The 55,302-nt window shown below is 49.7% G+C and carries 63 protein-coding genes and 2 tRNA genes (1 of these 65 only partly in view); 28 read left to right on the forward strand and 37 right to left on the reverse strand.

The features are described 5' to 3' along the window. Window positions 1–23: 23 nt before the first annotated feature. The 8 genes from GACE_RS11185 to GACE_RS03845 all read right to left on the reverse strand — a co-directional run bounded on the left by GACE_RS11185 (window position 24) and on the right by GACE_RS03845 (window position 6,212). Window positions 24–995 (reverse strand): methyltransferase domain-containing protein, encoded by a 972-nt coding sequence (locus GACE_RS11185; protein ID WP_052400212.1) that lies wholly within the window; start codon window positions 993–995, stop codon window positions 24–26. 1 nt (window position 996) lies between these two features. Beyond that, entirely contained in the window at window positions 997–1,482 is a 486-nt protein-coding gene (locus GACE_RS03820; RefSeq protein WP_048091329.1) for a 4Fe-4S dicluster domain-containing protein, read from the reverse strand. After that, window positions 1,483–3,384, reverse strand: a complete 1,902-nt coding sequence (locus GACE_RS03825; RefSeq protein WP_048091331.1) for an aldehyde ferredoxin oxidoreductase family protein — start codon at window positions 3,382–3,384, stop codon at window positions 1,483–1,485. It lies immediately after the preceding gene. A 9-nt stretch (window positions 3,385–3,393) separates the two neighbouring features. After that, on the reverse strand, window positions 3,394–3,543 hold the full coding sequence (locus GACE_RS11625) for a hypothetical protein (RefSeq protein ID WP_158413798.1): 150 nt from the start codon (window positions 3,541–3,543) through the stop codon (window positions 3,394–3,396). Window positions 3,544–3,590: 47 nt separating this feature from the next. Beyond that, a complete protein-coding gene (locus GACE_RS03830) occupies window positions 3,591–4,346 on the reverse strand; it encodes an SDR family NAD(P)-dependent oxidoreductase (protein WP_048091334.1) in 756 nt (251 codons plus the stop codon). 68 nt (window positions 4,347–4,414) lie between these two features. Beyond that, window positions 4,415–4,831, reverse strand: coding sequence for a CBS domain-containing protein (locus GACE_RS03835; RefSeq protein WP_048091336.1), 417 nt, complete (start codon window positions 4,829–4,831; stop codon window positions 4,415–4,417). 9 nt (window positions 4,832–4,840) lie between these two features. Beyond that, window positions 4,841–5,530, reverse strand: a complete 690-nt coding sequence (locus GACE_RS03840; RefSeq protein WP_202962747.1) for an ATP-binding cassette domain-containing protein — start codon at window positions 5,528–5,530, stop codon at window positions 4,841–4,843. Continuing rightward, a complete protein-coding gene (locus GACE_RS03845) occupies window positions 5,517–6,212 on the reverse strand; it encodes an ATP-binding cassette domain-containing protein (RefSeq protein ID WP_048091340.1) in 696 nt (231 codons plus the stop codon). Before GACE_RS03845 ends, GACE_RS03840 begins: the two co-directional genes overlap by 14 nt. 56 nt (window positions 6,213–6,268) lie before the next feature. Between GACE_RS03845 and GACE_RS03850 the strand changes: the two genes are divergently transcribed. From GACE_RS03850 to GACE_RS03885, 8 genes are all read left to right on the forward strand, one after another. After that, window positions 6,269–7,591: an ABC transporter substrate-binding protein gene (locus GACE_RS03850; protein ID WP_048091341.1), complete on the forward strand. Its 1,323-nt coding sequence runs from the start codon at window positions 6,269–6,271 to the stop codon at window positions 7,589–7,591. Window positions 7,592–7,663: 72 nt separating this feature from the next. Beyond that, window positions 7,664–8,521 (forward strand): branched-chain amino acid ABC transporter permease, encoded by an 858-nt coding sequence (locus GACE_RS03855; RefSeq protein WP_052400213.1) that lies wholly within the window; start codon window positions 7,664–7,666, stop codon window positions 8,519–8,521. After that, on the forward strand, window positions 8,518–9,543 hold the full coding sequence (locus tag GACE_RS03860; RefSeq protein WP_318249289.1) for a branched-chain amino acid ABC transporter permease: 1,026 nt from the start codon (window positions 8,518–8,520) through the stop codon (window positions 9,541–9,543). Before GACE_RS03855 ends, GACE_RS03860 begins: the two co-directional genes overlap by 4 nt. Before the next feature lie 228 nt (window positions 9,544–9,771). After that, complete coding sequence (locus tag GACE_RS03865; protein ID WP_048091343.1) at window positions 9,772–11,436, forward strand: long-chain-fatty-acid--CoA ligase; 1,665 nt, start codon at window positions 9,772–9,774, stop codon at window positions 11,434–11,436. Window positions 11,437–11,440: 4 nt separating this feature from the next. Next, window positions 11,441–12,571 carry a 2-hydroxyacyl-CoA dehydratase gene (locus tag GACE_RS03870; RefSeq protein ID WP_148305913.1) on the forward strand — a complete coding sequence of 377 codons (1,131 nt, stop codon included), beginning with the start codon at window positions 11,441–11,443 and terminating at the stop codon, window positions 12,569–12,571. Between the two features lie 5 nt (window positions 12,572–12,576). Next, window positions 12,577–13,803 carry a 2-hydroxyacyl-CoA dehydratase subunit D gene (locus GACE_RS03875; protein ID WP_048091347.1) on the forward strand — a complete coding sequence of 409 codons (1,227 nt, stop codon included), beginning with the start codon at window positions 12,577–12,579 and terminating at the stop codon, window positions 13,801–13,803. 11 nt (window positions 13,804–13,814) lie between these two features. Beyond that, complete coding sequence (locus GACE_RS03880; RefSeq protein ID WP_048091349.1) at window positions 13,815–14,615, forward strand: acyl-CoA dehydratase activase; 801 nt, start codon at window positions 13,815–13,817, stop codon at window positions 14,613–14,615. Between the two features lie 141 nt (window positions 14,616–14,756). Then, on the forward strand, window positions 14,757–15,689 hold the full coding sequence (locus tag GACE_RS03885; protein WP_052400214.1) for an enoyl-CoA hydratase-related protein: 933 nt from the start codon (window positions 14,757–14,759) through the stop codon (window positions 15,687–15,689). Window positions 15,690–15,709: 20 nt separating this feature from the next. Here the strand turns inward: GACE_RS03885 and GACE_RS03890 are convergent, their stop codons facing one another. The 14 genes from GACE_RS03890 to GACE_RS03955 all read right to left on the reverse strand — a co-directional run bounded on the left by GACE_RS03890 (window position 15,710) and on the right by GACE_RS03955 (window position 26,738). Next, a complete protein-coding gene (locus tag GACE_RS03890) occupies window positions 15,710–16,153 on the reverse strand; it encodes a MaoC family dehydratase (RefSeq protein WP_048093625.1) in 444 nt (147 codons plus the stop codon). Between the two features lie 20 nt (window positions 16,154–16,173). Next, window positions 16,174–17,094, reverse strand: coding sequence for a 3-hydroxyacyl-CoA dehydrogenase family protein (locus tag GACE_RS03895; protein ID WP_048091351.1), 921 nt, complete (start codon window positions 17,092–17,094; stop codon window positions 16,174–16,176). A gap of 1 nt (window position 17,095) precedes the next feature. Then, window positions 17,096–17,878 carry an enoyl-CoA hydratase/isomerase family protein gene (locus GACE_RS03900; RefSeq protein WP_048093627.1) on the reverse strand — a complete coding sequence of 261 codons (783 nt, stop codon included), beginning with the start codon at window positions 17,876–17,878 and terminating at the stop codon, window positions 17,096–17,098. A 5-nt stretch (window positions 17,879–17,883) separates the two neighbouring features. Beyond that, window positions 17,884–18,312 (reverse strand): Zn-ribbon domain-containing OB-fold protein, encoded by a 429-nt coding sequence (locus tag GACE_RS03905; protein WP_048091353.1) that lies wholly within the window; start codon window positions 18,310–18,312, stop codon window positions 17,884–17,886. A 2-nt stretch (window positions 18,313–18,314) separates the two neighbouring features. Next, complete coding sequence (locus GACE_RS03910; RefSeq protein ID WP_048091355.1) at window positions 18,315–19,490, reverse strand: thiolase domain-containing protein; 1,176 nt, start codon at window positions 19,488–19,490, stop codon at window positions 18,315–18,317. 18 nt (window positions 19,491–19,508) lie between these two features. Continuing rightward, window positions 19,509–20,600, reverse strand: a complete 1,092-nt coding sequence (locus GACE_RS03915) for a 2Fe-2S iron-sulfur cluster-binding protein (RefSeq protein WP_048091357.1) — start codon at window positions 20,598–20,600, stop codon at window positions 19,509–19,511. Between the two features lie 19 nt (window positions 20,601–20,619). Next, a complete protein-coding gene (bzdQ, locus tag GACE_RS03920) occupies window positions 20,620–21,501 on the reverse strand; it encodes a benzoyl-CoA reductase, bzd-type, subunit Q (protein WP_048091359.1) in 882 nt (293 codons plus the stop codon). Then, window positions 21,502–22,284, reverse strand: coding sequence for an acyl-CoA dehydratase activase (locus GACE_RS03925; RefSeq protein ID WP_048091361.1), 783 nt, complete (start codon window positions 22,282–22,284; stop codon window positions 21,502–21,504). It abuts the gene before it with no gap. Window positions 22,285–22,307: 23 nt separating this feature from the next. Further along, a complete protein-coding gene (bzdO, locus tag GACE_RS03930; RefSeq protein ID WP_048091363.1) occupies window positions 22,308–23,639 on the reverse strand; it encodes a benzoyl-CoA reductase, bzd-type, subunit O in 1,332 nt (443 codons plus the stop codon). An 11-nt stretch (window positions 23,640–23,650) separates the two neighbouring features. After that, entirely contained in the window at window positions 23,651–24,832 is a 1,182-nt protein-coding gene (locus GACE_RS03935) for a 2-hydroxyacyl-CoA dehydratase (protein WP_048091365.1), read from the reverse strand. Window positions 24,833–24,938: 106 nt separating this feature from the next. Further along, window positions 24,939–25,469 carry a hypothetical protein gene (locus GACE_RS03940; RefSeq protein WP_048091367.1) on the reverse strand — a complete coding sequence of 177 codons (531 nt, stop codon included), beginning with the start codon at window positions 25,467–25,469 and terminating at the stop codon, window positions 24,939–24,941. A gap of 126 nt (window positions 25,470–25,595) precedes the next feature. Then, window positions 25,596–25,802, reverse strand: a complete 207-nt coding sequence (locus tag GACE_RS03945) for a hypothetical protein (protein WP_048091369.1) — start codon at window positions 25,800–25,802, stop codon at window positions 25,596–25,598. Between the two features lie 6 nt (window positions 25,803–25,808). Continuing rightward, entirely contained in the window at window positions 25,809–26,117 is a 309-nt protein-coding gene (locus tag GACE_RS03950) for a hypothetical protein (RefSeq protein ID WP_048091372.1), read from the reverse strand. A 159-nt stretch (window positions 26,118–26,276) separates the two neighbouring features. Beyond that, window positions 26,277–26,738 (reverse strand): GNAT family N-acetyltransferase, encoded by a 462-nt coding sequence (locus GACE_RS03955; protein WP_048093629.1) that lies wholly within the window; start codon window positions 26,736–26,738, stop codon window positions 26,277–26,279. Window positions 26,739–26,916: 178 nt separating this feature from the next. On the opposite strand from GACE_RS03955, the gene GACE_RS03960 reads away from it, so the two are divergent. The 4 genes from GACE_RS03960 to GACE_RS03975 are packed head-to-tail and all read left to right on the forward strand — an operon-like array spanning window position 26,917 to window position 31,230. Next, window positions 26,917–27,678 (forward strand): enoyl-CoA hydratase/isomerase family protein, encoded by a 762-nt coding sequence (locus tag GACE_RS03960; protein ID WP_048091374.1) that lies wholly within the window; start codon window positions 26,917–26,919, stop codon window positions 27,676–27,678. 45 nt (window positions 27,679–27,723) lie between these two features. Next, entirely contained in the window at window positions 27,724–29,358 is a 1,635-nt protein-coding gene (locus GACE_RS03965) for a P-loop NTPase family protein (protein ID WP_048091376.1), read from the forward strand. Between the two features lie 28 nt (window positions 29,359–29,386). Next, window positions 29,387–30,340 (forward strand): hypothetical protein, encoded by a 954-nt coding sequence (locus GACE_RS03970; protein ID WP_048091379.1) that lies wholly within the window; start codon window positions 29,387–29,389, stop codon window positions 30,338–30,340. After that, window positions 30,337–31,230 carry a carbohydrate kinase family protein gene (locus GACE_RS03975; protein WP_048091380.1) on the forward strand — a complete coding sequence of 298 codons (894 nt, stop codon included), beginning with the start codon at window positions 30,337–30,339 and terminating at the stop codon, window positions 31,228–31,230. The genes GACE_RS03970 and GACE_RS03975 overlap by 4 nt, the downstream gene beginning before the upstream one ends. Here GACE_RS03975 and GACE_RS03980 read toward each other — a convergent pair. From GACE_RS03980 to GACE_RS03990, 3 genes are all read right to left on the reverse strand, one after another. Beyond that, window positions 31,169–32,365 (reverse strand): Nre family DNA repair protein, encoded by a 1,197-nt coding sequence (locus tag GACE_RS03980; RefSeq protein WP_052400216.1) that lies wholly within the window; start codon window positions 32,363–32,365, stop codon window positions 31,169–31,171. The genes GACE_RS03975 and GACE_RS03980 overlap by 62 nt on opposite strands. 24 nt (window positions 32,366–32,389) lie before the next feature. Further along, window positions 32,390–33,589, reverse strand: coding sequence for a methionine adenosyltransferase (locus GACE_RS03985; RefSeq protein WP_048091382.1), 1,200 nt, complete (start codon window positions 33,587–33,589; stop codon window positions 32,390–32,392). A gap of 64 nt (window positions 33,590–33,653) precedes the next feature. Then, window positions 33,654–34,595, reverse strand: coding sequence for a phosphate signaling complex PhoU family protein (locus GACE_RS03990; protein WP_048091384.1), 942 nt, complete (start codon window positions 34,593–34,595; stop codon window positions 33,654–33,656). Window positions 34,596–34,735: 140 nt separating this feature from the next. On the opposite strand from GACE_RS03990, the gene GACE_RS03995 reads away from it, so the two are divergent. The 6 genes from GACE_RS03995 to GACE_RS04020 are packed head-to-tail and all read left to right on the forward strand — an operon-like array spanning window position 34,736 to window position 39,262. Continuing rightward, entirely contained in the window at window positions 34,736–35,719 is a 984-nt protein-coding gene (locus GACE_RS03995) for a PstS family phosphate ABC transporter substrate-binding protein (RefSeq protein ID WP_048091386.1), read from the forward strand. A 42-nt stretch (window positions 35,720–35,761) separates the two neighbouring features. Further along, window positions 35,762–36,664 (forward strand): phosphate ABC transporter permease subunit PstC, encoded by a 903-nt coding sequence (gene pstC / locus GACE_RS04000; protein WP_048091388.1) that lies wholly within the window; start codon window positions 35,762–35,764, stop codon window positions 36,662–36,664. Then, entirely contained in the window at window positions 36,661–37,515 is an 855-nt protein-coding gene (gene pstA, locus GACE_RS04005; RefSeq protein ID WP_048091390.1) for a phosphate ABC transporter permease PstA, read from the forward strand. Before pstC ends, pstA begins: the two co-directional genes overlap by 4 nt. 4 nt (window positions 37,516–37,519) lie before the next feature. Further along, window positions 37,520–38,275: a phosphate ABC transporter ATP-binding protein PstB gene (pstB, locus tag GACE_RS04010; protein WP_048091392.1), complete on the forward strand. Its 756-nt coding sequence runs from the start codon at window positions 37,520–37,522 to the stop codon at window positions 38,273–38,275. Beyond that, window positions 38,272–38,667 (forward strand): arsenate-mycothiol transferase ArsC, encoded by a 396-nt coding sequence (locus GACE_RS04015; RefSeq protein ID WP_048091394.1) that lies wholly within the window; start codon window positions 38,272–38,274, stop codon window positions 38,665–38,667. The genes pstB and GACE_RS04015 overlap by 4 nt, the downstream gene beginning before the upstream one ends. After that, complete coding sequence (locus GACE_RS04020; protein ID WP_048091396.1) at window positions 38,654–39,262, forward strand: phosphate signaling complex PhoU family protein; 609 nt, start codon at window positions 38,654–38,656, stop codon at window positions 39,260–39,262. Before GACE_RS04015 ends, GACE_RS04020 begins: the two co-directional genes overlap by 14 nt. A gap of 23 nt (window positions 39,263–39,285) precedes the next feature. Here the strand turns inward: GACE_RS04020 and pyrF are convergent, their stop codons facing one another. Beyond that, on the reverse strand, window positions 39,286–39,924 hold the full coding sequence (pyrF, locus tag GACE_RS04025; RefSeq protein WP_048091398.1) for an orotidine-5'-phosphate decarboxylase: 639 nt from the start codon (window positions 39,922–39,924) through the stop codon (window positions 39,286–39,288). Between the two features lie 95 nt (window positions 39,925–40,019). Here pyrF and hxlB point away from each other — a divergent pair, with 95 nt between their 5' ends. From hxlB to GACE_RS04060, 7 genes are all read left to right on the forward strand, one after another. Continuing rightward, window positions 40,020–40,589, forward strand: a complete 570-nt coding sequence (gene hxlB, locus GACE_RS04030) for a 6-phospho-3-hexuloisomerase (protein ID WP_084063755.1) — start codon at window positions 40,020–40,022, stop codon at window positions 40,587–40,589. Window positions 40,590–40,599: 10 nt separating this feature from the next. Then, on the forward strand, window positions 40,600–41,652 hold the full coding sequence (locus tag GACE_RS04035; RefSeq protein ID WP_048093632.1) for a M42 family metallopeptidase: 1,053 nt from the start codon (window positions 40,600–40,602) through the stop codon (window positions 41,650–41,652). A gap of 338 nt (window positions 41,653–41,990) precedes the next feature. Then, on the forward strand, window positions 41,991–44,297 hold the full coding sequence (locus GACE_RS04040; protein WP_048091400.1) for a tRNA(Met) cytidine acetyltransferase TmcA: 2,307 nt from the start codon (window positions 41,991–41,993) through the stop codon (window positions 44,295–44,297). Then, a complete protein-coding gene (locus GACE_RS04045; RefSeq protein WP_048091401.1) occupies window positions 44,278–44,595 on the forward strand; it encodes an ASCH domain-containing protein in 318 nt (105 codons plus the stop codon). The genes GACE_RS04040 and GACE_RS04045 overlap by 20 nt, the downstream gene beginning before the upstream one ends. A 66-nt stretch (window positions 44,596–44,661) precedes the next feature. After that, a tRNA-Ser gene (locus GACE_RS04050) sits at window positions 44,662–44,742 on the forward strand. Window positions 44,743–44,909: 167 nt separating this feature from the next. Continuing rightward, window positions 44,910–45,878 carry a geranylgeranyl reductase family protein gene (locus GACE_RS04055; protein ID WP_048091403.1) on the forward strand — a complete coding sequence of 323 codons (969 nt, stop codon included), beginning with the start codon at window positions 44,910–44,912 and terminating at the stop codon, window positions 45,876–45,878. A 129-nt stretch (window positions 45,879–46,007) separates the two neighbouring features. After that, a complete protein-coding gene (locus GACE_RS04060) occupies window positions 46,008–46,364 on the forward strand; it encodes a response regulator (RefSeq protein WP_048093633.1) in 357 nt (118 codons plus the stop codon). 33 nt (window positions 46,365–46,397) lie between these two features. Here the strand turns inward: GACE_RS04060 and GACE_RS04065 are convergent, their stop codons facing one another. Further along, entirely contained in the window at window positions 46,398–47,834 is a 1,437-nt protein-coding gene (locus tag GACE_RS04065) for a PAS domain S-box protein (RefSeq protein ID WP_048091405.1), read from the reverse strand. A 141-nt stretch (window positions 47,835–47,975) separates the two neighbouring features. Between GACE_RS04065 and GACE_RS04070 the strand changes: the two genes are divergently transcribed. The 3 genes from GACE_RS04070 to GACE_RS04080 all read left to right on the forward strand — a co-directional run bounded on the left by GACE_RS04070 (window position 47,976) and on the right by GACE_RS04080 (window position 49,738). Next, window positions 47,976–48,632 carry a hypothetical protein gene (locus GACE_RS04070; protein ID WP_048091408.1) on the forward strand — a complete coding sequence of 219 codons (657 nt, stop codon included), beginning with the start codon at window positions 47,976–47,978 and terminating at the stop codon, window positions 48,630–48,632. Window positions 48,633–48,832: 200 nt separating this feature from the next. Beyond that, window positions 48,833–48,916, forward strand: a tRNA-Leu gene (locus GACE_RS04075). A gap of 93 nt (window positions 48,917–49,009) precedes the next feature. Then, the gene (locus tag GACE_RS04080; protein ID WP_318249291.1) at window positions 49,010–49,738 is read left to right on the forward strand and encodes a tyrosine-type recombinase/integrase; all 729 of its coding nucleotides are present in this window, start codon (window positions 49,010–49,012) and stop codon (window positions 49,736–49,738) included. On the opposite strand, the gene GACE_RS11630 is transcribed toward GACE_RS04080, so the two are convergent. From GACE_RS11630 to GACE_RS04125, 10 genes are all read right to left on the reverse strand, one after another. Continuing rightward, window positions 49,722–49,892, reverse strand: a complete 171-nt coding sequence (locus GACE_RS11630) for a hypothetical protein (RefSeq protein WP_158413799.1) — start codon at window positions 49,890–49,892, stop codon at window positions 49,722–49,724. The two genes, GACE_RS04080 and GACE_RS11630, sit on opposite strands and share 17 nt — an antisense overlap. Continuing rightward, complete coding sequence (locus GACE_RS04085) at window positions 49,889–50,272, reverse strand: hypothetical protein (RefSeq protein ID WP_048091410.1); 384 nt, start codon at window positions 50,270–50,272, stop codon at window positions 49,889–49,891. The genes GACE_RS11630 and GACE_RS04085 overlap by 4 nt, the downstream gene beginning before the upstream one ends. 10 nt (window positions 50,273–50,282) lie before the next feature. Further along, complete coding sequence (locus GACE_RS04090) at window positions 50,283–51,215, reverse strand: hypothetical protein (RefSeq protein WP_048091412.1); 933 nt, start codon at window positions 51,213–51,215, stop codon at window positions 50,283–50,285. Continuing rightward, window positions 51,215–51,568: a hypothetical protein gene (locus GACE_RS11520; protein WP_148305915.1), complete on the reverse strand. Its 354-nt coding sequence runs from the start codon at window positions 51,566–51,568 to the stop codon at window positions 51,215–51,217. The genes GACE_RS04090 and GACE_RS11520 overlap by 1 nt, the downstream gene beginning before the upstream one ends. Window positions 51,569–51,801: 233 nt before the next feature. Further along, complete coding sequence (locus GACE_RS04100; protein ID WP_048091414.1) at window positions 51,802–52,398, reverse strand: hypothetical protein; 597 nt, start codon at window positions 52,396–52,398, stop codon at window positions 51,802–51,804. 1 nt (window position 52,399) lies between these two features. Further along, window positions 52,400–53,572 carry a baseplate J/gp47 family protein gene (locus tag GACE_RS11190; RefSeq protein ID WP_052400218.1) on the reverse strand — a complete coding sequence of 391 codons (1,173 nt, stop codon included), beginning with the start codon at window positions 53,570–53,572 and terminating at the stop codon, window positions 52,400–52,402. Then, window positions 53,569–53,925: a DUF2634 domain-containing protein gene (locus GACE_RS04110; RefSeq protein WP_158413800.1), complete on the reverse strand. Its 357-nt coding sequence runs from the start codon at window positions 53,923–53,925 to the stop codon at window positions 53,569–53,571. The genes GACE_RS11190 and GACE_RS04110 overlap by 4 nt, the downstream gene beginning before the upstream one ends. Further along, a complete protein-coding gene (locus tag GACE_RS04115; protein WP_048091418.1) occupies window positions 53,922–54,107 on the reverse strand; it encodes a hypothetical protein in 186 nt (61 codons plus the stop codon). Before GACE_RS04115 ends, GACE_RS04110 begins: the two co-directional genes overlap by 4 nt. A gap of 40 nt (window positions 54,108–54,147) precedes the next feature. Then, entirely contained in the window at window positions 54,148–54,627 is a 480-nt protein-coding gene (locus GACE_RS04120; RefSeq protein WP_048091420.1) for a Gp138 family membrane-puncturing spike protein, read from the reverse strand. Further along, window positions 54,624–55,302, reverse strand: partial view of a hypothetical protein gene (locus GACE_RS04125; protein WP_048091422.1) — the 3' portion only. Its footprint extends 188 nt past the window's final position; 679 of the gene's 867 nt are visible here — the last part of the coding sequence; its start codon lies beyond the right edge, outside the window; the stop codon is at window positions 54,624–54,626. The genes GACE_RS04120 and GACE_RS04125 overlap by 4 nt, the downstream gene beginning before the upstream one ends.

Genomic DNA, 55,302 nt, shown 5'->3' on the forward strand with positions numbered 1-55,302 from the left:
AGGCAAAAATTTTAATTCGTAAATTAATCCGGAATTCTGAAAAACGTCCACCTGAATTCGAGATCGTGTGGAAGATTTTTCAACCGCTCTTTCACCAGTTTTACCCTTTCCACATATTCAATTCCCGGAAAAAGTGCGTTTGACATCGCAGGGACTGAATAAAAATCGATTATCAGGTGTCTTCCAGCCCTGTAGTCCACCACGTCAATTTCCCCGCCAAGTTCACGAATCATGGACACTATTCGGTCTGATGGGTAAACCTCTCTGTGCATCAGGCCAAGCTCTGCAAGAGCATTATCTCCAGAGCGATAAATGCCCGAAAACAGACTGCCAGCAACTGTGCCACCGGTCCTTACAACCCGCAGAGCTTCTCTCAGCGCTTTTCCCGCATCGGGTATCAGAAAAATCGATGCATTGAATAAAACGGCGTCAAAGCTGCCATCCCTGAAAGGGAGATTTGCACCATCTCCCTGCACGAGATGAATCATGAATTCTCTGGCCTTCTCAAGCATTTTTCTCGAGATATCGAGCCCAACAACCTCACAGTCATCCAGAATCCGGGCAAGGACCCCGGTTCCGCAGCCAACATCAAGACACGATTCGAAAGTACCACCTGAAAACTCCACCAGATCAGAGGCGAGTCTGGTGAAAAATTCATGCTTTTCCTCAAAAATGTGATACGTTTCCCCGCTCAGGTCAAAGTTGCCCATCACAATCTTTTTTACCCTCTCCGCCCTATCACCCCCTGAGATCGCAGGAATCACTATGATCTCATCCTCATCCCGAACCATAATCGAATCAATTTCATCCTTCCTCACGAGTACGCCATTGAGGGAGAAGTTGTACGCCTCGACGTCATCAATCTCGCCTTTGAGTTCCGGATATTTCTCGGAGACGATTTTCAGTGCTTTTCCAAGGGTGATATCCCCGCCTACATGGATTTCGATAACCTCTCCATATTTTCGCTTAAGCGGTCCTACCAGCCTCACCCGCATATCACATCTCCCTTTCAATCAGAGCCTTAATGTAATTTCTCGAAGCAAGTCTTAACTCTTCCGAATTTATCTCTTCGGGGCTGAGGTATCTTATCGCACCAGTCGAGCAAAACTCTGCACACACCGGATCGCCACCGCAGAGGTCGCACTTGATGGGCTTTCCCGTTTCAGGATTCAGAAAATTCGCACCGAGGGGGCAGACAACTATGCATCTCCTGCACCCTATGCACCTCTCGTAATCAATTATCTTTGCACCCCTCTCGTCAACATATATCGCCTCAACCCTGCATGAATTCATGCACGGAGCGTCAATGCACTGCATGCAAACCACAGGAATCTCCATCCCTTCAAATACATCTCTTATTATCCTGATTCTCGACTTCTGGTAACCCACGACTCCATCGTGTTTCAGAGAACATGCGATCTCGCACTCCCTGCATCCGGTACAAAGCTCAGGGAACACCATGAGGTATCTCTCAGATGTCATTCACAGCACCTCCAGAATCGAATAATCAGGCTCAGATATCCCGAGCCGTTCGAGCGTTTCCCTCTTCGGAACCCCATTTTCATCCCAGCCGTGCTGCCTGTAGTATTCCTCGAGCATCATGTCGTACTTCTCTCTATCAAGCTTCCTGCCCTTCATGAACGGTAAACCCCTCTTGGTCTCCTCTCTGAAATACCTCTCGGGCGGGTAGTCGTCCTTTCTGCTGAATCCGTTCAAAACGTTGAACATTCTCTCGATGGTGTAATTCCTTTCACCAATCTCCATCAGATCCTCCTTTGTCATCCTGATTCCTGCTGCAAACTCTATCAGAGGCACGTAATCCTCAAATCTCGGAGAGTTTGCAGAGTTAAAAACGGTCTGGAACTTGCAGATCCCGAGACTGTCAACAACGTTGTAAAGCAGTTCATGCCACCACACCATTATTCCCTTTGTCTCGTAAGCCGTAAAATCGCTCACAATTCTGTGTCCGTATATCCTCTCAAGGGTTTCCTCAGGAAGCTGGAAGAGGTCAATTCCCGGTCTGCTCCTCAAATGGTCTGCCCCCCTCGTGGATGTGGCAATTCCAAGAGCGAAGCTTGGGATTCCTCTTTCGTCCGTCAGCAGGTTCGGATGTCCTTTTGTCTGGTTGGCATAGTAAAGCGAGTCCTTACCGAATTTTTCAGAGGCTTTCAGCATCCCGTCAGCAAGAACATTTCCAACATTCTTCCTTTCCACGATCATTTTCGCAAGCTCGAGAACTGCATTTTCATCGCCCCACTCAAGCCGCAAACCGCCTGTGTCATTCTCGGTTATATAGCCCCTCTGGAAAAGTTCAAACGCCCATGCGACAGTTGTTCCAAGAGATATCAGATCAATCCCCCATTTGTTTGCCATCTCATTGCATTTTATGACAAACTCCCAGTCGTAAACACCCACTCCGGTCCCAAATGCCCCTATGGCGGCATATTCCGGGCCCTCGGTCACAACCCCTCTGTATCTGCCCTCCCGGATCTTCACCCTGTGCCTGCAGTGAACACTGCATCCAATGCATGCCACCATTTTAACACTGTATTTCTCGAGATTCTCTGCTTCAAGCGGTTTTCCATCCTCTCCCGGAGTGTTGTACTGCCAGTTCAGCGTGCCAATAAATCCCGTGGTATATGACACATCATAAAGCAGAGGGGTGCCGAGACGTCCCAGAGTTTTTGCCCACTTGGTGTTTCTCGCCCGTCTGTCCACTTCAAGAGCGTAGTCAAGGAGTTTTTCTGGATCGTGAACCACCAGATCGATATCTCCGCTCGCCACGATCGCCTTGAGGTTCTTTGACCCCATAACAGCCCCGGTGCCGCTCCTCCCTCCGGCATTCTTTATTCCGTTCATCACGTTGGCGAAAGAGACGAGATTTTCTCCTGCCCTACCGATCACCATGCTCTCAGCCCTATCGTCTCCTGTCTCTTCTCTGAGCACTTTCTGTGCTGTGTGGGTATCGAGACCCCAGAGATGCTCAGCACTCCGGATTTCTATTCCACCATCTCTGACGAGAATGTAAGATGGTTTTTCAGCTCTGCCAACAATGAGGAGGTGATCAAAACCGGCAAGCCTGAGCTGTGGTCCAAATGCACCACCCATGTTGGAATCGCCAACACCGCCCGTCATGGGGTTTTTTGTAGAGATCTGCGTCCTTCCAGCACCGAGTGCTGGAAATCCCGTCAGCAAACCTGCACCGATGGCAAGGACGTTTTCAGGAGAATACGGATCAACATCGGGACGGATGGAATTGTAGAGATAGTACCAGTTAAGCCCTCTCCCTCCGAGGTGCTTTTTTCTCAGCTCAACAGGGATTTCTCTAACCAGAACCCTGTTCTTACCCAGATCAATGATTCCCAGCTTTCGGTTAAGAACCATACAAACACCTCATTCCGCCTTGCCCTGAACCTTGGGCTGTTCGGGATCCATCCAGCTTATTCTCCACCTTGTCCCGCAGTAGGGACATTCTGCAGTGTCCACACCTCTCTCAACCTCAAACCTGTGTCTGCAGTTCAGACATCTTGTCGAAGGCGCCATACTTTTTCCCTCGCTCAAAAATTTAGAAAACGCCTGATTGAGGCGCATTATCCAAGTGTGGTGTATCCTCCGCTTATGCTTATCACCTGGCCAGTTATGTACTCTGACTCGTCAAGAGCGAAAAAGATCACCCCATTGGCTATGTCTTCAGGCTTTCCGAGCCTCCCTCTGGGGTACGCTTTCACAAGCTTTTCCTCTCCGCCAACACTTTTCAGAAAGCCCTCGACCCCCGGTGTTTTTGTTACACCTGCGGCAACGCAGTTGACCGTGATATTGCGTCTGGCAACCTCCTTCGCAAGAGCCTTGCTGAACCCTATTACAGCAGCCTTCGCTCCGGAGTAGACCGCCAGATACGGCTCTCCAATTCTTCCCGCATCACTCACGATGTTTATTATCCTGCCGTATCTTTTCTCAAGCATGCCTCCCAGAAAGGCATGGGTGCAGTTCAGCGTACCGTAATAGCATATCCTGATGTCCTTTTCCCAGTCATCAGGGGTTGTGTCTATGAACTTCTTGATGGTCCAGAACCCCGCATTGTTCACCAGAATGTCAACCGTTCCGAGCTCTTTTTTAACGTACTCCGCCATCTCGGAAACCTCAGAATAGCTGGTAACGTCTGCTTTGTAGCCAAGAGTCTTGACGCCATATCTTTCGGCCAGTTCTTTAGCTGTTTTTTTCGCATCCTCTTCATTTATGTCATTGATCACAACATTCGCACCTTCTCTGGCAAATGCCTCAGCTATCGCCCTTCCTATACCCCTACCCGCTCCGGTTACCAGCACAACCCGATCCTTAAATCTCATCCTATCACCAGTATTACATTGTAAACACACTTTAAAAATTTAATGTTTAATTCGTAAAATAAAGCTGGTCAAATTGAGAGCAATGTAACAATGATCTCGGTCAGAGCCTTCAAAATCCTGTGTTCCGTAATGATTCCCACAATCTTCCCGTTATCCTCAACATAGAGCTGCTTGACATTATCCGAAACAAACTTGATCATCGCATCCCGTAAGCTCATGTCTGCCGGAATGGTTTTCAGCGGGGTTGACATTATCTCCCCAACCCTGACCTCTGCAGGGTCCTTCCGGTCCATCAGCACCTTTCTGACGACGGTGCCTTCAGTTATCAGGCCAATCTCCTTTCCGCTGTCATCGACCACAACCGCACATTTCACGCCCTTTTCAATCATTTTATTCATTGCCGAAAGCACATCCTCGTTTTTCTCAACCTTCGTTACATCCTCATTCATCACATCCCTAACTCTCAGCATCACCGGCAACTCCATCACCCCGTTTTACAGCTCAAAATAATGCTTCTCGAGGTCCACCATCTCCTCAGCCTTCCCTTCACTCACTATCTCACCCTTGACAAGTACGCTCACCCTGTCCGCAAGCTGAAGTGCAAGATGGACATTCTGCTCCACAAGAAGTATGGATATCTCAGTCTCCTCCCTTATTCTCTTCAGAGCTTCCATTATTTTCCCGAGAATTATAGGCGCAAGCCCCATCGATGGTTCATCAAGCAGAAGAAGTTCGGGATTTGACATCAGTGCCCTGCCGATTGCCACCATCTGCTGCTCTCCACCACTCATGTTTTTAACAACGTTATTTTTCAGCTCCTTTATTCTCGGGAAGAGGTCATAAACGAATTCAAGCTGTTCTTTGGCATTTCCGTTTCCCGCTCCAAGCAGGAGGTTGTCCTCAACCGTCATATCGGGAAAGAGTTTTCTCCCCTCCGGACACACCCCCATACCCAGCTTGATCCTTCTGTATGGTTTCAGAGAAGAGATTTCCCTATCCTTGAAGAGTATCTCACCCTCTGTTTTCACCATGCCACATATCGAATTGAGAAGGGTCGTTTTCCCAGCCCCATTGGGGCCGAGGACTGCAAGCGTCTCCCCCCTGTCAACATGCAGTGAGACGTCGTGAAGCACGTGTGCTTTCCCGTAATACGAGTTGAGGTTGCGGACCTCAAGCAACCGCATACCCATCACCGAGATATGCTTCAATAACCTTCACGTCGTTCACGACCTCGTCCGGTTTACCTTCACAGAGCAGAATGCCATAATTCAGCACCAGAACTCTCTCCACGTGGCTGAAAAGCTCCTTGAGCTTGTGTTCAATAATCACCATCGTTACACCTCGTTCCTTCAGGTGGTCTATCACCGAATGAAGCTCTGCGCACTCTTTCGGACTCAAGCCCGAAAAAGGTTCATCGAGAAGCAGAAGTTTGGGCTGCGTGGCCAGCGAAAGGCCTATATTCAGTTTCCTCAAATCCCCCTGCGAGAGATTCTTTGCAACCATGTTCCTCTTGCTCCACAGACCGAGTTCCTTCATTATGTCCTCATACTCTCCACCAACTGCCAGGAAATTCTCCTCCACAGTCATATTTCTGAACGCCCGTATAATCTGAAACGTCCTTACAAGTCCAAGTTTTACAAGCTCGCTTGGCCTCTTTCCAGTAATGTCCTTCCCGTCAAAAAACACTCGCCCTTCAGTAGGCCTCATATGGCCAGAAATAACATTGAAGAGCGTTGTTTTCCCCGCTCCATTGGGGCCTATTATACCCAGACACTCTCTGTCAAACACTTCAAAGGAAATATTTTCCAGTGCTACAAGTTCACCGAATTTTTTCTTAACATTTTCAACTTTGAGTACTGGTTTCATCGAATGTTGTATTTGCTCACGAAATATTTAAGTATTACCTTTTTCAATCACAATAAATGATGAAAAAACTGATATTAGTTCTGGTGTTGGTGGCAGCATTAGCACTCGGTTGTGCACAGGAGCAGAAGCCAGAAGCGACACCTACACCCACACCCCAGGCTACACCCACTCCACAGGCCACCGCAACCCCGACACCCAAATTTGAAGGGAAAACGGAGGTTGTGATTGGAGTCATAGGTCCCATGTCTCTGCCTGAAGGAACTGCCGAGAAAAATGCAGCCCAGCTCGCAGTTGATGAGATAAACGCACAGGGTGGAATTCTCGGCCTTCCAGTAAGACTTGTCGTGGGAGACACGAAACTCAACCCGGATGCCGCAACTGCCGAATTCAGAAGGCTCGCCACACAGGAAAATGCAGACATGATCACGGGAGGGTTCAGCAGCGGAGTCATGAGCGCAATGATGGAGGTCATGGCTGAAACAAAGACGATATTCCTCTCAGATGCTTCAAGTCCCGTACATCCGAAGATGGTTGCCGAAAACTACGACAAGTACAAGTACTGGTTCAGGGTGAGCCAGAACAACGGTTCAACTTTCGCACTGGATCTTGCAGCAATGATCGACTACCTGAGAAGCAAGGGTGTTGAGATCAACAAGGTGTATATCATAAGAGATGAGCATGTCTGGACCGATCCCGTTGTTGCCGGTCTGACTCCTCTGCTTGAGGAAAGAGGTATAGAAATTGTTGGAGACCAGAAGGTTCCGAGAGGATTTACCGAATATGAGCAGATCCTTCTTGACGCTCAGGACAAGGGTGCAGATTTGATAATGCCGATACTCGCCATTTCCGGTACGGGAGATGTTCTCGCAAAGCAGTGGGCTGAACTGCAAATACCTGCCATTCTCGGCGGGCATGATCTCGCTGCAATAGATGCCCAGTTCTATGAGAAGACCGGTGGGGCTGCCAATTATGAAATATTCCTCGTTGATGGCGGTGTGCTGATAACCTCGCCACCAACCGAAATGGCGGCCAAGTTCATCGAGAATTACAAGAAGAAGTACGGGCACTATCCTGAATCCCATCAGGCGTATGGAGCGTACGACGCAGTGTATCTCTACAAGATGGCGGTAGAAGCTGCATATAAGGCTGGAGAAAAGAATCCGTTTGATCCTGATGTTGTCGTCAAATACCTTGAGAAATACAAGCCCGGAAACCCTGCCAAGCTGACGAGGAACATTGCTTTCTACAGCAATCACGCCCTTGTCTGGGGCGATGAATATGTCAGAAACTTCATAGCCCAGTGGCAGGATGGAAAGCAGTACTATCTGTACCCATCGACCGTTGCGAACGGAGACCTTAAGTTACCACCGTGGATTTGAACTTAAAAAAGTTCCAGAATTTGTAAACTTTGACCGAAATTTTTTTATTTTTTTGTAAACACATTATCAACCATGATAGATATCCTGCTCAGGATTCTTGTCTATGGCGCTGTCGTAAGCGGAATATGGGCGCTCGTTGCTTCAGGTTTCTCACTCATTTTCGGTGTTTCGAGAATCCTGAATTTCGCTCACGGGACGTTTTTTGTTCTGTCGGCATACATTGGCATAAGCCTGTACAAATACGGGCTCGACCCATACATAGCATCGGTCGTGTCTGTATTCCTCGTGGGCATGATAGGGGTTGCGCTGTATTCGGGCATACTTGCCAGAATAAAGGAGCATGAGGTCATGATCATAATCGTAACTCTCGCGTTTGCCCTCCTTGTGGAGCAGATACTCATCCTCCTGTTCGGAGAACACGGTATTTCGTATCCCTCGCTTATCACCGGCGTTCTCAGGATAGGAAGCGTCCCCATCACCTACAAGAGGATTCTCGCGTTCTTCGTCGCAATCATCTGTCTTATCCTGCTCGAGGTGTTCATCAACAAGACAAGGACTGGAAAAAAGGTGTCAGCATCCTCACAGAATGTTGAGGGAGCGATGCTTGTGGGTATCAATGTGGACAGAATTTTCATGCTCACAATGTTCATATCCGCCGTGCTGGCGGGAATTGGTGGCATACTCTACACCCAGGTTTTCGCAGCCACACCAATGGTGGCCATGAAATCCCTGATCTACGCTTTTGCGATAGTCATCCTCGGCGGGCTTGGAAGTGTGAGGGGCAGCATAGTTGCGGCGTTCATTGTCGGTTATGTTATTACAATCGTGATAACCTTCTTCGGGGCAAGGTGGTCTGAGTTTGTGACGCTCCTCCTGATAATTGCCATCCTTATTTTCAGACCTACCGGACTTTTCGGGGTGGAAGAATGATGGTATCTAAGCTACCGGAAATGGATATGAGACAGATAATCGCATGGACGATATTCTTAATAGCGGGTCTTGCAATCCCGTTTGCTGTTTCAGAGGCGTTTCTGTACCTGCTGGGGCTCACCATGATTTTTCTGATCCTGACGATAAGCTGGGACATAATTGTGGGCTACACGGGTCAGGTCAATCTCGGCCACACGGTTTTTGTCGGTCTCGGGGCATACACCGCTGCTCTGCTGCAGGTCCCGTCCAGATTTTCCGGCTCGGTGGATTTTCTGGCAAACATGTCTCCCGTGCCGGTACCCGTATCGATCCTTATGGGAGGAATAGTTGCGGCACTTTTCGGACTTGGCATAGGCATCATTACGCTGAGGCTGAAAGGCTACTACTTCTCACTCGTTACCGCCATACTGCCCCTCGTGTTCATGCAGTCGGTGTATGTCTTCTCCAACATATTCGGCGGTGAGGAGGGATTTTCCATAGGCCTCGAGAGGAGCCTTTCAGAATCACCCCTGCTCAGATACTACTTCGCCTTCGCCGTGTTCATGATCTCCTTCATACTCATCTGGCTGCTTGTCAACAGCGAGATAGGCCTAAAATTCAGGGCAGTCAGAGATGACGAGGTACTCGCAGAGGCTCTTGGAATAAACGTTGTCAAATACAAGATTCTCGCATTCGTTACAAGCTCATTCTTCGCAGGAATAGGTGGTGCCACCCTCGTCCACTACAGAATAACGATCGGGCCCGATGTTTACGATATCCCGCTCATGCTGCTGATAATACTGTCGGCCGTTATAGGCGGGCTTGGAACACTCTACGGCCCCGTTTTTGGTGGGTTTGCGATATACCTCCTCAAGAACTGGTGGCTGAAAGGTGCTGTCCAGGCTTTTCCGGCATGGCTCCCTGTAAACGATGAGGTTCTGCTGTACATACTCCTGATAGTCGTGGCTGTGATTGCACCGGAAGGGTTATGGAGCAAGATAAAGAGGTTCACGGTAAAGAAAGAAGAAGCACTTCCGGAATGACTCCTTTCCGGATTTTTTATCATTGTTACATTGTTTGACAATTACTGTCATAATCTTAACTTTGGTTTATTGTTACCCTTCAATACTTTACAGATTAAACAGAATTACAGCAGAGTGAAACAGTAAAAAACATTTTAATCGCTCATTGAACGATAAAGATCAGCTTATGGCTCTGACACATGTAAACCGATAGAAAAAGTTATTAAGGAATTAATGTAAAAATAAATCATGAACGATCAGATCTGGAAAAAGTGGTATCCATACATAGGATGGCCGGAGGACATTGAAGAACCGGACACCACTCCTCCACATGCGCTTGAAAGCGTTTCAGAGGAATTCAGAGACAAGGATGCCATCATATATTACGGGAACAGGATCAAGTATGGTGAGTTTTTTGACCATGTCTGCAGGTTTGCAGGCGGATTGAGTGAGTATCTGGAACGAGGAGACAGAATTTCATTTTTCATGCCGAACTGTCCCCAGTTCAACATAGGGTACTTCGGTGCAATAAGCAACGGAATGATAGCTGTCCACACGAACGTGATGTACACTGAAAGAGAGCTTGAATACCAGCTCAATCACTCAGGAGCCAGAGCCATAGTAACCCTCGACATCCTTTACGATAGAGTCAGAGCTGTTCTCGACAGAACCGGGCTCGAGTACGTGATCCTGACAAGTCTGAGAGATTTCATATCTCCATCAGCAAGAAGGTTTATCCCGATGCTCCACGAACAGGAGATCAGGGAAAAGGAGAACGTTCTCTACTTCAACGATCTGCTCAAACACTCTCCAAAGAGGCCTGAAAAGGACCTAAAACCCGAGGATGTTGCCTCACTGACATACACGGGCGGGACAACCGGGAGAGCGAAGGGTGCAGTTTACACACACCGCAACCTGATGATCGATGCAAAGATATTCTCTGCCTGTTTGGACATAAGAAGGGGTGAAGACGTTTTTTCCGGACTGATGCCGATGTTTCACGGAAACGGGATATGGACATCCAACATGAACGTCTTCATGAATGGCGGCACCGTTGTTCTGTTCCCCTACTTCGACGCCGGAGAATTCATCAGTGCAATTGAAACCTACGGCATAACCCAGATTCACTGCGTGCCGACCCATCTTGTCGCCATTGTGAACCATCCATACTCGAAGACCGCAGACTTCTCGTCTGTAAGGGTTATAAGCGTTGGTTCTGCTCCCGTACCAGTTGAGCTTCTGAAGGAGGTCAAGGCGCTCATGCCAAACGCAACCGTGATAGAGCAGTGGGGGCTGACCGAGGCTGCAATAATAGGCACGAGCAACCCCGTTCACGGTGTAATAAAGGTGGGCAGTGCGGGACTGCCAGTTCCAACTGTCGAGATGAGAATAATGGACCCCGGCACTGACAACCCGCTCCCACCCGGTGAAGAAAACATTGGCGAGATTGTTCTCAGGAGCAAGAAAATAATCAGGGAGTACTGGAATGATCCCGAAAAAACGAGGGAGGCCATAAAGGACGGCTGGCTCTACACAGGCGATATGGGCTACATGGACGAGGACGGTTACATATACATAGTGGACAGGAAGAAGGACATGATAATCGCCGGAGGGTTCAACATCTATCCGTCAGAGGTTGAAGAGGTTCTCTACATGCACCCAAAGGTCAAGGAGTGTGCCGTTATCGGAGTGCCTGACAAGTACAGGGGTGAGACTGTAAAGGCATTCATTGTTCTCAAGGAAGGCGAAACCGCAACAGAGGAGGAAATCGTGGAATTTGCAAGAAAGCACCTGGCAAGCTACAAGGTTCCGAGAATCATAGAATTCAGAGACGAACTTCCAAAGTCTCCGGTGGGCAAGATCCTCAGGAGAATCCTGAGAGAGGAAGAGAGAAAGAAATTCGAGGGTAGCTGAACCGGTGATATCGTTGAGCGACAGCGTTGACGAACTGTTCGCCCGGATGAAAAACGCCGTCGATAACAGGGCGAAAATAAAGGAGTACAGAGAAAAGGGAATGAAGGTGATAGGAACGCTCTGCAATAATGTCCCGGAAGAAATAATCCACTCAGCCAAAGCCGTACCGGTGAGAGTATTCGGAAACTACGGAAGCACACCCAATGCCAGCTCCGTCATGCCCCAGTGGACGTGCTATTACGCAAGAAACGTTATGGAGGCTGGACTGAGGGGTGAAACTGACTATCTGGACGGGATTGCAAGCACAACTTCCGACGACACCAAAATACATCTTTTCTCGCTCTACCGTTTTTACTTAAAACCGGAGTTCTCCTACATGGTTCAGTATCCGTTCAGCAGAGATGAGAAATCGAGAAAATTCTTCATCAAAGAGCTTGAACGGTTTTCGAGTTTTCTTTCAAAGTTTACGGGTTCCGAGACAGATGCTGCAACACTGAAAAAGTCCATAGAGGTGTATAACGCCTTTAGAAAGATTTGCATGAAACTGGAGAGGTTGAGGAGCGAGGATGAAGTAAAGATAAGCGCTTCGGAGTGGATGCTGATCATGCTGTCATCCATGCACATGCTTAAGGAGGATTTCAACAGAATTGCAGAAGAGCTTTACAGACTTCTTTCTGAAAGAGAGGGAAACGGTGACTACATCCTGAGGGTTCACGTTTCCGGTACGGACTTTTACAGCTCCGAGCTTCTGGAAATTCTTGAAAACCACGGAATTGCCGTGGTCTCTGACGACTTCTGCACCTCCACGGGATACCACCACGGAATCATAAACAGAGCAAATCTTGAGGGGATTGCAGACAGATACCTCCAGTCAACTGCATGCGTGATGACCTCGGCATCCAACGAGCTTTCAGTGCATGAAAGGGCAAAATTCATCAGAGACAGGATAAAGGCCAGCAGGGCTGAAGCTGTAATCGTTTTCAAAGACAGGGGCTGTGAGGTTTGCGGACATCAGTGTCCGGCCATTATCGACGAGCTCGACCTGCCGGTTTTAACGATAGACCTTGACTTTCCGCTTTCGAAGGCCCAAATTGAGGGCAGGATTGAGGCGTTTGTTGAATCCCACGGGAGATGATGTTTATGGCATATTGGAATCCCATCGGTTATAAAACCCTTTACAGGGAGCTTTTCAGGAAGCATCTCGAAAGGCAGAGCAGGCTGGCAGAGAAGAACAGACCTGTGGGGTGGTTCTTCTCCTTCCATCCTTCAGAGCTCATATACGTTTTCGACGTAATTCCAGCATTCCCCGAACAGTACTCAGCATACTGTGCCGCCAGAGGCAGCTCATCAGACCTGATAGACTCGGCAATATCTCATGGATACAGCCACTTCATATGCGACTACTTCAAGACGACCCTCGGCATGATTCTCGAGCCGGAAAAGGCGACAAAACCCCTGATGCCGAGACCGGACTTCATTGTGGGGACAAGGGCTTTATGTGTAGCGCACCACGAGATGGCAGACGTTTTTGCAAGGTATTACGGCGTGCCGAGGTACGTGATCAACTACCCGTACTGGACGTCAGATTCCCTGAAAAACCTCGACGAGGTCACAAAGGAGGCAGAATGGGCCGAGGAACTTTACGTGGAATACACGATCGACAGGCTAAAGGATCTCATGAGCTTCATGGAGTCAGTTGCGGGCCCTTATGATGAGGACAAGTTCAGAGAGGTTTTTGCAATTTCGGAGAAAACATCCCAACTGCTCATCGATACACTGGACCTGATGATGTCCACACCCACTCCAGCGAGTCAGAGAGAGCTTGGAGACTTCGTTTTCATTGCGTTTTTCGTTCTCGGAAGCGATTATGCTTATGAGTTCATGAAGAAGGCTCACGAAATGATGAAAGAAAGGGTGAAAAAACGTGAAGGAGTCTCGGACGAGAAACACAGACTTTTAACTTTCGGAATAATGCCCTGGCACACACTCTCGCTGTACGAATACTGTGAGAGAAATGGCGCCAATTTCCCGGTAAACCTGTACGTGAACGCATCCGTCCACAGAGTCGATGCTTCAAAACCCCTTGAGAGCATGGTGAGAAGGTCGATGCACGTAACCAACTCGGGCTACGAGATGCTCGACAGCGTTGTGAGGACAGCTAAGAAAGCAGACATTGACGGTGCGCTCCTCCTGGAAAACACGGGATGCAGGATAACGTCCATGATCGTCAGACCTCTTGCAAAGGTTCTGCAGGAAGAACTCGGCATAAGCAGTCTCATCCTCGAGGCCCCCCAGTGCGATCCAAGGCTGATGCCACTCGAAAGGGCCAAAAACCTTATTGATGCCTATCTTGAGTCAATATCGTAGTCACACAGGTGATGGCTCTGTACTTTGCCGGAATAGACATTGGATCGCTGGCAATCAAGGTTTGCGTTGTCGATGGGGATGGAAATATTGCGGCATATCACATTGCAAAAACAGAGGCGAAGCTATCAGAAAGCGGCAAAAGAGCATACCTCGACTGTCTCAGAAAGGCGGGGCTTGATGAAGGAGACGTGCTGTTCAGGGTCGCTACAGGATACGGCAGGAACCTGGCATCCCAGCACTTTGCAGATGAAAAGGTTACGGAGATAACCTGCCACGCAACGGGTGCAAAAAAGATTTTCGACAGTGTGAGGACTGTAATCGACATAGGAGGTCAGGACAGCAAGGTAATCGGGCTGTCAGGAGAGGGAAAGGTCGTCAGGTTCACGATGAACGACAAGTGTGCTGCCGGGACAGGAAAGTTTCTCGAGGTGATGGCGGAAAGGCTGGGGGTGTCTCTGAACGAGATGAGCGAGATGCACTTCAGAAGCAGAAAAAAGATCACCATAACCAGCGTGTGCACGGTTTTTGCCGAAAGTGAGGTGATATCGCTGCTCGCACAGGGAGAAGAGGCCGAGGACATTGTGGCAGGACTTCATGAGTCCATAGCCAAGAGGATATACGGCCTCGTAAAGCAGGTTGGTATTGTCGAGGATGTTGTGATGACCGGTGGTGTGGCAAAGAACAGGGGTGTCGTGAGTGCAATAGAGCAGGAGCTGGGCGTGAGAGTACTCGTGCCAGAAGAACCCCAGGTAGTGGGAGCCTACGGGGCCGCACTGATTGCACGGGACAAATTCAAAAAGTTTAAAAAATAAAGAACTCATTAATAAAAATCGGTAAAAACGCCGCCGGTAACATTTTCAAGATTTTGAATCTGCTTTTATTACTTTGTAAACTTTTCTCAACTCAATATCGTAATTCGTAAAATTTATATTTAAGTAATACCAGTATTTATCATGACCGAATATAAGGAGATAATTTACGACAAGGAGTGGTATGACCACACAGCTCTGATAGCCATAAACCGCCCCCATGAGCACAACTCCTACACCCTCACAACACTGAGGGAAATGGTGTCGGCAATAGAGGATGCCATGTGGGATGACAATGTGCAGTTCATTGTCCTGTCGGGTGTCGGAGACAAGGCTTTCTGCACAGGAGGAAACGTCCACGAGTACGCTGAGGAGTACACCAAAAAATCGTCTGACTTCTGGAAGTGGGGCGAGATTTACGGCAGGGTTTTTGACATGATAATGCACTGCGGAAAACCCGTAATTGCAAGGGTGAACGGGATCACGGCAGGAGGTGGCTTCGAGTTCGTCGCTGCCTGCGACCTCGCCATAGCAAGTGAAAACGCCAGGTTCATCTCTCCCGGTCCACGAGTTGGCATGACCTCAATCGGTGGCCTATCCCAGTGGCTGCCTCTCCACATGGGTATCAAGAGAACGGCAGAGATAGTTATGCTGAGCAGCGAGATTGATGCCAAGACGGCATACGAGTGGGGAGTTGTCAACGAGGTCGTGCCGCTCGAAAAACTGGATGAGAAGGTCAAGGAATACATCGACAGGATGCTTGACCTCTCCGCCTCAAGTCTCTGGTACTTCAAGGTTCACCTGAACTGGTGGAGAGACCTGATCTGGAGGCTTACGTGGGAGCATGGCAAGGCCTGGTTCTCGCTGAACATAGGCAGTGTTGAGCCATCAGAGGGACTCTGGGCATTCAAGGAGAAGAGGAAACCGAGAATGAGGGAGATCAGAAAGAAGATCGGAGAAGGAATGGATCCCAGGTATCCATACGGCCCGCTGATGAAAAAATGTGAAAAGTGCGGTGCAGAGTTTCTGCCCGACAATTCGAAATTCTGCCTTGCCTGTGGGGCGAAACTCAAGTAATTTTTATTTTTCAGGGAATGTTACTCCCCCTTCTTTTTGATTGCCGATTTCGAGATGTAGGTGAGAACCACATCTCCGGTCTGCTTGATGACGCTGACCTCGAACGTTACAATGCCGTATTTCTCCCTCTCCTCTCTGTCAACAACCTTCAGAGTTGCCTTTATCGTATCACCTATGAATACGGGTTTTGTGAATCTCAGCTTTTCAATCCCGTAGTATGCCACGATCGTCTTTTCCACGAGCCTCATTCTCGTTATCAGACCGCTCGCTATTGCGAGAGTTAAAAGACCGTGGGCTATCCTCTCCCCGAAAACAGTGTTCTTTGCAAATTCCTTATCGGTATGAATGGGGTTCCAGTCCCCGGATATTGCTGCAAAGTTGACTATATCTGCCTCAGTCACCGTTCTGCCTGCTGTTTCAAATTCCATTCCCACTTCAAAGTCCTCAAAATAAAGGTTCTCCATACTGACCACCCGAACGTCAGCTATTTTCTTACTCCGAGCCTTTTTAAAAGTTCGGTTGGCCTTTCCTGACCGAAGTACTCGTATATCCCTCCCCTGCTATCTTTTTTCACCCCCGGGTCTCCGGTATAGCCCGCATCGACAAGCTGCACGAGAAGCTTCGGAGGCGCCCATTTCGGATCCTTGGTCATCTCGAAGAGCGATTCAAGTATTCTCAACCTCGTGTCCCATCCCACAAGGTCCCCCGTTTCGAGAGGTCCCATCGGGTATCCATAGCCAAGCATCATTCCGATGTCTATGTCCTGTGGTGTTGCTACTCCTTCCTGCACCATCAGCAGCGCCTCCCTGGCAAGAGTCAGGCCAAGCCGGGTTGTGGCAAATCCAGGAGAGTCGTTAACCATGATCGGGACCTTTCCAAGCTCAGCAAACCACGCCCTGATATCCTCCATCAGGTCCCGGTCGGTCAGCATACCTCTTACAAGCTCCACGAGCTTCTGAATCTGGGCAGGATTGAAGAAATGTATTCCAAGAAATCTTTCCGGTTGTTTGACAGCCCCGGAAAGTCTGGTTATGCTTATTGAGGAGGTGTTGGAGCCTATGATCGCATCCTCTGCCACCTCTGCTATTTTCCCGAGGACCTGTTTCTTGAGTTCTATGCTCTCGAAGACAGCCTCTATTATGAGCTGAGCATTCTTCAATTCACCATAATCTGTGGTGGTTTTAATCCTCTCAAGAACTGCGTCCATCACATCCTCGCTGAGCTTTCCCCTTTCAACAAGCCTTTTGAGACCGAACCTTCCATCCCTGATCTCTGCAAGCCCCCTCTCCAGAGCATCCCGGCTCACATCCAGAGCAACAACCTCAAAACCCTTCTGGGCGAAAAACTGTGTGATTTGCGTTCCCATCAGTCCAAAACCAACAACACCAACCGTATCAATCTTCATTTCAATTCCCCCTGAATTCGGGTTTCCTCTTCTCAAGAAATGCCTTCATACCTTCCCTGGCATCGTTTGTGGAGAAGAGCATAGAGAAGAGGGTGAGTTCGTACTTCAAGCCATCTGCAAGGCTCATAGATTTTGCAGAATTTATCGCTTTTTTGGCAAATTTTACTGCAATAGGGGATTTTTCGGCTATCTTTTCTGCAATTTCCATAGCCCTTTCCATCAGCCCGTCCTCCTCAACAACCTCCTCCACGAGGCCCAGCCTGTGAGCGGTTTCGGCGTCAATTATCTCCCCCGTTAGAATCAGCTTTTTTGCCATTCCCATGCCGACGAGCCTGGGCAGTCTCTGTGTTCCACCGGCACCGGGAATCAGGGCAAGGTTTATCTCGGGTTGCCCGAACTTCGCCTTTCTGCTTGCAATCCTTATGTCGCAAGCCATGGCAAGCTCGCATCCTCCACCAAGAGCGTAACCGTTGATTGCCGCAATGACAGGTATGTCCAGTTCCTCAATCCGGTTGAATAGCTCACTCCCGAGTTTAGCTGCCTCCATGCAGTCAAGCGATGTTCTCTGGAGAAGCTCATTTATGTCAGCACCTGCAGCGAACGCCTTTCCAGAGCCTGTTATGACCAGAACCTTCGCCCTTCCCTCAACCTCATCCAGAGCCTCCTTCAGCTCCATCCTGGTTTTGGAGTCGAGCGCATTGAGCTTTTCAGGTCTGTTCAGCGTCAGAATGGCAATATCCCCAACATAATCCAGCTTTATCCTTTCGAATTTTTTCGAGTTCAAATAAATCACCCTACCTTCTCAAAATAAACTTTCCAGACTCCTGTTTCATCCCTGCCGGTTCTCGCCCTTACTTTCTCTCCAACCCTAAGTCCTCCAGACCCCTCAAACCACCCCATTACCCTGAAAGCCCCGAACCTTGCAACGGCAATCGTGTAGGGTTCACCCTTGAACTCAAAGCCCTGGGGAATGCTGTGAATCCGAGTTAACGCCTCCACGACCCCTTCTCCTTTAACCTCAACCCATTCCATGTCGGAGGTGTAGCATGCATTGCAGTCGGCCTGGGGTGGTGAGAAAGCCTTACCACAGTTTCTGCAGACGGTGGCATAGATTTTTCCCTCCTCCATCCCCTTCCAGTACCTTTCGGTTTTTGTGGCCGGAATCCTGTGTCTGATAACGAACTGTCTGCTTTCGATTGTGAACTTATCATCGCCCATGATCACACCCCCAGCACGAACACCCAGCCGAAATGCCCGGTGCCACCGATGTTGTGGGTCAGGCCCCTGTAGTTCTTCAAATCCACCTGCAGCTTTCCTGCCTCGCCCCTAAGCTGTTTCACGATCTCGTAAAACATCGCAACGCCAGTGGCTCCAAGAGGATGGCCCTTTGCCTTAAGCCCCCCGAATGTGTTAACCGGAAGCTTTCCGCCGAAATCTGAATCGCCGCTCTCAACAAACCTCCCGCCTTCACCCTTCCTGCAGAATCTCAGGTCCTCGTATGCCATGATCTCCGCAATGGTGAAGCAGTCATGAACCGCAGCGACATCAAGCTGTCTGACCGGGTCATCAATCCCGGCCATTCTGTATGCCATCTCACCTGCCCTCATCGTGGCTCTGAGCGTGGTGTAACCATCCCTCCGGGTCATGTTGGCGGTATCGCTGCTGAAACCCACACCCTCAATCCATACGGCGTTGTCAATTCCAAGCTCCCTGATTTTCTCCTCACTTGCCAGAACCACCGCCGAAGAGCCGTCAGTAATCGCACTGCAGTCAAAGAGCCTGAGGGGATATGCCACGTATCTCGAGCTTAAAGCTTTTTCAAGCGATATCTCCTTCCTGAACATGGCCTTTTCATTGTGAACGGCATTTCTGTGATTTTTTACCGCAACAAGGGCCATCTGCTCTTCCGTCGTTCCATACTCGGCCATGTGGGCGGAAGCGTGCATCGCGTAATAGCCCGGAAACGTGGTTCCGTACTGGTGGAACTCCCACAGGTAGCTCCCGCTCCTGCCACCAACGGCGAGAGAGGTTGGTGTATCCACCTCACTCATCTTTTCCACTCCCACAGCTATTGCGACATCAACCATACCGGATGCTATGCTTGAGTAAGCCGTGTAAACGGCTGCACTTCCCGTTGCACAAGCAGCCTCAACCCTCACCGGGCCCTTTCCTGCAAAACCGCAGTATTCGTTTACAGGAACGGCGGGCATCAGCTCATAGCTCCTCGTCCCGGCAATGCCCACAACACTCATTTCAATATCATCCTTAGTAAGAGAAGCATCATTCAGAGCCTCGCTCACGGCCTCAAAAGCCAGCTCCTGAAGTGTTACATCATCCCTGATACCGAATTTTGAACATCCAGCTCCGATAATTCCAACTCTTCTTCCAGCAGACATAAAATCACCGTGAAAAGATCAGATGTCGAAGAGGTCATCTTCCTCATCATTCATGGGTGGCATTTTCCCGTGTTTCTGAAGGTATTCCTGAATCATCTCGCTCTCCTTCATCGTGTACATCTCATCCTCAACATAATCGAAAAATGCAGCCCTGCCAAGCTCGTTCATAAGCTCCTCTTTCAGGTTCTCAGTTCCCTTTATGTAAACAATCTCCATCGACTCGTTGAAAAGCCTGAAAACTCCGGCCTTTTCCGGAACGCTTTCAACGTTTTCTTCACTCAGCGGGATCGCCTCATGCAGGGGTGCAAGCATTTTGGCCGAAATGGATTCCCTCCATCTGTTCTTCTGCCTGCCCTTCAGATCCCTGACGGTGCCGGTGGGGCATACCTCAACACACACCCCACAGAACCTGCACCCTGACAGAGTATCGCTCTCAGCAGTTCTGCCCACAAGAACACCGCCATCAATGACCGTAAAGCTCAAAGCCCCGGCTTCCCTGATTTCCTGACAGGCCCTAACACACCTGGTGCAGTTCACACAGTAGTTCCAGTTCCACCGGTAAAGCTTTTCCTCCACAACCGGCAGGTCTTTGAAAACGTATTTTGGCGTGTGGTCTGCCACCCCCACGTACTCGGCGAGGTGTCTCAGCTCGCAGACGGGAAAGAGATCGCAGCACCTCTCCTCAACCGGGTTCCCGAAGCTGCACTGAATCCTGTCGCAGCCGTGCCTGTACTCGCAGGTTATGCAGACGTGTGGATGACTGGCAAGAATTTCAGCAAGTTTTCTCTGCCTTTCCTCCCTGAGAGAATCGCTGTCGGTCACCACTTCCTCTCCGCCCTGAGGGACGTATTCGCATGACTTAACAAGTTTCCCGTTGACCTCAACAACGCAGATCCCGCAGCCGTCGTAATGCCCTGCTTTACCCTCGATAACCTCACCACCTCTGAAAACCCTTTCAACGCCTTCTGAAAGAGTGGCGGGCGAAACGTCGGGATGGTGGCACAGATTTGGAATATAAATGCCATTTTCGAGTGCTACTTCAATGAGATATTTCCCGGACTCGCATGATACTTCTCTGCCATCAATCCTTATGCGTATCTCTCCCATCATGCACCTCCCGAAAAAAATATTATTTTCTGGATTTGATGTAGAGCGCTCTGGCGAAAAGCGCTGCACCGATTGCTCCGGCGAGCTGAGGGTCAACCTTGGGCTCGAGAGCCTTCATGTTCAGCTTGTTCTCGATTCTTCTAACAACTCCAACGTTCTTCGAAATTCCGCCCGTGATTGCAAAGTCCGCCTCAACCCCAACCCTCTCGAGAAGCTCGACAACCCTGCTCGACACGGCATTGAAAAACGCAGCAAGAATCATCTCCCTGTTCCATCCCTTCCTGATAAGCCCCAGAATCTCTGACTTTGCAAAGACGACGCACGTGGTGCTGACAGGCTCGGGCTCCTCTTCAACCTTCAGAGACATGTCACCGACTTCAGTGATTGGAACGGAGAGCAAATCGCAGACCACCTCGATGCCCCTTCCCGTCCCGGCAGCACACTTGTCGTTCATCAGGAAGTTGATCACCTTGCCTCTGCTGTCAATCTTTATTGCCTTCAGATCCTGGCCGCCCATGTCGAGCACGGTCCTCACGGTGTTGCCGTAGACATACACAGCACCCCTGCCGTGGCATGCGATTTCGGTGATCGTTTTGTTCGCAAACGGAACGCTCACTCTCCCGTAGCCAGTGCCGACAATGTAGTGGATGTCCTCCCTTTTCATGTCTCCAATTTTCTCAAGGACTGCATTGAGCGCCTTTTCAGAGCTGGCACTGCTGCTCGTCCCGGTTCTCATGCTGGCGTAAGCGTAAAGTTCACCATCGGCCACTATCACCGCCTGGGTGCTGACAGAGCCGAGGTCTATTCCGCAGCTTATCACCTCTGCATCCTGCCAGTTCCTTGACTCATCCACCCAGACTGTTTCTGGCCATCTCCAGTATTCACTCTCCTGAACACTAACCATTCACCTCACCCCCTGAACTGCAGAAAGAGCCGCCCCTATTGCGGGGATAAGCTCCGGTGGATAATCCTCAGGAACGTAAACCTCCTTCCCAAGCTCTCTCTTCATGGACTCAATGAAACCTATGTCGTTGGCAAGACCGCCTATCAGCAGAACATCGTCCCTTATATCCAGTCTCCTGGCTATCGCAATGACCCTGTCGGCGATGGCATCATGTATCGCCCTCGAAATCTCGGCCTTCGGGACGTTGGAGTGCAGCAGGGAAACAACCTCGGATTCTGCGAAGACCACACACTGGGCGTTCATGGGTATAGCCCTCGTTGCCTGGAGGGCAAGCTGACCGAACTCCTCGGGAGTGACTTCGAGATACCTTATCATCGCGTCGACAAACGATCCGGCTCCCGCAGCGCACTTGTCTGCAAGAGCGAAATCCCTGACGTTGCCGTTTTCGTCAAGGCTGATTGCCCTGCTCTCTTCAGCGCCAACCTCAATCACGGTCCTTGCTGAGGGTCTGACGAAGTAAGCCCCTCTTCCAGCCGCAATTACCTGCGTAACCTCGTCATCAGCAAAAGGAACAGAAATCTTACCAAAACCGGTGGCAACTATTTTCTCGAGGTCATCCCTCTTCAGTCCTGCCTTTTCAAGTGCCTCGCCCAGCACGGTTTCGGAGGTTTCTCTGTGGTCTGTGCCAGTTCTCGCCATGACGTAGGAAAGTATGTTTCTGTCTGCGTCCATAATAACAACTTTTGCCATCTTGCTCCCCACATCGATACCCGCAACAACCATCCTCAATCACCCCTCAAAAATTTTTAAGTGAGCTTTTCTATTCCCAGACTCTGCATGAACGAGTCTATAACGTTGAAAGTCCTCGCCTCATCAAATTCTCTCGGATCAGCCATGTTTCCTTCGTATGTCGCAACGGAGATACCATTCCTGACGAGATAGTCCCTCACCTCAAGCGTTGACATGTTCCAGAGTTCGCATCCCCTGTTGAGGTGCATTATAATGGCATCTGCCTTCCAGTCCTTCACCATCTGGTACGTCTCCTGTTTCCTTATCCAGTGAGAGTACTCGTGCTGCCACGAAGCCCTGTACTTCAGGTTGAACATTGCCGTCCACCAGAGTGCGCTCCTCCTGTCGTGGATCTCGTATCCGGCCTCTTCGGGCGTGGGAGCCGGCTCCCAGATCCAGTTTTCACCCTTTTCGTCCATACCAAGCCAGGCTGCACCGAGACCAAACGTGTAAATCGAACCGACTGAAACCGCACCGTAGTTCTCCTCGAGATACCTGTAAACCTTCAGGAAGGGCCAGGGTGGTGGGTTGTCCGTAACAAAGCGGAACTGCTCCTGAGTCAGTGCACCAATACCCCTCTTAACCCTGCTCTCAACCTCTTTGTAGAGCTTTTCGTACAGCTTCACAACCTTCTCGTCGCTCCTCCTGAGCAGGGTCATGACGTAGAACGAGAACATCGACTTCTCCTCCATCGGTGCAGGGGTGTTCTGATTCAGCTTGCAGATCTTCGACCACAGGGTCATCGATCTGGCCTCATTCTCAACAGCCCTGATCAGGAGCTCATCATCGTACTCTCTGCCCGTAACCTTCTCCATCCACTGAATGGCATCCTCGAGCTGTCTGACCACGTACTCTATTTTCTTGTCGTTCAGCAGGTAGCCCGGCCCAACGGAGATGTCAACAGCATAGGTTGGCACACCTCCCTCAAGCTCGGCAGCGTAGTGGTACCACTTGGCATGTGTGCAGCAGATGTGGATTGTGAAGTTGAAGTCCGGCTTCGGGAACGGTTCAATTTCGGCACCATCAGCAAGCAGATATCTGTCCATCGCCACGCTGCCCCAGTAGTTCCGCATGTAACCGCAGAGGTCTCTTGCGGCACCCTTTCTCTCGATGGTTTCCAGAGCCCTCATGGAGAAATCCCTGAAAAACGCAGCTGTTGCACCATAAGGCTCACCCGTGAGTGGATAAACGTCCTCCCCCAAGCCCGCCGGAACAGGATCAAACGCCCATGCCGAGCCAGCCCACCTGATGCTGCCATTCTCCTTTGCTTCCAGATAGTTCCTGTAATACTCCATTCTGTACCTCTTGAAATCATCCCAGCATTCAAAAGGCCTTACCCTGACTCCCATACACACCACCTCTAAATAAACAGGTCCTCCTCACCCATGGCCTCAATCATGGCCTCAACTCTCGTCCTGAACTGTCCAACAGGCTGCGTGAGGTCAAGCTCGAGATGGAGGTGTCTGACACCCATCCTGTCGAGCATGTCTCTGAGGGATGGTATGTCAAGCTCGTGAGGATCGCAGAATTTCATCTGGGCGATGATCACGGCATCGACGTTCCATTCCCTTATGACGTTCTCAATAAACTGGAATCTCCTCCTTCCAAAGAAGTCGCCCCTTGCCCAGTCTTTGGCAGGACACGGAACTCTGTAAACGTATCTTTCTGCAATGGCCTTCAGCCTGTCTCCTCCATTCTCCACAAGACCCCAGAAATACCTGGAACCCGTGCAGTTCTCTTCAAACACAAACGTCGCCGGATAGCTCATCCCGTACTCTATCAGCTCGAAAAGTTCGATATCGTAATCCTCACTGCCTATGAGCATCAGCCTCGTCCCGACCTCCCTGTCCGGTTCAACTTCAGCAACATCTTCCAGGAAGCTCTCCAGAACCTCGTTGTGCTCTTCCTTGTCAACAACCTGTGAGGACACAACAATCAGCATTGCATGCAATCCGGTGATGGGTGGGTTTTCCGCCTTCCTGAGCTCGAACACCTTTGTCAGAAGTTCCCTGCTCTTATTGTAGACCTCAATCGCCCTGTCAAGGTCAGAATCGGATATGCTTGCGCCTGTCCATTCCTCAACAGACTCCTTGAATTTTTCGAACTCGTGTTTTGCGAAATCGCCTGCATGCGGATTGTTCACTCCATGGGGGAAGGGCAGATAATAGCTCCATTCAATGTTCGGCACCCTGTCTGCAAAGCTGAAATACGACTGTCTCATGTGGAGGCACGACTGAGCCAGTGTAACGCCATCAAGGTAGTCGTACCTGCCCTGCAACCCTTGGGCGAGAGTGTCATGGCAGAACGGACAGTACATATCGTGAAGATACGGCCTGGTTATGCTCTCCGGCTCATGTGATCCGAGAACTCTCACGGGAAGAATTCCTGCTGCATACAGTATCTCTTCCGGTACGTAGGTGCAGTAGTAGCCAACAACCCTGCCACCTGTTTTCTCCTTCCACTTTTTCGCATATTCGTGCCTGTTTTCGAACCATTCCCTGAATTTCTTCATCTGGGGCATATCATCGACAGACGTAGTCATCACTCAACCACCTCACCTGTAAGATTATCAACTGCCACAAATTTTAATCCGTAAAATTAGTATAAATACTTTTCTGAAAATTGGACAGTAAAAAAGGGGAATTAGTTTACATTGTCTCAGAGGACGTTATGAGTTCCTCAAGAAGCTTTTCGTCAAACTTAAATTTCAGGATTCTGTAGATTATCTGAACGTTCAAATCCTGAACAAAGTCGCCATATTCCTTCAGGAAGTTGTGGACCCATTTCGAGACCTCCTGGAAAGTCCTGAAGACCATTATGAACTTCCACCTGTGGGTGCCGTCGGTGATGAAGAACAGCATTACATTTGGCGAGTTGATGAGATGCTCGTACGCCCTTCTCCAGTTCTCAGAAAAGTTCTGGTTGTTGAAGCTGATCTCCATGAAGCTGAAAATGAAGTAGTTCTCGTTAGGTATTACTGTCTCCCTGAAAATCTCAGTTTCCCGCATTTCTTTTATTATCTCTGCGATTCTTGCGTGGCTCAGAGATATTCCGTATTTCTTCTTCAGAATTTCGCTGAGCTTTCTTGTCGTTATGTTCGGATCCTCGATCTTCTCCTTCAGAATGACTATTTTGGTTCTGTCAAGCCTCACAATTGGTGTCCTGAGATCGAACTCCATGACAATGTTATGTCTGATTGATATATAAATGCTACGAGTTAAACAAAATCATATTATTAATTAAACAATTTCTGATGCGGTGCAGCATGAACGGATGATTTCAGATATTCCCGATTGAAGGTGCTGTCAGCAGATGTCCTCGTCCCCCGTCATTTTCGATTTTCTTATCCACAGCTCAACGTAATCGCCCTGAAGATAGCACACGCCACAATCCCTGTCGCAGGTATCCACATCCACCACCTTCACATCGTAACCCATTGATCTGTAAAGCTCGATGTATTCCTCAACACGTCTCCGTTCAACGGTAAATGCCTTTTCCCAGCCCTCTTCCATCGGGTTTCACCAGGAGTGGTTTATCGCCTTTCTGGGGCAGGAGGAAACACATGGCAGCTTCTCAATCTCCCAGCCCGACGCGGGTTTGCACGGGGCGCAGCTGAACCTGATCCTGTTTCTGTGATCCTCCTTAACCTTCGCCACAGGTTCATCTCTGAATGGATCAATCTCGTCCTCTCCAACCTCAAAAACTCCAGTCGGACAGGCTTCGATGCATTTCGGCTTTTCAAGACCCGCACACCCATCACACAGGTCAGTGTCAATGCTTATGTAGTACGTGCCGGAACCGTCCCTATATCCGTACTGCGCTATCATAATACTAAGTTTACATTGTAAAATTTAAAGGTTTCTGAACTTGCCATTGTAACAAAGGGTCAGTGAAGTCTGCTGGCAAACACGGCTGATGCAGCAACTCAGTTGAGTGAGAGGACAAAAAAGTAATTGAAAAACGGCATTTAAACAAAACCGCCCGGATTATGGAATTTCCAGTTCAAGGGTTAACATTGTAGATGATGGCCTGAATCCTGAGTTCCTGAAGAAGTCAAACAGCATTTTGTCTCCCCAGTCAACCATGGTGTATATTTTTTTCACCCCGATTGCCCTTGCGTTGGTGACAAACTGATCAAAAAGCTCCCTTCCGATGCCCTTGCCTGAAAAATCCCTGTCAACTCCGATCGTGGTCAGGTAGGCAACGCTCTCGGGAATCCCAAATTCACCGGATAAAACGCTTCCCGCCACAAAACCGACAACTCTGCCGTCATACTCTGCAGCGAGAGATATCACAACCCCGTATTCAGAGTTCAGAACCTCATCGAAGAGCCTCTTGAAATACTCCTCTCTCCTTTCCCCGGTGTACTGTGAATCAATCCTCACGATGTCCTCAAAATCGTCCTTTCTCATGGGCCTTATCACAGGGCCTTCAGATTTCGAACCCATATAATTCACCATTAATAATTATAGATTTCCCTTAAAAATACTTTTCGCATAGGCGATTTTGCTGCCAGCATCACAGCAGCAGATGTTACGCCTGATGCTATCCGGCACCAGTATTTTTTACACAGTAAACCTAATTTATATAGTAACAGTTAAATATGTAAAATACCATACCGGTGTTATGGAGTACAGAAAGATTAAATACGGTCTGGATGGAGCCACGGCGTGGATACTGCTCGCAAACCCTCCGCTCAACATTGTCGATCTCGAAATGATGAGAGAACTGATATCGGCTCTTGACGCAGCAGAAAAAGAGTCAGAGATAATCGTAATCTCCCATGAAGGAAAGCACTTCAGTGCAGGAGCTGAAATCAGGGAACACTATCCGGACATGGCATCTGACCTCATAGGCACATTCACAGAACTCATCGAAAAAATACTGAACAGCGAGAAGATAACGGTGTGTGCTGTAAAGGGGTACGCACTCGGTGGGGGTTTCGAGATTCCTCTCGCATGTGACGTGATTCTTGCATCCAGCAACGCAAAGCTTGGAGTGCCTGAAATCACCCTCGCACACTATCCGCCGGTGGCAATAGCACTTCTCCCCCACATGATAGGGTGGAAAAACGCATTCGACCTGATAACAACCGGTGAGGCCATAGATGCTTACAGGGCGAGAGAGATGGGAATAGTGTCGAGGGTATTCGAGCAGGACAGCTTTGACGAGGATGTGAAAAAATACGTGAACGGGCTGCTTGAGAAGTCGCCCATTGCGCTGAAACTTGCAAAGAAGGCTCTTAAAAAGTCAACCGGCATTGACCTGAGGGGGGTCCTGAACGAGGTCAACAGCATCTACCTCAACGAGCTGATAAAGACGGAGGATGCCGTTGAGGGCCTCAACGCATTTCTCGAAAAGAGAAAGCCGGAGTGGAAGGGAAGGTGAGGTATTGAAAAACTTGAAAAATTATCCTTTTAATATCACTTTTTGATGAGACTTTCAGGCGATGCCGCACTGATCTACAGAAAAACCTTTGAAACCCTGTCGAGGGCCATTGAGTTTGACGAAGCGCGGAAAGAACTGCAGTCGTACAGACCTGTGTCAAACCTCGAAGAGATTCTGGAAAGGCAGAACGAAATCAGGAAAAAGATGGAGATTTCAAGGAAACTCCACCCGCATGAGATCAAAAAACTCAGACCGCTGAAAATCGGGAAGAGTTTCTTCGAAGACAGGGTTTATCTCGCCAGTGATGAGGAGGATTATGAATCTGCCGTGAGGCTGGGAGTGTGCGAGGTCATCAGGGATGAAGCCCGGACAGCAAACTTCCCGGTTATCCTGAATGACTTCGTAAACCGCATAGACTTAAAGAGCTTCGCCCCTGAGCTTATTGTCGAATCGATAATCGAGAATTTCGAATCGTTCAGGACTTTTGCCGAAATCGAAGCAAGAATCTCAGAAAACACACACTACAAAAAACTGATTCCTGAGATTGAAGAGCTGACGAAGCTTTACAGCAGGCTCAACGAGATTGAAAGCATCAGATCGAGAATCAGGGACATGGAAATGGAGATCAACAGAGAAATTGAGGAAAGGCTCGCAGAAATAAAGGTTACAATTCCCGCAAGCGAGCTGCTCAGAATTCTGCGTGAGGGGAGGCTTTCAGAAGAGATTGAAGAAGAGATAGAGAGGGTTGTTTCAAGGTACGAAAAAGAGTTCGAGAGCATGGGCATAATGGAGTCACTCTTCTCGAGAACATTTCCCGTCAGGGTGGATGAAGAGGGTGTGGAAAGGGCAGTTTCCAGAGTAAAGGAAAAGATAACCCTGGACTACTACCTGAAATGTCTCAGAATCGCGGAAAAAATAGATATGGAGTATATAAACGAAAAAATAGAATTCTACAGAGCCATGAGGCTCTATAAACTCTTTGACTCGAGTGGATACACCATGCCTGAATTCGGAGACGGGTTCACAATCATCAACGGCAGGAATCTCTTCATCGAAGATCCGCAGCCGGTGAGCTACTGCATAGGCAGAAACAGCCTCTTTCCGTACAGAGAGAGCATAATACTGCTGACGGGAGCAAATTCAGGAGGAAAAACCAGTCTTCTCGACCTGATATGTCAGGCTGCGGTTCTCGCACACTCCGGATTGCCGGTCAATGCGGAAAAAGCTGAAGTCCCACTCTACGACGAGATATTCTACTTCAAGAGAAAGAAGAGTTCATACGGATCCGGAGCGTTTGAGAAGGCTGTTAAGAGCCTGGTCAGAGCTGTGTCCGGAGACGGCAAAAAGCTGATACTCATAGACGAGTTTGAGGCGATAACCGAGCCGGGAGCCGGAGCCAAAATCCTAAGCACGATTTTGAAGATCGCCCATGAAAAAGGGCATCACCTCGTCCTTGTGACCCACCTCGGTGAGGAGTTCAGAGGGCTGGAGTTCATAAGAATCGACGGAATTGAGGCAAAGGGCCTGGACGAGAATTTCAGGCTCATTGTGGACAGGCAGCCAGTTTTCAACAGAATTGGCAGATCCACACCTGAGTTAATAGTGGAGAGACTGATGGAAAAAAGCAGGGGGGAGGAGAGGGAAATACTGAAAAGGGTTCTCGACGAGATGGGGCAATGAATTTTTTAACCCCCGGCAATCTTCACCCATGCACGTTTTCACTGACTGGGAAGGACCCTGGATTCTGACAGATATAGCATACGAGCTTTCCCTGGCGGCATTCAACAATGGAGAGTTCTTTGAAAGATTGAGTCAGTATGACGATTATCTGGCTTACGTGGAAAAAAGGGATGGCTACCAAGCCGGAGACACTCTCAAACTTCTTGCTCCGTTTCTCGTGGCAGCCGACCTGAGCATGGAGGAGCTTGAAGTCCTGAGCGAGCAGACGGCGAGATTCGTTCCCGGTGCTGAGGAAGCGATGAGATACCTGCAGGAGAGGGTAAAGCCGGTTGTCATTTCTACGAGCTACGATGTGTATCTCAGCAGAACGGCTGAAATGCTTGGAGTCAGAGGAGACCTGCACGGAACGGTGTTCAACCCGGAGAAATACAGGATCGATGCAGAATGGAAAAGGTGGCTGCTGGAGAAGGTCGATGAGATTGCATCCCTTGAGGACATAGACATAGATGAGGGAAGAACCGAATCGGCAGAATACCTAAACAGCCTCTTCTGGAGGGAGCTGCCCGGAACACCATTCTGGCAGGTTATGGAGGACGTGAGAGTGGTGGGCAGCAGACGAAAGAGGGAGATAGCGGAGAGCTATAACGAGAGCAGGATTGTCACAATAGGGGACAGCATCTCGGACATTGAAATGTTCGATTATGCGAGAGAGAACAGAGGGCTTGCCATGTCCTTTAACGGAAACGAGTTCGCACTGAGGCATGCAAACCTGGCGGTCATCGCAGACAGTGCAATGGTTGAGGTGATAGTGACCCTGACATTCATTGAAAGGGGTTTTGAAGGTGTCAGAGAGATTGCGGAGAGCGGACACGACCTTCTCAGCGGCAAATACGAGATTCATTTTGAGATTGATGAAGACACCATCAGGAAATCGTTAAAAATGAGAAAGGCGTTGAGAGGAAAGGCAGGTGAACTTGGATGATTGCCGGATTTGGAGCGCTGAACCTGGACAAGATATACCTGGTTGACAAAATACCCGCAAAGGACGAGGAGGGCTTCGTGATTGACGTGAACCTCCACCCGGGAGGGAGTGCAGCCAACACGATCGCCGGGCTTGCCACCTTCGGTGTGAAAACGGCATTCATAGGAAAGATTGGGAGTGATGAGGAGGGCAGGATTCTTGTAAGGGATTTCGAAGACAGAGGGGCTGACACCTCCGGAATAGTAAGGGCTGAGGGACGAAGTGGCGTGGCGATGATATTCGTTGACAGGGAAGGAGAAAGGGCTATACTGGTTGATCCCGGTGTTAACGATACGATAAAAGAGGATGAGATAAACTGGAACGTTGTGGAGGGTGCTGACATCATACACATGACCTCATTCATCTGCAGGGTGAGCAATGATTCATTCAAATCCCAGATTGAGGTTGCGAGAAATGCTGAGAGAATAAGCCTTGATCCCGGAATGCCCTATGCAGAGAAGGGGCTGAAGGGTCTTGAAAAATTGCTGAAAGAGACGGCGATTTTTCTACCCAACCGAAAAGAGATAGAGATGATATTCGGAATTGAATGGAGAGAGGCGGTAATAGAGGCACACAGCCTCGGAATAGAGATTGTTGCGGTCAAGCTCGGGAAGGAAGGCTGCTTCGTCTCAGACGGAAAAAGAGAGGAATTTGTAAAGATATTTCCATCAAAGCCCGTGGATACGACAGGAGCTGGAGATGCGTTCAACGCCGGTTTTCTGTATGGTCTGCAGAGAAACAGGGACGTTGTGGAATCTGCAAAGATTGGCAACTACGTGGCGTCAAGGCTCATTGAGAGGGTGGGTGCGAGGAGTTACGGAGGAATAGATCCAGAGTCTGCTGTGCGGTAAATTTGAGGTGCTTTTCCCACAGACTTTTGCTCACCCTCATTCTTTTTGATGCGTGCTCCACTGCTTCCCCCAGACTCGAGAACCTTTCGGGCCTGGTATTCATTGCCTTTCTGACTCCTTCCTCCACAACCCAGACGCCAAGAGGGGCAGAGTATTCCGGCCTTATCTCCCTCAAAACAATTGCTCCCGCCTGCCTTCTCCTCGAGTGCAGGTATTCAAGAACCGGAAGTCTCGCAGCATAATACCCTCCGGAAAGTTCAGAGTACTCCTTCTTCCTCCCGAGACCTTCGCTGTCCGAGCCTATCCAGACGTTTTCAGGACTCCAGAGGCTTTTTTCCATCCAGATTTCCACAAGCTGAAAGACGTATGACGAGGGATAGAGTATCACCTCAAAGTGATTCCCGTAGTGTTCATAGCTGAAAAGAAGGCAGTCGTTTATCCTTTCAAAGTCCGCTATATCCCTCTTCAGGTTTTCCGCAATGATGTCGTGCACGGCAGTGATGCTCCACCTTGTCGGGACGAGCTTTTTCTCCACACCCAGCAATCCCACCGAGAACACCCTCTGTATGTATGCCGTGGGCAGGTTTTCCTGATAAAGCTCCACAACCGCATTCACGGCTTTTAGCTCATCATCACTGATCTTCTCAACCTTCGACGGGATTTTGGGGTTAGAGGTTACCTTCATCCTCCTGAAAAGTGCGGAAACTCCGGACGGCATCACGATGTCGTCGATGGCAGGTTTCCGTATCACCTTCTCGTACTCAGCCTCAACATCCAGATTTCTGACGCTGCTGGCAATCTCCTGAATCTCCATCAGATTCCTGTCAGGGTCCCCTGCAGAGTGGACGGAAAACTGGGCATAGGTTCTTGCGAGAGACATTCTCAGCGCTATAACATCCTCAACCCTCTGAGAGTAATTCGAGGGATTTTCATAGACCTCGGGGTTTCCCCCTCCGAGGACGATCATCGGTCCCGCAAAGACCTTCGGGTAACCCACTCTACCGACAAAAACTGAGGGCGGGGTGGGTTTCTCATCTATGCTTCCGAGTTCCAGACTGGCAGACCTGAAAGCCCGGATAATCGGGCAAAAGCTCTTCCCGCAGAGGAGCTTTCCCTTGCACCTGACACACAGCACAGAAAAAATAGAGCAAAAGAGATATTAGAATGTTTTGAGTTCTCCGTTGATGACCATGTCGGTTATCTTCGTGATGTCGTTGAGCCATTCGTCCGCAACGGTTCTCGCCTTGGACTCCATTTTCTCCACGTCGTATCCGTTCTCGGGCACTATCTGAATGCTGAGGGCCTTGGGGTCGTCAATTGGCTTTCCAATCTGAGAGAGGATGCGGACGTAAACTTCTTTGATGCCCTCGATTGCCTCATAGCAGTCCCAGGCTATTCTGTTTGCGAGGAGGTTGTATATTTTACCGACATGGTTTATCGGGTTCTTTCCGCTCGACGCCTCCATGGACATGGGCCTGCCCGGAGTTATCAGGCCGTTGCACCTGTTGCCCCTGCCAACGCTTCCATCATCCCCGTTCTCTGCAGATGTGCCCGTGACTGTGAGGTACACAACCTCCTTGTCAATGTTGTCGGCCGTGTTGACTGCAACGTCCACCTCTCTGGATGTGTACTCTGACGATATCCCATTCACAAAGTCTGTGAGTTCCTCCTTCACCGCCAGATATTCCTTAACGTCGGCCACATGCCTGTCAACAAAGGCACATGCGATTGTGAGCCTGATCCTGTCTCCCTCTCTCAGACCCATTACCTTGACGTCCTCACCAATAGCCTTTTCCTTCTTCCTGAACTCCTCGTAGATTCTCCTCTCAACGTTGTAGACCAGGTTCTCCGTCTCGGTGAACGGGGCAAAGCCGATGCCAAAACTCGTATCGTTCGAAAGCGGTGCCTTGCCGCCCTTTCTCTCGAAAACCTCTTTCAGATCAGTGGAACCCTCACCAAGCCTCACGTCGAAGACTATGTCTGTTTCGGGATCGAGATTTCTCATGGCACTCCTGACGTATTCCTTGGCTGCCTTGAGAGCCACTCTATCAGCCGGAATGTCAATGCCATCAAAGTGCTTGGTTGCTCTGCCAACCAGAAGTATGTATATTGGCTGTATGACCTCCCCTCCGCCGAATGCGGTTTTCGCCCTCCCTGCAACGATCTGGGTCTCATCGGTGTTGTGGTGCAGCACTGCCCCAACTCTCTTCAGATATTCCTTGCTCAGCGCCCTGCTCATCGCCTCTGCAATACCGTCAGCTATTGAATCAGGATGACCGATACCCTTCCTTTCAACAATTTCGACCTTCTGATTTTCAACAGGAGTGTGAACTAACTCCTCAACAAATATGTTCTTCATGGCCCCCCTTCACAGCCTCGTAATTTAAGAATTGCTGTCAATTACGATTTATAATATTTTAACATCACGGTGTCGCAAGGTTCAGCGTTATCTCGGCTATGTCCTCGCTGTACCCCACAATCCTCTCCAGACCGCTCATCAGCCCCGAAACCAGAACCATGTCCTTCATCTCAGCGGGCTTTATCCTCGGCACTCCAAATGAGTCCGCAATGGCAAACACATCCCTTGCAATTGCCTCGTCCCGCTTGAAAAGAGAGGTTAAGGAGAGCCTGAAGGCCGTCTCAGCCTCTTCTGCGGGCTTTTCAAGTTCCATCAGATTGGTCTCGCACATCCTGAGGTTGGATGTCATACCGTAGAGGTGATCCCCAACCCTCTCGATGTTCTTTATTGCCGTCCTCGTTCCCAGGATTTCTATAGGAGACAGATCGAGAACTTCCAGAATGTCAGAATACCTCAAAGCAGATTTAAGAATCCTCAGTATCAGAAAATAAAGCCTGTCCACCTCATTTTCCCTCTGAAGGATGACCTCTATGGATGTTGGGTCGTACTCAACCAGGTTCTTTCTGAAGTCCTTCAGCATGGAGATCACGGTGTTGCCCATCCTCTCAAGCAGATCGTCCACCCTGAACCTCTTCTCGTCCACAAAGACTTCCATCCAGATTTCATTGCCGGAATCCTCAAGAATTTCAGCACCGATAAGCAAAGCGGTTGCGTTGTAAACCGCTCTCCTTGTCCTCTCATTAACAGGAATCCTTATCGTTTCGTAGCCCGCAAGATAGTGGGAGATTATTTTTCTGAGAAGCATCTTTTCGTCTTCTTCCACATCAATCCTCGATTCCCGGGGGTTGGCCTTGTCGAGCCTCGGCCTTATCGTGAGAGAATCCTTACCAATGTCGCAGAAGATGGTATCTCCGGCCTTGAGGGAGTTATCCCTTATCCACTCCTTGGGGAGAGAGATTATAAAGCTCGAACCGCTAACAAATATCTTTCTGGCCACACGCTTCATACTCTCTACTCCGCATCTGATATATATTTACTTTTCCAAATCAGGATGCGAATATGTGGATAAGCATGGTAAGGGTGAGGATATAGCCAAATGTATTGTATATCAATAAGGTAAATATATCTCAGTAAAACATTACGAACATGCGAAAAAAAGTCAGTCTGGTACTGGTTCTGGCACTGCTCCTGACCCTCATCGCTGCTGGCTGCACACAGCAGAGCACCGAGGGAGCAAAGGAGACAGAAGGCATGAAACTGAGCGGAGAGGTTAAGATTGCCGGAAGTTCCACAGTGTACCCGATAACAATAGCAATTGGAGAGGAGTTCAGCAGGCTCCACCCGGACGTTGTCGTGTCCGTGCAGTCTACAGGCACAGGTGGAGGTTTCAAGAACTTCTTCATTCCGGGACATACAGACATAAACGATGCGAGCAGAGCAATAAAACAGGAAGAGCTTGAGGCAGCAAGGGAAAATGGCGTTGAGCCAATAGAGTTCCTCGTTGGGTATGATGCCCTGTCCGTGATCGTCAACCCGGAAAACGACTGGGTGGGCTGTTTGAGCTTTGAAGACCTGAAGAAGATATGGGGGCCTGACGCAACCGGAAATGTTACAAAGTGGAGTGACGTCAATCCGGACTGGCCCGACGAAAACATAAACCTGTACGGGCCAACCTCAGCCTCGGGAACCTTCGACTTCTTTACAGAGCATGTTGTTGGTGAGGCAGGGGCTCACAGACAGGACTACCACGGAACTGAAGAGGACAACACAATAATAATGGCAGTGGCGAGGGACAAATACGCAATGGGATACCTGGGACTTGCGTACTACCTCGAGAACAAGGACAGGGTTAAGGCAGTGGAGATAAAGAATCCTGAGACCGGAGCCTGCGTTGCGCCATCCATAGAATCCGGACAGAGCGGAGAGTACCCGCTCGCCAGACCTCTGTACATCTATGTGAACAAGGAAGCCCTCAAGAAGCCCGCAGTCAGGGAGTTCGTGAAGTTCTACTTAGAGAACCTCGACAGCGGAATTGTTGAGGAGATAGGATACATTCCGATCAGCGAAAAAATCAAGGAGGAGAACCTAAAGAAATTTAACGATGCACTGAAAGAGCTGGGGGTGGAGTAAGGGGTCCAGGTTTTCCCAAATTTTTTTAAGGAGGTGGGTTGATTGAATTCCAGCAAGAAAGCCACAGAAAGTCTGATAAAAACCATCCTGCTCATCTGCACACTTCTCACTGTATTCGTAACTTTCAGCATAATCTATATACTTCTGTCCGAGAGTGCAACGTTTTTCCTCTCGGTCTCACCTGTGGAATTCTTCACAGGCATGAAATGGACTCCCACGATCAAGCCCTATGCCTACGGGGTCCTGCCACTCGTCTCAGGAACACTCATGATTACGATCGGCTCAGCCCTCATAGCAATTCCGGCGGGACTTCTTTCAGCAATCTACCTGAGCGAGTACGCAAGCGAGAGGGTGAGGAACATTCTCAAACCCATGCTCGAAATCCTTGCAGGTATACCAACAGTTGTTTACGGATTTTTCGCCTTTGCATACATTACTCCGTTTCTGAAAAATCTCATGCCTGACCTGCAGGCATATAATGCTCTGAGCGCTTCAATAGTCGTCGGAATAATGATAATCCCAATCGTGGCAAGCATAAGTGAGGATGCGATCAGAGCGGTTCCGAGGTCGCTGAGAGAGGCAGGATACGCGCTCGGTGCCAGAAAACCGAGGGTTATTTTAACAATCGTGATACCCTCCGCCCTGTCGGGAATCATCGCGAGCTTCATTCTGGGAATATCAAGGGCGATAGGAGAAACAATGGCCGTTACGATAGCAGCTGGCAGAACGCCGAGGCTTGCAAACCTGCTGAACCCTGCAGACTGGACGAAGTCCATAGAAACGATGACTGCGGCGATGGTCGAGCTTGGCCTCAGTGATGTGAGCGGCCACAGTCTGGCATACAAAAGCCTGTTCGCCATAGGGTTCACGCTGTTCCTGATGACGCTCGCCCTGAACACCGTGAGCTACTTTGTGAAGATGAGATACAGGGAGGTGTACAGATGAAGGGAGATGGCTGGAAGGAAAAAATGTTCATGGTCGTGACTCTTGCCGCAACCCTTGCGGGGATAACAGTTCTCTCAGCGCTGCTCGCACTGACGTTTTACGAGGCCGTAAACTGGATAGATATTCAGTTCCTGACCTCACCGCCCTCAAGGTTTCCGGACAGGGCAGGTATCTACCCCTCAATCGTGGGGACAATTATGTCAATGATCCTAGTCGGAGTTTTTTCGGTTCCCCTTGGAGTCGGTGCGGCCCTTTATCTCGAGGAATACGGGAGGAGAAGCAGATTCAAGCAGATTCTTGAGATAAACATCTCAAACCTCGCAGCCGTGCCTTCCATCGTTTACGGTTTACTTGGACTCGGGCTTTTCGTTTCGACACTTCACATCGGAGCGGGCAGCATTCTTGCCGGATCACTCACGCTGTCTCTGCTCATCCTGCCCACGGTCATAGTCTCCGCACAGGAGGCCATCAGGGCTGTTCCCGACTCGTTGAGGGAGGCTTCGATAGGTCTCGGGGCCTCAAAATGGCAGACCATAAGACACGTCGTGCTGCCGTCATCCATTCCGGGAATACTCACGGGCGTGATACTTTCACTATCGAGGGCGATAGGTGAAACTGCTCCGCTCATCATGATAGGAGCGGCCACAACAATTTTCACCGCACCAAAAAGCATCTTCAGCACGTATTCTCCGTTACCAATGCAGATATTCATGTGGACAGATATGCCCAAGGAGGAGTTTCTGCATGGCCTCGCACCGGCAGCAATAATCGTTCTCCTTGCGATCATGCTGTCCATGAACGCACTGGCAATTTACCTGAGAAACCATTACAGGAAAAAACTGTGGGGGTGAGTGAATGGAGCACATATTCGATATAAAAAATCTCACAGTATATTACGGGGAAAAGCCCGGAATCAGCGACGTGAGCATGAAGATTTACAGGAACAAGGTTACCGCAGTTATCGGGCCGAGTGGATGCGGGAAGTCCACATTTCTGAGGGCGCTGAACAGGCTCGTGGAGCTTGCAGACAACGTCAGGGTTTCCGGTGAGGTGATATTCGACGGAAAGAACATCTACGACAGGGACGTGGACCCGGTGGAAATCAGAAGGAGAATAGGAATGGTTTTCCAGCATCCAAACCCGTTTCCGAAGAGCATATTTGACAACATCGCCTACGGGCCGAGAATTCACGGAATAAACGATCGGGAAAAGCTGAAGGAAATTGTGGAGAACAGTCTGAAAAAGGCTGCACTCTGGGAGGAGGTAAAGGACAGGCTCAACGATTCAGCGTTGAGGCTTTCAGGCGGGCAGCAGCAGAGGCTCTGCATAGCCAGAGCCATAGCAACAAACCCGGAGGTTATCCTCTTCGACGAGCCAACATCAGCCCTCGACCCCATCGCATCGGCGAAAATAGAGGAGCTGATGGTCGAGCTGAAGAGGAACTACACCGTGGTGGTTGTGACCCACAACATCCAGCAGGCCGCAAGGATAAGCGACTACACAGCGTTCTTCTGGATGGGCAAGCTTGTGGAGTACGACAGGACGAAGAAGATATTCGAAAAGCCGGAAAACGAGCTTACAGAGAGATACATAACGGGGAGGGTTGGATGAAAGTTCTGTTCGTCTGCATTGAAAACACGTGCAGAAGCGTGATGGCGGAAACGGTCTTCAACAGCCTTGCCAGAAACTGGAAGGCTGAGAGCGCCGGAGTTGAGGCTGGAAAAGAGTACGATATCAGGGCGGTGGAAATACTGGAAAAAAGGGGCTACAGAGTTGATGAAGGAAAACCAAAAAGCCTCAAAGATGTCAATCTCGAGGATTACGGGCTTGTTATAGCCGTGTGTGGGGAGAGTGCATGTGTAAACATCCCCCACGGAAATGTTGAGAGATGGTATGTTGAGGATCCGAAAGGCAAGAGTGTGGATGAATATCTGAGAACATTATCCATCATTGAGGATAAAGTTAAGGAGCTTTTAAGGAGGTTGGAAGATGAGAGTTCTTGATGAAAGGCTTGAAAAAATTAAGGAGGAAGTTGTTGAGCTTCACGGTATAGCGAAAAACTCGGTTGAACTCTGCATAGATGCCCTTTTTGGAGATGAAAACAGTGCAGTCAAAATAGATGAGCTTGAAAGGTATTCAGATATTCTGAACACGGATATCGAAAACGAGGCTCTGGGGGCGGTTGCATTATTCCAGCCAGTTGCAAGGGATTTGAGATTCCTGGCAACAATAATGAGGATCTCCGGGAATTACGAGAGGATCGTGGATTACGCCCTGAAAATCTCGAGGTGCAGGGCGAACAGATTCAGGGAGGAGCTGGAGGAAATAAGGAAGGTCCTGCTGGAAATGTTCGACATCCTGGGGTCAGCACTGCAGGGTGATGTGGAGAGCATTGCAGATAAACTCATGACGAGAGACGACATGATCGACAGAAAGAGCAGGGATATAATAGACAGGCTAAAAGGGGAGGAGATGACGGACGAAACCCTGTGCCTTATTTTCTCAGCAAGATTTCTGGAGAGAATAGGCGACATCCTTGCCAAGACTGGAGCAAGAATACTGTACATCGAGAAAGGGAGAAGGGTCTGGATAAAGTAATCCCTTCAGCCGTATTTTATCTTTTATTTCATCAGTCCATCAATCCTCTCGCGGATCTCTCTTGCGGTTCTGGCGGGGTCTTCGGACTGATATATTGTCCTGCCCACGATGATTCCGTCGGCTCCGGCCTTCAGAACGTCCTCGAGCGTTCCCCCCTGAGCCCCGACTCCGGGACAGATGACCTTGAGGCTTCCTGCCCTCCTCTTTATCTCCGCAATCCTCTCAGGCCTCGTGGCAGGGGCTATGAGACCGTCGCAGCCGACCTCTTTTGCAACATCAACAATCTCAAGAGCATGACCGGTCATGAACTCTCTCCCGCCCTGGCTGCTCAGCTCCGTTACAGCATAAACCTCCCCTCCATACCTGTCAGCCACATCCCTCACAGCCTGAAGCATGTCCCTTCCGGCAAAACCGTGGGCGATGACTGCCCTAACCCCATGTCTAAAGGCTATGTCCGCAATGAGGGAAGCAGTGTAGGGTATGTCCGCTATCTTGAAATCGGCTATAACAGGCCGGATTCTGGAAAGCCCGGAAACAACATCGATCCCTGCAGACAGAACGAGCGGGTAGTTGACCTTGATGAAGTCCACGTACTCACCGCACTTCCGGGCAATGTCAAGTGCCACCTCTTTATCCTGAACATCAAGAGCAAGTATGAGCATAAACCCTTAACCGTGCATGTGATTTTAAATGTTGGCTCGGCACCATCCAAATCTTTAATATCCATGGAATGAAAAAACTACCAGGGGGAGCCAGCATGGTGGGAGAACAGATGGTAAAGTTTTTCACGGCAATGGAGAACCAGATAAAGCTCTTGAAGGATTCCGTGAACTCCGAGAATCTCGAGGAGCTTATCGGTGCAATACAGGGTGCGAGGAGCATCTTTGTTATGGGTGCAGGGAGAAGCGGGTTTGTGGCGAAATCGTTTGCAATGCGGTTAATGCACTGCGGTTACAACGTTTACGTTGTTGGCGAGACCGTAACTCCGAGGATCGGAAAGGAAGACGTCCTGATAGCCATATCAGGTTCGGGAGAGACAACGTCTGTTGTGAACATAAGCAAAAAGGCAAAGGAGCTGATCGGGTCGAAGCTGATAGCAATCACAAGCAATCCCGAATCTTCTCTCGGAAAACTTGCAGATGTCGTTGTTCCGATAAAGGGGAAGATAAAGACCGAGCAGGACGAGGAGCTTTCAAAAATTGCCCCTCTCGGCACGATGTTCGAGCTTACCGTGATGATATACCTTGACGCTCTCATTGCCGAACTCATGACGGTGAGAAACCTCACAGAAAAGGATCTCGAGAACAGACATGCGGTTCTTGAATGAGGTGAGCATAATGTATGAGAGTATAGAGGAACTTGTAAGGAAGCTGAGCAACGCCCACGGCATTTCCGGGTATGAGGACGAGATAAGAGACATAATAAAGGCCGAGCTTGAGGACCATGTGGACGAGATAAAGGTTGACAGGATGGGCAACATAATCTGTGTGAAGAACGGCAGAGACTACAGCCAGATGATTGCCGCACACATGGATGAGATCGGTTTCATGGTGAAGTACATAGAGGACAACGGATTTCTGAGGATAACACCCATAGGAGGATGGTTCAGTCAAACAGCGCTAAACCAGAGGGTGATACTCCACGGAAAGAAGGGCAGAATCGTCGGTGTGCTGGGGTGCAAGCCTCCGCACTTCATGAGGGATGACGAGAGAAAGAAGGTCATCGATATCAAGGACATGTTCATAGACGTTGGAGCAGAGAGCAGGGATGATGTGAAGGAGATGGGAATCGACATCGGGACCCCGGTAACCATTGACAGAGAGTGTGTCAGACTGGGGAACAGGATTACCGGCAAGGCATTTGACGACAGGGCCGGTGTTGCAATCATGATAGAGGCGCTCAAGCGGACAGAGAGCGATGCCACGATCTACGCAGTCGGGACCGTGCAGGAGGAGGTCGGGCTGAAGGGTGCGAGAACCTCTTCATTTGCCCTCGAGCCTGATGTTGCCCTCGCAATTGATGTTGCACCTTCAACAGACTATCCCGGTGCTGAAAGCGTGAAGCTCGACGTCAAGCTCGACAAGGGTCCAGTCATAACCGTGGCCGACGCTCAGGGGAGAGGTTTGATCGCTCCGAAAGCCGTCGTGGACTGGCTTGTTGAAACGGCAGAAAAGCACGGAATAGACTACCAGCTGGAGGTTGGAGAGGGCGGAACGACAGATGCGACTGCAATCCACCTGACAAAGGCTGGAATACCCACGGGTGTTGTTTCGGTGCCTGCAAGATACATCCACACGCCCGTAGAGGTAATATCACTGAAGGACGTAGATCTGTCTGCAGAACTGGTCGCAAGAGCCCTTGAATCCGCAGAAAAATACATAAAAAAGTAAATTTCTAAAATTTTTAACAGTTCTGTCTGTTTCAGCTTACCCTGCCATAAACACGGCCAGCGGAGCAATTATTCCGAGAGCCAGTATTGCTGAACCGATTATCAGGCCGAGTATGAACCCGAGACTTTTGAGTGGTGCCAGCTCCATATCTCTCCCTCCTCAGCATTTTACGTACGAATATGTATCAATTAGTGTTTATATAATTTTTTGATTCTATAAATAATTACGTAATTATTTATCAGATAATATCTAAATTAATCGCAATACAATATTATCGTGAATATCACAGAACGAAGACTCAAGAAAATATAAAAGCAGACAGGCAAAGTTTCCTACGAATGACGGTCAGGGACCTCATGCTCGAAATCGAGAAGGCAAGTAAAATTGCCAGGGAAAACAGGCACAGGTACGTTGTTTTCGTATGCACGAAAGAGCTGAACGACAGGATAATGAAACTCGCCAGAAAGGCATACAGGCAGCACCTGAAATCATCGGAAAATTCTGAGGAAAGTCTTCTTCTTGCAGGGAGGAGTTACTTCAATGAGCTGGCAGAGAAGTACTTCAACGGGGAGGTCATCCACTACAAGGACAGCTGGAAGGTTCTGGGGCAGACCTACGACAGCCTGATCATAGACCTGACAGACGGGTTCCACCCGAACGACCTCGGAATACTGATAGAGACGATAAGAGAGGGCGGGATCATCATCGCCATCTCACCCCACATTGACAGCTGGTTCGAGCTGAAGGGGAAGTGGCATGAGGACCTGGTAAGCGAGCCATACACGGTTGATGACGTTGTCCCGAGATTTTACAGCAGATTCATAAAAAAGACCCTTGGAGCAGAGGGAATCATAATATTCGACGCAGATAAAAGAAAAATTCTGAAAAAATATGAATTCGAGAAGAAAGTCGATTCAAGAGAAGAAATCGTAATCCCGGAGGAGAAAAAGGAAATCAAGAGAAAGCTCTACAAGCTATGTGCCACTCAGGACCAGGTTCGCGTTCTTCAGGTTTTTGAGTCGTTCTTTGAAAAAGAGAGGGAGAAAAAGGCTGTTGTAATAACGGCCAACAGGGGGAGGGGTAAAACTGCCGTTCTCGGAATCCTGACACCATATCTGGTGTCAAAACTTGAAAGAACCCTGAAAAGACCCGTCAGAATCCTGCTCGTGGCCCCAAACGTCCAGTCCGTGCAAACCTACTTCGAATTTCTCAAAAAAGCCCTCGTCAGGCAAGGGATGAAGAACTTCACTGAGAAGAAAAGCGGTGGAAACACCACGGTGATCAACAGCAGGTATGCGAGGATCGAGTACGCCCTCCCCGCGAGGGCCATGAGAGAGGGTGAGTTTGCAGACATCGTCATTGTTGACGAGGCTGCATCAATCGACGTTCCCGTGCTTTTCAAGATAATCGAGGGTGTGAAGTACGCGATATTCTCCACAACGGTTCACGGTTACGAGGGGACGGGAAGGGGCTTCGCAATCAGATTTCTGAAGAGGCTCGAGCAGGACGAAAATACGGAAATAGTGAAAATCGAGCTGAAGGAACCGATAAGGTACGGTAAGGGCGACCCAATCGAGGCCTGGCTCTACGACGTTCTGATGCTCGACGCACAGCCCGTGGAGCTTGATGAGGAGGACCTTGAGAAAATAAGGAACGGGGAGCTTGAGTTCGAGGAGCTTGACAAGAACATGCTCATCGAAAACGACGACCTCCTCAGAGAGTTCTTCGGCATTTACGTTCTCGCCCACTACAGAAACCGCCCCTCTGACCTCGTGATTCTGCTGGACATGCCGAACCACATTCCGCTCAGGGTCAAGGTGAACGGAAAGACTGTATGCTCACTGCACGTTGCTGTCGAAGGTGGCATGGATGAGGAGACCGTGAGGAAACTCTCCGATGGCTACAAGCCGAAGGGTCAGATAATCCCTGACCTGATCCTGAAGCACTACTGGGAGTATGGCTTTCCCGAGCTTACCGGCATAAGGATCGTAAGAATCGCAACTCACCCGTCCGTGATGGACATGGGTATAGGCAGCTATGCACTTCAGAAGCTCGTCGAGTGGGCCTCGGAGAAGGACATGGACTGGGCGGGGAGTGGTTTTGGTGTATCTCCGGAACTGCTCAGGTTCTGGGAGAGAAACGGGTTCGTGCCGGTGCACATCACGCCCCAGAGGAATGAGATTTCCGGAGAGTACACGGTCATAGTCCTGAAAGCCCTCAAAATGCACATCCAGTCCAGAATTGACGACATAAACGCTGAATTCGTCAGGAGAGTGATAGAATACCTCGGAGACGAGCTGAGAGACATAGAGCTTGAAACTGCCATAAGGCTCCTGAGGAGCCTCAGAAAGGAGGCAAAGGCATGTGAGCCAGAATTCACCAGGGTCGAGAGAAGGAGAATGAAGAAGTACTTCCAGGGCCACAGCCTGTTCGAGTATGTTTCCGACATAGCGAGGCCCCTCATAAGGTATTACTACACCCGGGCCGATAAGGCCGGACTGGACGAAAGGGAAGAGAGGGTTCTGGTTGCGAAATGTCTGATGATGAAAAGCTGGAGGGAGATTGAGGATAGCAGGTCATACAAAAGAATGCTGAAGGCCCTTAAAAAGGTGTGGGAGTGGTACCATGGAGCAGAAGAGGATTAATTTCGATTCGGAGTATGTAGAGGCCATAATGGACGGGAGAAAGGTAACAACTGTCAGAAAGGGTATAAAGAGATACCCTGTGGGGAGAATAGTTGATCTGACTGCAGAGAGCAAGCCCTTCGCAAGAGCGAGGGTTGACAAGGTCGTTGTGAAGAGAATTAAGGAACTGACAGACATCGATGCGAAACTCGACGGTTTCGAGAACAGGGAAGAGCTTATAGAGGCTCTGAAGAGGATATACGGGAAGGTCAAAGACGAGGAGTTTGTTACGGTTGTGCACTTCACGGTTGTGGATTGATCTGGATTTTATTTCTAACTCCCTCATCAAAATGTTTAAAAATTGAGAGTGATTAGCCAGTTTAAAGCCGGGGTTGCCGAGTGGTAAGGCGGTGGCCTGCTAAGCCACTGGGCTCTGCCCGCGTGGGTTCGAATCCCACCCCCGGCGCACTGTTTTGTCAATTGAGGAAGGCGTTTATTCGCCAAGAATACACAACTTCCACGCAAGAGACAATGCAAAACATCTGTACACATGAAAAATCAAAGAAATGCAGGAACAGGAAAAATTTTAATTACCATCTTTCCATCCAGGAATACAGCATTCAGGGTGATTGAATGAGGATACAGATTTACGGGGCAGGAATGGCTGGAAGCTACCTGTACATGCTCCTCAGGAACAACGAAGATTATGAGGTCGGTATCAAAGATGAAAGAAATTCTCCCGACTGCAGATGCGCCTGGGGTATAGCCTACAGGCAGGCCAAAAACCTCTACAGGGACATCGGGCTAGATCTTGACGATTACATAATCTCAAGGCCCAGATATGCCTACGCCAACGGTATCAGGTTCAGGGTCAAGAACGTTGTGATGTTCGACAGAAAGAAGCTCCTCCAGGATTTATGGAGTGAGATGGAATTCAGAGAGATGGAAAACCCGGACATAATCGTGGATGCCACCGGGAGCAAAAGGGCATTCCTGCCCGACGTTGATGAGGATGACGTCCACATGAGGTACCACACCGTGCAGTATATAGAGGAACATGAGAAAGACGAGGACATCTATGCATATGCAAGAAGGACAGGATACGCATGGGCCTTCCCTCTCGGAGAGGGCAGATGGCACATAGGGGCCGGAGACAAGAGCGTTGAGAGAGCAGAGGAGATGGTCAGAAAACTCCGCGAGAAGTACGGGTTCGAGGAGAAGGAGAAATCCTGTGGGTGCAAGGGTTTCGTCAGGATGTATCCCCCCTCAAAGTCACTGCCCTTCAGGGATGGAAACGTTTACGGTGTTGGAGAGGCAATCGGGTGCATAAGCGGTTTCGGTGAGGGGAACGCCCCCGCACTGCTCTCCGCAAAGATATTCCACGACTGTCTGAACAGCGACTGCCTCGACGAGTATGAAAACAGAATTCTCGAGGAGTTCAGGTGGGTGGAGGAGGAGTTCGGCTTTCTGGAGGCTGTGCAGAGAGGAGACATAGTCTCTGCCCTCAAGCTGACCAGAAAGGTGATCAGGATCGAAAGTGAGAGGAGTGCAGAACTGAATTTCAGGGACATTCTGAAGGTCATAACCAATCTGAAACCCTGACAGCACTTCAGGAAAATTTGCACCAGTGGATAAAAAAGGAAACTAAAAGTTTATATTTGCAATATCACCAGAAGCAGTTAGATATAAGTAACCGATAAATCATATTGAACCAGAGAGGTGAAAGTCCTGATGAAACTTGTACTGGTGGTTGAAGACGACGATGCCGTGCTTGAGGTTATTAAAGCGATGCTTGGAGACAGGTACTCAGTACTCGAGGCAAGAGACGGTAAGGAGGCAGTGGAAAAGTACAGGGTGTTCAGGCCGAACATCGTCCTCATGGATGTGGTCATGCCGGAGATGGATGGTGTGGAGGCCACGAGAGAAATCAAGAGAATGGACCCGAATGCGAAGATCATAGGAGTCACAGCATACGCAAAGCAGAGGGCAAAGGATCTGCTCGAGGCGGGAGCGCTGGAGGTCGTTGAAAAGCCATTCTCAAAGAGCACCCTGGTGAGCACGATAGAGAAGTACATAGAAAATTCCTGAGAATAACGTGAAAGATTGCAACCCGGTGTTATTTTACCTCTCAAATTTTCTGAGAAACATCCTGACGTCTTCTGACTCCATCCAGCCGTCTTCAAGCTGATTTACAAGCTTGACTATCCTGGCAATCTGCTCGAAGATTTTCTCCCTCAGGGTTTCATCCTCCACATACTCCTCAACGTAGCCATGTATTGCTGCAAGGGGGTTTCTGATCTTGTCGACGAGTATTGCGAATTTCTCAATGTTTTCCTCTATCTGCCCTATCGCAAGCATGAGGTCGGTGATGTCTATAACAGACACGATAAACTTCCTGCTTTCCGGAACTTTGGCGACGATGGCAACTCCGCTCCGCATGTTTCCCTCTGAATCAACGTAGTTCAGCCTGTAGCTCTGAGGGACCGAGTCCGGATTCTCAAGCCTCATCATGTGCATCCTCATGACCTTTTCCCTGTCCTTTTCGCAGACGAGTTCGATGAACGGTTTTCCGATCAGCTGCTCCTTTGAGTAGTCGGAAAGCTCCTCCGCCCTTCTGTTTGCGAACACCACCCTGCCATCTTCGATCAGCAAAATTGCAGTTCCGGTGTTGTCAACAAGCAACCTGTAAAGCTGGTCAATTTTCTTCTTCTCCGCCTCTGTCCTTATCTTGGAGATGGCATACGAGATATTTTCCGCCAGTTTGGTGAGCAGATCGACCTCCTGATCGTCAAAAACATCACTTTCAGGGGCGTAAATGTTAAGAACACCATAAATCTCGCCGTCATACTTGAGAGGCAGTGCGATCGATGACGCAAAGCCTTCCCTTTCGGCCATTTTTATGCACGGACTGCAGCCATCATCCGAGCTCGCATCTCCAGGAGATCCTGCTGTCTCTGAACCTGTCAGGCTGCTTTGTTGCTTTTCGGACTCTTCATGGCCATATCCGTACTTCGCAGCAAGCCTGATCACCCTGCCATTCTCAGCGTAGCCAATCCACGCATGCTTGTACCCCCCAACCTCCACGATGACCCTGCAGACATCCTCGAGCATTTTCTCCTCGCCATCTGCCCTGAGGATCACCTCATTTACTGCATTGAGAACCCTGTATGCCCTTTCAGCCCTCTTTCTCGCCAGAACCTCTCCAGCAGTTATCCTGCTGTAAACTCTCAGAACCTTTCCGAGAGCCTTCATCTGGAGCTCGTAAATTACTGGTAGAAGTTCTTCCTGCTCTGACCGTTCATACTTCCGAACAATCTCAATCAGAAGTTCAATTCTCCTGAGAAAATCCTCCGGACCCTGTCCCCTTCTTATCAATTCCTCTATAAGAGATTCATCCACCTCACCCACAAGATCATCCACGGTTCTCTGTCCGGACAGCACTTCGACAATGCCCTTCGCTATTACACGCCTGACCCTGTTCAGCAAATCTGAGGGGATCCCGGGGGCAACCTTTTCAATCCACTCCTCAGCCACCCTTTCCAGATCCTCAGGATTCATAAGCCATGTAATGGATTCTCCGGGATAGATATATAGTTTTTCAAAATCCGTGGAGACAGGCGATGTAATGAAAAATTCCGGCCATCCACAATCAGTACGTGATAATTAAATTTAAATAGCCTTAAAACCAGTTATATCTCTATGAGCCTGAACGAAATAATACCGAGCCAGTCATCGGAATTCGTAGAACTCCTCGTGTCCTCAAATCTCAACTTCATCGTATTTTATGAGAACATATATCCTGCAAAGGCAATTCTGGGAAAGATTATGGAAAAATCTGACGACCGGATCACCATTCTTGCAATTTCGAATCCCACGCTGAGGGCTTTGAAGTTCAACATGGGTTTCCTCAACATGCAGGAAGACAGGGTCAGAATAATCTGCCTGAACTCCACGGGGATGAGCGATGCGCACCTGACCTACAGGTACGACCAGCTTGACGACCTGACAGAATACATCAAGAAACTGGACGGTACGCTAATCGTTCTTGGCAGAGGGCTTCTCGACGTGGCCACGAACGAGAGCTCCAAGAGGTTTATGCTCAAGTTAACTGACGAAGCCCCGGAAGGGCTGAGAATAATCGCATTCACGTCATACAACGCTTACACGAAGACGGACATAGCCCAGTTTTCCGGAATGTTCGATGTCGCGCTCCACGTTAAGAAGCAGGAGGACATATTCACATTCGGTGAGGAAATTTACGAGCTGCACGTGATACAGAGCGTCGTCCCGAGCATAAAGCCCGGAACCTCGACGTTCAAGGTTGGCGAGGAAATGAAGATTATGAACGAAAAATGATGCCCTGCATTCCTTTCCAAAAATCTTTCCCGCAATTCTGCCAGGTGAGGCAATTAACAACACTGTCGTGTTTCTGCACCACAAACTTCATAAGTACTTCACGGGTTCAGGCTATTGACCTCAGCGCGCATGGATAATACAGCTGTGACAGCATATCAGTTGAAAAGCCCACGAATCAGCAATTGCTCGCCATTTCCGCTGCGGGGGTTGCCGAGCCAGGAAAAGGCGCAGGGCTTAAGACCCTGTCCCGAAGGGGTCCGAGGGTTCAAATCCCTCCCCCCGCATGCAATTCTTTAGTTGAACAATTTGATAGGTTCTCTAAGTCTATCGACCTGAAAGACATTTCTGATGACGAAAAACACCGATACAAGAGAGCCGTGAGAGAGTTCCTCGAGGCATGTTCATACGATTTAGAAGATAGCCGCATAATTATTTATATAAATGAAATAAAACAGCAGTTCAGCCCACGAACAGCCAGAAAGCGCCTGATATACATTCGTGCATTCCTCAAATTCGTAAATCACCCACTCGCCGAGCACATCGAACTGCCAAAGATACCGAAACAGAAGAAGATCGTCGTCAAGCCCAGAGACATAAGACAGATACTCATCGAGGCGGACAGTAAGCTTAGAGAGAGGTACGCTTTGAAAGTGAAGTCCGCCACGCTTTTATCCGCCACGTCCGGAATAAGGGCCGAAGAGCTGTATCTGCTGACCGTTGATGACATCGATCTCGAAAACAGAACGATTTACATCAAAGCTGAAATAGCCAAGGACTATGAAGACAGGGTTACCTTCTTCTCCAGAGAAGCTCAGGAAGTTCTGCAGGAGTATCTGTCCGTAGTTAAACCTGACAAACTTCCCTTCTCCAAGAAGTCTCTACTCTACCACTTCGGGAAATTAAACACGAGTTTGAGAATGAAGCACATGAGGAAGTTCTTCAGCCAGCAGAGCGACAGGTTGGGGATGCCAACGGCAATTAAGAAGATGCTGATGGGCCACTCGATGAGGAACGACGTGGACCTTGGGCACTACGACTTCCAGGATGAGGAGGAGCTGAAAAAAATTTACGACAAGTATTGGAAGGACTTCAGGATTCTCGGCTGAGCAGGAGCCTCTCCAGTCTTTTGACTCTCTTTTCGAGATCCGCGATCCTCTCCTCAAGCGTCGCCGTCCGCTTCTGCGTCTTGTCTTCCTTGATCTTCAGCTTTTTCTTGTCTTTCCTCTCCTCAAGCTTTTCGACGATGTGTTTCTTCTTCATATCGCCTCAACCTCGCAGGAGGCCTTAAGCCCCAAATCAACGAGCTCAAACTCAAACCTGTAGGTGTCCGCTATTTCCGTGCTGAACGCATATTGGGCAACTGCTGTATAGTTGCCGGCGTCGGAAAGTGTCAGGGTGTCTGTTGCTATAAGTGTCCTTGCTGAGTCATACACAGCTACGTTTACCTGCCATGTGCTAAGTTTCCAGTTCTTATTGTAGCTCACTATTATTGTTGCTGAATCTACTCCATTTGCATTAATAATGCTCTTGTCTGGGTTCGCTGAAAACTCATCGATCAGCTCCCTGTCGGCTTCGTTGAGGGTCAGTGTTATCTCATCTATTTGTCCAGTTCTTACATTATATATCAGCTTCTTAATCATTTAGACCACCTCATACATTAGTTAGTTTGAACAGCCAAAACTTTGAACCAGCCCCGATAAATGCTCCGAATGGTTGCAGTAAGTCTATTTGTGTCACATTAGCCTGTTTTTTCCAGCCAGAGCCATAATGCACAATACCAATGCCATTAGACATAGCTGTAGAACCTATGACAGTTACGAAAGTGTCTGTTCCTATAGTTATACCTTCGGCAAGTATCAGGACATATCCAAAGCCATAGCCACCATTACCACTTGCGAAGGCGTCTGCACCAGCAATTCCAGTAGTAGAGTTGTATGACTGGTAACCTGATGAAGACGTTCCACCTACAATCATCCAGTAGTGATAGGCATAGTTTGCTAATGTAGTATCACCATTAAATCGCAAGTAAAATCCTCTGTCAGCAGTAGTGTCCGTATTGTATATTGCTGCTATTAACATATAGATTTTGTCTACATCACCATTAAGCCCGGTAAAGCTAATGCTCTGGACATTCGTAGTGACGCTGATAGATGCCACGTGCTCCCATGCCAATCCAAAGCCAAGCTGACTGCTCGCCAGCCCGAGAATCGGATCCGCTCCGCCCGCCAGGTGGGTGTCCGCATGCGCTCCCCCTCCACCGACAGAGTCCCATGACGTTCCGTTGTCCCTGTAAATCTTGCCCGTGTCCGTCGCGATGAACAGCCTTCCCGCCACTCCCGCCGCCGGGAGGTTCGCCTCCACGTCCTGGATGACGTTGTGGATCCCGTTCAGCACGGAAGAGGCGTGCGAGTCAACCCTGCTTTGCGCATCAGATTGAATGTCCGCAAGATGATAACCATCTACCGCATCCGCGTCGTCCACAATCCCCCTGAGCTGGGAGTCATACAGCTTGTTGTAAGCCCCCTCCCCGCTGAGCTTCGACTTGATGAAGTTCCAAAGCCAGGAATTCCTCCACCTCGCCATCAGTTCTGCACCCCCACAACCTTCTCAAGCTGGACGGTCGGCTCGTATCCTGTAGCAGGAGCGACGGAACAGTAAGCGTAAAGCCTGATGGCCGAGATCTTCTCGTTGCTCGTTATCTTGTCCATCACGTCAACCAGATAGTCGTCGAAGCTCGCCCCTTCCGCCACACTTTCCTCAGCGTCGAGGAGATCAACTTCGGTTGCCCCGTCCGAGAGCAGAGCACGAAGCATGAAGTAAAGCGTGGCTCCCGAACCCGTCGGATTGCTCGCCACGACGTGGATCGAATCGATGAAACCGATGAAGTCATTGTCCGCCGTTATCTCCTGCTTCAGCGTCAGGGCTGTCTCAGTCACGGTCACGCCGGAAGTGAAGCCCTTGTTGAGCGTCCTTCCACTTAATTCCTTGTTCAGGTTGGAAATGTCCTGCGAGACGGAAGAGTTGAACCAGTTATCGTATTCCGCAATTGGCTGTTCGCCGGCAACATATTTCGCGTCGCCGGCAGGGGGCTCTACGCCGGTATCGTCCCAGCGTGATTTCTGAGCTATAGCCATATCAGACAAACCCCAAGCAGACTTTAAAAAAGAGATCAGAGAAGTCCGGCATACGTTCCGGCATTAGGATTGCTGTTCGCGAGGTCGTTGTAGCCCTTCGTCGGATCGGAAACGTCATTGATTGAGCGGTATGTGAACGTCCCGAACTGCTTCGTGTCAAGCCTTACGCCCGCCGGCTTTATCGCCTGAAGTAAATCTTTGAGCTCCTGAATCGTCAGCCCCGCGTTGTTCAAGTCTTGAAGCCAGACCCAGACCTCGAAGAGTGCAGGCTCAATGTCATACCTGTCCAGAACCCTGACCCTGCTTGTCTTGGTCTTCAAAGCCGAGGCGACGACTTCCTTGATGTCCTTGATCGTCGTCATTTCCGTCAGCTTGCTGAACGCTATCTTTATCCTCGCTCTGAAGTGCTCGTCCGTCTCGCCCTGCTGTCTCCTCACGTTAAAGAGTTGTCCGATATAGTCCAGGCTCTTTCCGCTCGCGTAATCGACGAAATGGGCGTTTCTGACGTTTTCCGCCTCCAGCTCAATGTTGCTGAATTCCGAGTCGAGGATCTTCAGGAGCTTGTAGTTGTTCGAGTCCGGATCCTTGCGGAAGGCGGTCGAAAGAAGCTTGACGAGCTCGTCAACAGCCATATCAGCTCACCGTCACGGTTATCATCGTGTCGTCCGTCTGTGCGATCTCAGTGTCCGCTATGGCTATGTTGCTCGTTCCTGCGGGAGGGGAGGTTGTGTCTATCTTGACCGTGGCGTCCACAACTCCCTGAATGTTCATGACCGACGCGAGGACCTTCGCGTAGATCACGTCCTCTCCGATGTCGAGGTTGTTGATGTAATCCTTCACAGCGTCGATAACCGTCTGGGTGTCAATTGACGTTCCGTCGCTCGTTATCTGCACATCCACGTAAATGTTCACGACTTTCGGCCTGCTGAAGTAGATCGTGTAGGCGTTGCCGTCCTGGTCGTAGGCTGTCGCGGAAACGTCGCCGTACGGCTGGATTCCTGCCGGCTTCGCATCGAATATTGCCTGAGCTATATCGCTGTCGGCCCCGCCAAAAACGAAGACCCTGAAGCTCTTCGGCGGAAGTCCTCCCGTTGACGTGTAGTCGTTTATTGTGTCGTTCTCCTCGACCCTTACGGTCTTGACCCCGTCAACGGCGAGAACGGAAGCCTTAATTGCCTCCACGGTCGCCTTGCCCTTCGAGGCGAGAGTGTTCTTTATCCTGTACCTCAGCTCCTCGTCGGTTTCCGCGTCCCTTCCCCCCGATGTCGGGTTCGCGTTGTTCACGGACTCAATCCCGCTGACAGGATCAACGATTTTCGTTATGGTGTTCGCCGCGACATTGCCCGAACTGCCCGCCTGCTCAGCCTCGATGGGGGCGTCAACTGATGTGGATCCTGCTGAAAGCGTCACCGCCTGAGTTGTCCTGAACGTCACAGAGCCGTCCGAAGTGGCCACTCTTGTACCGGCAGGGATTGTTATGTCCGCCGTCGCTGGAGTTGATCGGGAGAACGTGACGGTTCCGGTCGCTTTTGATGCCGGAGTTCTCACGAAGCCGACGAGTGCGGCTATGTTGTCGAGGCTCTGCCCGGTTGCGAAGTCGATGTAGCCAGCGTAATACACATCCTCGAGGAGTTGCCAGAGTGCATCTTCTCTTTTCGCGACCAGCCTCAGGAACCTCAGAAACCTTGAGTTTTCGCTCAAATCAATGTCCTCCCCAAACTCCTGCTTTGCGAGAAGCTTCAACTCATCCATAATGACCGAAAACGGCTTCGGCACAAACCCATTCGCGGTAACACCATACGTCATACGACCACCTCAGCCGAGATTTTACTCCCATCAAGCGTGAGATACAGCCTGATCCTGACTTTCCTGTCGGAATCGAGCTCGGAAATCTCTATCCCGTCAATGGACTTGATCTCATCGTATCCCGCGAGGGCCTTGCGGACCTCATGCTCGATAAGTGTCCTGTTGTATCCGCTCCGCTTGATCTTAAGCCAGTCCACACCGAAGTCCGGATCGAACGGGTCGCTTCCCCTGACTGTCTTGAGGATGTGCATGATGTGCTGTTTAGTCCTGTCCGCACCTTCGACGGTTTCGAGCTGTTTGAGCTCGTTCACGACTATGTCGCCGTTGTCGTCAAACTTGAAGTCCCAAGTCATGAGCATCTCCTCCTGACCTCAACCAGCGCGTTGCCCCTCGGAATTTGCATGACGAAAAACTCGCAATCTTTGAAGCACGCCTTGACCTTCTCGACTACATCCTGCCTACAGGAAATTATTATAGAACCGTCAGAGCAGTGCCTAATCCAATTCACGCCTTCGATGGCCCTGACTTTATCCATGTGCGGAAAAACGTCACCAGACTTTAAAAAATAGGAAAACTCAGACTCCCGGCGGATGCCAGCTTCCGCTGTCCGCAGAAACTCCCCTGATAGTCTTAAAATCGAGGTCCCCGTCTATGTAAACGTCACCGATGATGTTGATCCTGTCGGGATTTATGCTCGGAATCGAATCGGCCAGCGTAAACAATCCGCCGAAAACGAGGGCGTCATTGATGTTGAACCTCAGAAGCTCATTCACCGCCACCGTGTCGCGGTTCTTAAGCTGTTCCTCCAGCTCGTATTTCGAGAATAGCACGAGGACCACGTCTCCCTCTCTGAGCGGGACATATATCGTCCCGACCGAACTCCTCAGGCATGCGATCGGGACATCGAACAGCTCGATCTCGTTGCCCTGAATCTTGTGCTTCAGCTTGACATTGCACCGAAGCCTCGAGTTGTCAACCTGCGTGACAATTCCGAGCGCCACGGTGTTGATGTTGTCAAGCTTAGCGTCAATCAGCCTCAGGAGCTTGTCGATCATACCGGCACCACCTCGGCTTCGGTGAAATACTGTTCACCCTTGCAGACGTGCTTGTACTTCCTCACCTTGAACAGTCCGGACACGAGCATGGAGTCAACCTTCACGACCGCATCCTGATTGATCTTCCAGTTGAGCAGACCGCGGACCTTATAGGCCGTGTCGTTGTCCTCGTCGCTGACGTCCTGCACTTCCATGAGCCCGCTTTCCGAGTCGAGCACGATGACCGTGACGTCCTGGAAGCCCTTCCTGACAAAATACCCCATACCGTTCTTCACGTAGCACGTGTATTCGGCACTCCTCATCAGCGTCGCAAATCCCCCATCGAGGACCGTCCCCTTCGCGAGCTCCCCGTTCACAAACGGGAGGACTTCCTCAGTTAGAACAGTGTACGGTGTGCTCGTTGTTTTTCCGCCGAAAACCATGTCCTTCTTTAGCGTCACTCCCGGATCCTCGATTTTTCCGATAGGGATTCCCGCCTCACCGAACAGCTCCTCCACGATGGTTTTGATGCTCGTGCCCTTCGGGTATTTCTTGCAGATCGGCCTCAGGCTCCAGAGCTGTCTGGTCATATCCGAAGCCTCGACCACCGTCTTAACGTCCGCCCCGTCCTTCTCGTCCCAAACCTTCCGAATCATGCCGTAGAAGACCATCCCATAATCGTTGCGGTAGCCGGCC

Source organism: Geoglobus acetivorans (genome assembly GCF_000789255.1).
In the GTDB taxonomy this organism is placed as follows: Archaea; Halobacteriota; Archaeoglobi; order Archaeoglobales; family Archaeoglobaceae; genus Geoglobus; species Geoglobus acetivorans_B.

What these genes read in the sequence shown, in the direction of transcription:
- GACE_RS03940 (WP_048091367.1), bottom strand. Translation starts at nt 25,469, where the DNA reads ATGGAGTTCGATCTCAGGACACCAATTGTGAGGCTTGACAGAACCAAA.
- GACE_RS03845 (WP_048091340.1), bottom strand. Translation starts at nt 6,212, where the DNA reads ATGAAACCAGTACTCAAAGTTGAAAATGTTAAGAAAAAATTCGGTGAA.
- GACE_RS03925 (WP_048091361.1), bottom strand. Translation starts at nt 22,284, where the DNA reads ATGGTTGTTGCGGGTATCGATGTGGGGAGCAAGATGGCAAAAGTTGTT.
- GACE_RS03855 (WP_052400213.1), top strand. Translation starts at nt 7,664, where the DNA reads ATGATAGATATCCTGCTCAGGATTCTTGTCTATGGCGCTGTCGTAAGC.
- GACE_RS04090 (WP_048091412.1), bottom strand. Translation starts at nt 51,215, where the DNA reads ATGGCGAGGTGGAGGAATTCCTGGCTTTGGAACTTCATCAAGTCGAAG.
- GACE_RS03865 (WP_048091343.1), top strand. Translation starts at nt 9,772, where the DNA reads ATGAACGATCAGATCTGGAAAAAGTGGTATCCATACATAGGATGGCCG.
- GACE_RS03860 (WP_318249289.1), top strand. Translation starts at nt 8,518, where the DNA reads ATGATGGTATCTAAGCTACCGGAAATGGATATGAGACAGATAATCGCA.
- GACE_RS03975 (WP_048091380.1), top strand. Translation starts at nt 30,337, where the DNA reads ATGATTGCCGGATTTGGAGCGCTGAACCTGGACAAGATATACCTGGTT.
- GACE_RS03995 (WP_048091386.1), top strand. Translation starts at nt 34,736, where the DNA reads ATGCGAAAAAAAGTCAGTCTGGTACTGGTTCTGGCACTGCTCCTGACC.
- GACE_RS04015 (WP_048091394.1), top strand. Translation starts at nt 38,272, where the DNA reads ATGAAAGTTCTGTTCGTCTGCATTGAAAACACGTGCAGAAGCGTGATG.
- GACE_RS11185 (WP_052400212.1), bottom strand. Translation starts at nt 995, where the DNA reads ATGCGGGTGAGGCTGGTAGGACCGCTTAAGCGAAAATATGGAGAGGTT.
- GACE_RS04115 (WP_048091418.1), bottom strand. Translation starts at nt 54,107, where the DNA reads ATGGATAAAGTCAGGGCCATCGAAGGCGTGAATTGGATTAGGCACTGC.
- GACE_RS03985 (WP_048091382.1), bottom strand. Translation starts at nt 33,589, where the DNA reads ATGAAGAACATATTTGTTGAGGAGTTAGTTCACACTCCTGTTGAAAAT.
- GACE_RS04085 (WP_048091410.1), bottom strand. Translation starts at nt 50,272, where the DNA reads ATGATTAAGAAGCTGATATATAATGTAAGAACTGGACAAATAGATGAG.
- GACE_RS11625 (WP_158413798.1), bottom strand. Translation starts at nt 3,543, where the DNA reads ATGGCGCCTTCGACAAGATGTCTGAACTGCAGACACAGGTTTGAGGTT.
- GACE_RS03820 (WP_048091329.1), bottom strand. Translation starts at nt 1,482, where the DNA reads ATGACATCTGAGAGATACCTCATGGTGTTCCCTGAGCTTTGTACCGGA.
- GACE_RS03915 (WP_048091357.1), bottom strand. Translation starts at nt 20,600, where the DNA reads ATGATGGGAGAGATACGCATAAGGATTGATGGCAGAGAAGTATCATGC.
- GACE_RS03825 (WP_048091331.1), bottom strand. Translation starts at nt 3,384, where the DNA reads ATGGTTCTTAACCGAAAGCTGGGAATCATTGATCTGGGTAAGAACAGG.
- GACE_RS03895 (WP_048091351.1), bottom strand. Translation starts at nt 17,094, where the DNA reads ATGAAGATTGATACGGTTGGTGTTGTTGGTTTTGGACTGATGGGAACG.
- GACE_RS03875 (WP_048091347.1), top strand. Translation starts at nt 12,577, where the DNA reads ATGGCATATTGGAATCCCATCGGTTATAAAACCCTTTACAGGGAGCTT.
- GACE_RS04020 (WP_048091396.1), top strand. Translation starts at nt 38,654, where the DNA reads ATGAGAGTTCTTGATGAAAGGCTTGAAAAAATTAAGGAGGAAGTTGTT.
- GACE_RS03990 (WP_048091384.1), bottom strand. Translation starts at nt 34,595, where the DNA reads ATGAAGCGTGTGGCCAGAAAGATATTTGTTAGCGGTTCGAGCTTTATA.
- GACE_RS03880 (WP_048091349.1), top strand. Translation starts at nt 13,815, where the DNA reads ATGGCTCTGTACTTTGCCGGAATAGACATTGGATCGCTGGCAATCAAG.
- GACE_RS03945 (WP_048091369.1), bottom strand. Translation starts at nt 25,802, where the DNA reads ATGGAAGAGGGCTGGGAAAAGGCATTTACCGTTGAACGGAGACGTGTT.
- GACE_RS03890 (WP_048093625.1), bottom strand. Translation starts at nt 16,153, where the DNA reads ATGGAGAACCTTTATTTTGAGGACTTTGAAGTGGGAATGGAATTTGAA.
- hxlB (WP_084063755.1), top strand. Translation starts at nt 40,020, where the DNA reads ATGGTGGGAGAACAGATGGTAAAGTTTTTCACGGCAATGGAGAACCAG.
- GACE_RS03955 (WP_048093629.1), bottom strand. Translation starts at nt 26,738, where the DNA reads ATGGGTTCGAAATCTGAAGGCCCTGTGATAAGGCCCATGAGAAAGGAC.
- bzdQ (WP_048091359.1), bottom strand. Translation starts at nt 21,501, where the DNA reads ATGGTTAGTGTTCAGGAGAGTGAATACTGGAGATGGCCAGAAACAGTC.
- GACE_RS03960 (WP_048091374.1), top strand. Translation starts at nt 26,917, where the DNA reads ATGGAGTACAGAAAGATTAAATACGGTCTGGATGGAGCCACGGCGTGG.
- GACE_RS04065 (WP_048091405.1), bottom strand. Translation starts at nt 47,834, where the DNA reads ATGAATCCTGAGGATCTGGAAAGGGTGGCTGAGGAGTGGATTGAAAAG.
- GACE_RS03835 (WP_048091336.1), bottom strand. Translation starts at nt 4,831, where the DNA reads ATGGAGTTGCCGGTGATGCTGAGAGTTAGGGATGTGATGAATGAGGAT.
- GACE_RS03965 (WP_048091376.1), top strand. Translation starts at nt 27,724, where the DNA reads ATGAGACTTTCAGGCGATGCCGCACTGATCTACAGAAAAACCTTTGAA.
- GACE_RS04060 (WP_048093633.1), top strand. Translation starts at nt 46,008, where the DNA reads ATGAAACTTGTACTGGTGGTTGAAGACGACGATGCCGTGCTTGAGGTT.
- GACE_RS04055 (WP_048091403.1), top strand. Translation starts at nt 44,910, where the DNA reads ATGAGGATACAGATTTACGGGGCAGGAATGGCTGGAAGCTACCTGTAC.
- bzdO (WP_048091363.1), bottom strand. Translation starts at nt 23,639, where the DNA reads ATGGGAGTCAGGGTAAGGCCTTTTGAATGCTGGGATGATTTCAAGAGG.
- GACE_RS04070 (WP_048091408.1), top strand. Translation starts at nt 47,976, where the DNA reads ATGAGCCTGAACGAAATAATACCGAGCCAGTCATCGGAATTCGTAGAA.
- GACE_RS03830 (WP_048091334.1), bottom strand. Translation starts at nt 4,346, where the DNA reads ATGAGATTTAAGGATCGGGTTGTGCTGGTAACCGGAGCGGGTAGGGGT.
- GACE_RS04100 (WP_048091414.1), bottom strand. Translation starts at nt 52,398, where the DNA reads ATGGCTGTTGACGAGCTCGTCAAGCTTCTTTCGACCGCCTTCCGCAAG.
- GACE_RS03840 (WP_202962747.1), bottom strand. Translation starts at nt 5,530, where the DNA reads ATGCGGTTGCTTGAGGTCCGCAACCTCAACTCGTATTACGGGAAAGCA.
- pstA (WP_048091390.1), top strand. Translation starts at nt 36,661, where the DNA reads ATGAAGGGAGATGGCTGGAAGGAAAAAATGTTCATGGTCGTGACTCTT.
- GACE_RS03905 (WP_048091353.1), bottom strand. Translation starts at nt 18,312, where the DNA reads ATGGGCGATGATAAGTTCACAATCGAAAGCAGACAGTTCGTTATCAGA.
- GACE_RS04045 (WP_048091401.1), top strand. Translation starts at nt 44,278, where the DNA reads ATGGAGCAGAAGAGGATTAATTTCGATTCGGAGTATGTAGAGGCCATA.
- GACE_RS04040 (WP_048091400.1), top strand. Translation starts at nt 41,991, where the DNA reads ATGACGGTCAGGGACCTCATGCTCGAAATCGAGAAGGCAAGTAAAATT.
- GACE_RS04110 (WP_158413800.1), bottom strand. Translation starts at nt 53,925, where the DNA reads ATGACTTGGGACTTCAAGTTTGACGACAACGGCGACATAGTCGTGAAC.
- GACE_RS04120 (WP_048091420.1), bottom strand. Translation starts at nt 54,627, where the DNA reads ATGATCGACAAGCTCCTGAGGCTGATTGACGCTAAGCTTGACAACATC.
- GACE_RS03970 (WP_048091379.1), top strand. Translation starts at nt 29,387, where the DNA reads ATGCACGTTTTCACTGACTGGGAAGGACCCTGGATTCTGACAGATATA.
- GACE_RS03850 (WP_048091341.1), top strand. Translation starts at nt 6,269, where the DNA reads ATGATGAAAAAACTGATATTAGTTCTGGTGTTGGTGGCAGCATTAGCA.
- GACE_RS03935 (WP_048091365.1), bottom strand. Translation starts at nt 24,832, where the DNA reads ATGACTACGTCTGTCGATGATATGCCCCAGATGAAGAAATTCAGGGAA.
- GACE_RS11630 (WP_158413799.1), bottom strand. Translation starts at nt 49,892, where the DNA reads ATGAAGAAGAAACACATCGTCGAAAAGCTTGAGGAGAGGAAAGACAAG.
- GACE_RS04035 (WP_048093632.1), top strand. Translation starts at nt 40,600, where the DNA reads ATGTATGAGAGTATAGAGGAACTTGTAAGGAAGCTGAGCAACGCCCAC.
- GACE_RS03910 (WP_048091355.1), bottom strand. Translation starts at nt 19,490, where the DNA reads ATGTCTGCTGGAAGAAGAGTTGGAATTATCGGAGCTGGATGTTCAAAA.
- GACE_RS11190 (WP_052400218.1), bottom strand. Translation starts at nt 53,572, where the DNA reads ATGACGTATGGTGTTACCGCGAATGGGTTTGTGCCGAAGCCGTTTTCG.
- GACE_RS03950 (WP_048091372.1), bottom strand. Translation starts at nt 26,117, where the DNA reads ATGATAGCGCAGTACGGATATAGGGACGGTTCCGGCACGTACTACATA.
- GACE_RS03885 (WP_052400214.1), top strand. Translation starts at nt 14,757, where the DNA reads ATGACCGAATATAAGGAGATAATTTACGACAAGGAGTGGTATGACCAC.
- pstB (WP_048091392.1), top strand. Translation starts at nt 37,520, where the DNA reads ATGGAGCACATATTCGATATAAAAAATCTCACAGTATATTACGGGGAA.
- pyrF (WP_048091398.1), bottom strand. Translation starts at nt 39,924, where the DNA reads ATGCTCATACTTGCTCTTGATGTTCAGGATAAAGAGGTGGCACTTGAC.